This is a genomic window from Pseudomonadota bacterium (assembly GCA_038533575.1).
In the GTDB taxonomy this organism is placed as follows: Bacteria; Pseudomonadota; Alphaproteobacteria; order Rhodobacterales; family Rhodobacteraceae; genus Shimia_B.
In genome coordinates this window covers 607,232-660,317 of sequence record JBCAYL010000001.1, presented here as the reverse complement: position 1 = coordinate 660,317, position 53,086 = coordinate 607,232, and the positions used below count along the sequence as shown (strand labels likewise).

Sequence of the window (53,086 nt, the reverse complement as noted above, 5' to 3'; positions counted from 1 at the left end):
CGAGTCCGGAGAAGTCTCCTTCCCTCAGGTTCGCGATGATGGCTGCGATTTGCGTGATGTAGTCCTCGAGCAGGTCGGATAGATGCACCCAACGCGCATTGAGGTGTTCCGCGCCGTCGGGCGGGTCTCGTGACGCCATAAGGCAAACCTTTCATGGTGCTTTTCACGCCAGGACACAAAAAAAGCGGCGTCGGGATCACCCCGAGGCCGCTTGCCCACGTCTCCTAGTATGTCCGAAGGTATACTTCAGGGCGTTCGATGAGTCAAGTCTGCAATCTATGCGTGCATAGGGTCAGCGCGCGGTCTGCTTAACAAAACGTAAACGATCGCAAGCACTTATTCCGAGTTCGCCCGCTCTGCCTCGATGGCGCGCCAGCGCGCGACGTTCTCATTGTGCTCCGCCAGCGTCTCTGCAAAGGCATGCCCCCCGGTGCCGTCGGCCACGAAGAAGATGAAGGGCGTCTCGTCGGGATTGAGCGCCGCCTCGATGCTCGCGAGACCCGGGTTGGCAATGGGCGTGGGCGGCAGCCCGTCGATGACATAGGTGTTCCACGGCGTCTCGCGCCGGAGCTCGCTCTGCCGGATGCCGCGGCCCAGCACGCCCTGCCCGCGGGTGATCCCGTAGATCACCGTCGGGTCGGTCTGAAGCCGCATCCCGCGCTCGAGCCGGTTCACGAAGACGGAGGCCACCTGCCCCCGCTCTTCGGCGAGCGCGGTCTCCTTCTCGATGATGGAAGCCATGATCAGCGCCTCGTCCGGGGTCTCGTAGGGCAGGCCCTCCTCCCGGTTCTGCCATGCGCCCGCGAGGCGCTCGGTCTGCGCCTCGACCATCGCGTCCACCAGCGCCTGCCGCTCCGTGCCGGGGACGACCTCGTAGCTGTCAGGCGCCATCGCGCCTTCCGCGGGGATCTCGTCCGCCGGGCCGGAGAGTACGTCGATGTCGCGCAGGGAGGTCACGATCTGCCAGCTGGTCACGCCTTCGGCGATGGCGATGCGGTAGCGCGTGTCAGCAGTATCCTTTGCCGAAACATAGACCTCCGGCAAAGGCTCCTCGGCGGGCACGAATTCCGCCCGCTCCACGAAGCGCTGGCTTTCGGGATCGAGCTCGCGCACCTGCACGTTGAGCTCGGTCACGCCCACGCGGTAGACGACCTCGGTCCCGCAGGTGCTCTGCCCGCTCGCGGTGACGAGATCGAGGATCTCGGCCATGGAAGAGCCCTCGGGGATGAGGAACGAGCCCGCTTTCAACTCGCGCGCCTTCTCAGTGTAATCGCCGGCCATGCGAAATATGGCGCGGCTCGAGATCGCTTCCTCGGCTTCGAGCTGTGTCGCCACGCGCGTTAGCGTCGAGCCCGGCGCGACCTGGAGACAGATGGCGCGCGTCAGCGGCCCCTCCGCCTCATAGCGCCCGATGCCCCAGAGGATCAGGCCGCCCAGCAGGAAAAGCCCCACCACGAAGATCGACAACGCGTTGGAGGCGATGTGTCGCCACATGGCTCAGACCTTTCCGAAGATGACGCTCGCATTGGTGCCGCCAAAGCCGAAGGAATTCGACAGCGCATACGTGATCTCGCGGCTGCGCTTGGCGAGCGGCGCAAGGTCGATGGCGGTCTCGACGGCGGGTGTCTCGAGATTGAGCGTGGGCGGGGCGACCTGATCCCGGATCGCGAGGATCGAAAAGATCGCCTCGATGGCTCCGGCGGCCCCAAGGAGATGCCCCGTCGAGGACTTGGTGGAGGACATCGTCACCGTCCCCGCATCCTCGCCCATCATCCGCTCCACAGCGCCGAGCTCGATGGTGTCAGCCATCGTCGAGGTGCCATGCGCGTTGATGTAGTCGAGGTGCTTCGGCTCGATCCCGGCCCGCTTGATGGCCGCGGCCATGGAGCGGCCGCCGCCCTCGCCCGTCTCGCTCGGCGCAGTGATGTGGTAGGCATCGCCCGAGAGCCCGTAGCCGCAGACCTCGGCGTAAATCGTGGCGCCGCGGGCCTTGGCGTGCTCGTATTCCTCAAGCACGACGACCCCCGCACCCTCGCCCATGACAAAGCCGTCGCGGTCCGCGTCGTAGGGGCGGCTTGCCGCGGTGGGATCGTTACCGCGCTTGGTGGAGAGCGCCTTGCAGGCATTGAAGCCCGCGATACCGATCTCGCTGATCGGGCTTTCGGCACCGCCCGCAATCATCACATCCGCGTCGTCGAGCGCGATGAGGCGCGCGGCATCGCCGATGGCATGGGCGCCCGTGGAGCACGCCGTGACGACGGCGTGGTTTGGCCCGCGGAAGCCGAAGCGGATCGAGACCTGCCCGGAAACAAGATTGATGAGCGCCGAGGGGATGAAGAAGGGGGACACGCGGCGCGGGCCGCGTTCCTTCAGGAGCACAGCGGTATCGGCGATGGCCGACAGCCCGCCGATCCCGGACCCGATCATGACGCCGGTGCGCTCCTGCTTTTCGGCGGTGTCGGCCACCCAACCAGAGCTTTCTACCGCCTGGACGGCGGCCGCCATCCCGTAGACGATGAACTCGTCCACCTTCCGCTGCTCCTTCGGCTCCATGTAATCGTCGGGCACGAAGGCGTCCTCACCCTCGCGCGGGATCTCGCAGGCATAGGTCGTCGCCAAATGCGCGGCGTCGAAGCGCGTGATGGTGCCCGCGCCGCTTTCGCCCGCCAGAAGCCGACGCCAAGTCGCCTCCACTCCGTCTGCCAGGGGTGACACCATGCCAAGGCCTGTCACGACAACGCGCCGCATGCTCGCTCTCCTTTTGGTCTTTGGCCCTCCTTACAAGCGCGCCCCGCCTGCCTCAAGGGCAGCGAGAGCGCGCGAGGAGCCGCCAAGCGCCCATCCGCACAAACAAAAACGGCGCCCGAACCGGACGCCGCTTCCACTCTGAAGAGCCGGGGATCAGGTGGCTTCTTTGATGAACTTCACCGCGTCGCCGAAGGTCTGGATCGTCTCCGCCGCATCATCGGGGATCTCGATGCCGAACTCTTCTTCGAAGGCCATTACGAGTTCCACGGTGTCGAGGCTGTCCGCGCCGAGGTCGTCGATGAAGGAAGCGCTGTCCTGTACCTTCGCTTCGTCCACACCGAGGTGCTCCACCACAATTTTCTTCACGCGATCGGAAACGTCGCTCATCGTCTGATCCTCATTCGGTTCTGGGCCCCGCGGGGCGGTCTTATCATTATTGCACCTAGGGGCGCATCCGGGTCCCAGCGCATGCGCATCTGGCTCCCCCGGCGGAAACTGCGCCGCCTATAGCACAGGCCTTGGCGATGGCAAATCCTTTGTCAGGGGCCGTTTGTTAGCGGTCACAGGCGCTTTCTTCATACAACCTAAGCGCGTCAAGACGTCGGAGCGGCTCGAGGATTTCCCTTTGTTTTCTGCGGTCAAAGCATTGCCATGCCACCGTTGACGTGCAGCGTCGTGCCCGTGACATAGCCCGCCTCGGAAGACGCGAGGAAAAGCACGGCTGCGGCGATCTCGTCGCCCGATCCCATGCGCCCCATGGGGATCTGACCGAGGATCGCACCCTTCTGCTCGTCATTGAGTTTGTCGGTCATGGCGGTCTCCACCATGCCCGGCGCCACGCAGTTCACGGTGATCCCGCGGGAGGCCACTTCATAGGCGAGGCTCTTCGAGAGGCCGACCATCCCGGCCTTCGAGGCGGCATAGTTGACCTGCCCGGGATTGCCCGTGACGCCCACGATGGAGGTGACGTTGATGATGCGCCCCCAGCGGGATTTCATCATCGGGCGCACCACGCCCTTGCAGAGCCGCATGGTGGAGGTGAGGTTGATGTCAAGGACCGTCGCCCACTCCTCCTCGGACATCCGCATGAAGAGATTGTCCTTCGTCACGCCAGCGTTGTTCACAAGGATGTCGAGGCTTCCCATGGCCTCGATCGCCTGCTTCGGGAGCGCGGCCACCGCCTCGGCATCTGAGAGGTTGCAGGGCAAGACATGCGCGCGATCGCCCAGTTCCGCGGCCAACGCGGTCAGCGGATCGACCCGCGTGCCCGACAGCCCCACCGTGGCACCGGCGCCGTGCAGCGCCCTGGCGATGGCCCCGCCAATCCCGCCCGAGGCACCGGTTACGAGGGCCGATTTTCCGGTTAGGTCAAACATGTCAGGCTCCTTTCAGCGCGGCGACGTCGTCCGGCGTGCCGATGGCTTTGGTGTCGATGCACCGCTCGATGCGGCGGATCATGCCGGAGAGCGCCTTGCCTGCGCCCACTTCCCAAATCTCGGTGACGCCGTTTGCGGCCATGAAGCCCACGCTCTCGCGCCAGCGCACGGAGCCGGTGACCTGCGCCACGAGCAGCGTGCGGATCGTGGCGGCATCCGTCACAGCCTCGGCGCGCACATTGGCCACGAGCGGCACGGCGGGGTCGGCCATCTCTACTTCGGCGAGCGCTGCTTCCATGGCGCGAGCGGCGGGCTCCATGAGTGCGCAATGGAACGGCGCGCTTACCGGCAGCATCACGGCGCGCTTCGCTCCCTTTTCCTTGGCGAGCTCGACGGCGCGTTCCACGGCGCCCTTGTGGCCCGAGACGACGACCTGCGCGGGATCGTTATCATTGGCGGCCTGGCAGACTTCGCCATCGGCGGCGTCCGCCGCCACGGCCGTGGCCGTCTCGAAATCGAGCCCGAGAAGCGCGGCCATGGCTCCCACACCCACCGGCACGGCCTCCTGCATCGCTGTTCCGCGGATGCGCAGGAGGCGCGCGGTGTCGGCGATGGAGAGCGTGCCGGCGGCAGCGAGCGCAGAGTATTCGCCCAGCGAATGACCCGCCACGAAGGCAGCCTGGCCCACGTTGTGCCCCTCGGCCTCCAGTGCGCGGACGGCGGCGAGCGACGTCGCCATGAGCGCGGGCTGGGCATTGGCCGTCAGCGTGAGCGCCTCGGCCTCGCCCTCCCAGATGAGCGTCGAGAGCTTTTCACCCAGCGCCTCGTCCACCTCGTCAAAGACGGCCCGTGCCGCCGGGTAGGCCTCCGCCAGCGCCCGGCCCATGCCGATGGCCTGTGCCCCCTGCCCCGGAAATACCCATGCCCGCATTTGTCGCTCCCTTGTTGATTTCCGCGGCCCATACAGCCCAGCCGCCCGAAGGAAAAGGGTGCAGCGCGCCGGGAGCACACGCAATGTGCCGTGAGCGAGGATGACGGAGGCGGCCCCGCGCCCTACTCTCCTTTTCAGCTCAAACGGGAGTTCCCGCGCCATGACTACAGCCAGCACCGACCCCTCAGCGCCCGGCCTAACCAACACCGACACGCGCTATGGCCTCGTCACCAAGACCGTCCATTGGCTCACCGCGCTCCTCATCGTCGGTGTCATCGCCACAGGCAGCATCGCCTATGACCTCTCGATCTCCGATCCGGTCGCCCTCGACTGGAAGATCCGGCTCTATGCCGTGCACAAGGCCATCGGCCTCACGATCTTCTTCGTGGCGCTCTTCCGGATCGCATGGGCCATGTCGCAGCCAAAGCCCGGGATGATCGGGGGAGAGAAGAAGGCGCAGAGCTTCATGGCGCAGCTCGCCCATTGGACGCTCTACGCCTCCCTCGTGCTCGTGCCGCTCACGGGCTGGATGACGCATGCCGCCACGGAGGGCTTTGCACCGATCCCCTGGCCGTTCGGGCAAAACCTCTTCTTCATCCCCGAGGATCCGGAGCTCGCAAACACGCTGGCGGGCGCACACCTGCTTTTCCAGCGGCTGATGGTGATCGCGATCCTGCTTCATATCGCGGGCGCGCTGAAGCACCACTTCATCGACAAGGATGCCACCCTGCGCCGCATGTGGTTTGGCCGCCCCCACCTGCCCCGCGTCTCGCCCACGCCGCACACGGCGCTTCCTGCCGTGACGGCCGCGGCGATCTTCGCAGCCGTCGGGACGGCCGCCGCACTCGTGCCTGTGAAAGGCGGCGTGGACGCCGTGGCGCTCGAGGAGGTGGCCTCTGACTGGCGCGTCCTCGACGGCGAGATCGAAATCGAGGTGACCCAGCTTGGCACGCCCGTGACCGGCACCTTCGCAGACTGGACGGCGGCCATCGCCTTCGACCCGGAGGCCGAGGGCGATGTGAAGGGCAACGCGGAGGTCACCGTCTCCATCGGCTCGCTCACGCTGGGCTCCGTGACGAGCCAGGCCATGGGCGCGGATTTCTTCAACGTCGAAGCGTTCCCCACCGCCACCGTGTCGGGCGATATCGTCGCGGTGGGCGACGGCTACGAATTGCAGGGCACGATCCGCATCAAGGAGACGGAAGCGCCGCTGTCGCTGCCCTTCGATCTCTTGCTTGAGGGCGATACGGCAGAGGCGAGCGGGTCCGTAACTCTCGATCGCATGACCTTCGCCATCGGCACGGGCACCGATGAAGGCAGCCTCGGCCTCGGCGTCGATGTCCGCATCGGGCTCACGGCCACCAACGCCGCGGACGACGACGCCGGCACGTCCTGACGCCCGAGACCAAGCCAAGCCTCAGCGCAAACAAATGGGGCGCCTCCCATGGAGACGCCCCCGCCAAACTCGTTCCGTGAGTGAAATTACGAGGCTGGCGAAGCTTCGATGGAGACCTCGACGGCCACCTCGTCGGACACGAACGGCGTGAACCAGTCGATCCCGAAATCAGAGCGCAGGATCGTGGTGGAACCTGTGAAGCCCGCGATCTCGCCGCCGGTGGGGCCAGCGCCGCGCGCATTGAAGACTGTGTCGATCGTGACCTCGGAGGTCGTGCCCGCAATCGTCAGATCACCGGTGACCTCGGCGGTGTTCTCGCCGGTGACGTTCACGGAGGTGGAGGTGAACTCCACCATCTTGCCGTCATAGCCGCCGAAGAAGTTGTCGGAGGCGAGGTGTCCTTTCAACGTCGGGTCCACCACGAGATCCTCGAGCGGAACCGAAATCGACACGGTGGTGTTCTCGGGATTGTCGAAGTCGATCATCATCTCGCCGTTCACTTCGAAGAACATGCCGTAGGTCGAAGAGAAGTCGCCGTGGCCCCAGCTCATCTGGATGGCGGAGTGGGCAGGGTCGAGCGTGTAGGCTTGCAGGTGGCCATCAGCGAACGCAGTGCCGGCGGTGAGCGCGGCAAAGGCGGTGGCAAGGACAGTGGATTTCATGGGTCGGGCTCCAGGACTGAGTTACAGCCCTTGGATATGGCCCGTAGTGTTCAGCCCGGCAATTTCGCGGGCTTCAACAGGATGTGTTCAAGAATGCACCTACGCGGCTTTTTGCTCGCGCAGGCGCACAATTCCGCCGGGTCAGGCGCTGAGCGCGTCGGCCACGCCCTTTTCGAGGGGCACCACCGCGAGGGGCTGGCCCTCCTTGTTGCGGATGAAGAGTGCGCCGTCGACGACGTCGAAGGCGCCGAGCTCCGAGAAGTCGTAGCGCTTGCGGAGCTTCGCCTGGCCGCGGTGCTGGCCCATGACGCGCACCTCGCGCGCCTCGAAATCGACCTCCACCTCGCTGCGCTCCTCGCGCCCGTCGCGCCAGAGCACGAAGCCAACGATGACGAGGCCACAGGTCAGAGCACCCTTCAGGGCCATCATGTCGAGCCCGAGATCGGAGCCCGGCACCAGCCAGAGCGAGAGCGCGGCCGCGCAGGCTGCCACGCCAAAGACCCCCTGGATGATCCGCGTGAGCGCGCCAAACCCATCGGCTTGCTTCCCGGAAAGATGGGCGCCCCAGGCGGCGAAATCCTCCACCTTGGATGCGGTTCCTGTGTTCTCCATCGATGTGTACGTCATCGTCGGTCCCCTGGCCTAAAATTGCGTTAGGATCACCTTAACGAGGACAACGTGGCGGCATCGGGGCGAAGACGTGCCCCGCTTGCGTGCCTGCCAAGGCCATGTCATGACACGCCATCCGCGAGACCACCCCACCCGGCGATCCTCTCGTGCGTTGCCCGCGGAGCTATTGGCAACGCTTTGAAGTCGCTTCGAAAAACTGGAGAACCCATGCCGCTTTACGAGCATGTATTCATTGCGCGCCAGGATCTGTCCTCCGCGCAGGCCGAATCACTCATCGAACATTTTGGCTCCGTGCTGTCCGACAATGGCGGCACGCTCGTGGAAAACGAGTACTGGGGCGTCAAGACGATGGCCTACAAGATCAACAAGAACCGCAAAGGCCACTACGCCTTCCTGAAGACGGACGCGCCCGCGCCCGCCGTGCAGGAAATGGAGCGCCTGATGCGCCTCCATGATGACGTGATGCGCGTCCTCACGATCAAGGTCGACGGCCACGACGAAGGCCCGTCCATCCAGATGCAAAAGCGCGACGAACGCGACCGTGGTGACCGGCCCCGCCGGGACCGTGGCGACCGCGACTGATAGGAGACGAGACCCATGGCAGCCAAACCATTCTTCCGCCGTCGCAAGGTGTGCCCGTTCTCCGGAGAGAACGCACCCAAGATCGACTACAAGGACACCCGCCTCCTGCAGCGCTACATCTCCGAGCGCGGCAAGATCGTGCCCAGCCGCATCACCGCCGTTTCGGCCAAGAAGCAGCGCGAACTCGCGCGCGCCATCAAGCGCGCCCGCTTCCTCGCGCTCCTGCCCTACGCCGTGAAGTAAGGGAGACGAGACATGGATATCATTCTTCTGGAACGCGTGGCCAAGCTCGGCCAGATGGGCGAAGTCGTCTCCGTCAAGGAGGGCTATGCCCGCAACTTCCTGATCCCGCAGGGCAAGGCGCTGCGCGCCAACGAGATCAACCTCGCCCGCTTCGAGGCCGAGAAGGCGCAGCTCGAGGCCCGCAACCTCGAGACGAAGAAGGAGGCCGAAAGCCTAGCCACCAAGCTTGATGGCGAGACCTTCGTTGTCATCCGCTCGGCCTCCGACGCGGGCTCGCTCTACGGCTCCGTCACGCCCCGTGACGCGGCAGACGCCGCCACCGAGGCCGGCTTTACCGTCGACAAGAAGCAGATCGCGCTGACCGGCCCGATCAAGGAGCTCGGGCTCCATGATCTGACCGTGCAGCTCCACCCGGAAGTGGACGCCACGATCACGCTCAACGTCGCACGCTCGCAGGAAGAGGCGGAGCTTCAGGCCTCCGGCAAGTCCATTCAGGACCTCGCCGCCGAGGAAGAGGCAGAAGCCGAATTCGAGATCGCCGAGCTCTTCGAGGATATCGGCGCAGCGACGTCCGACGATGAGGAACTCGCCACGCAAGTGGAGGAGGCTCCGGCCGAGGACGAAAGCGCGGACGACAAGGACTAGGCCCCGGATCCAGCCGGGACGCTATGAAGCGCCGCGCGGGAGACCGCGCGGCGCTTTTCGTTTGTGGTCCCAGCCTCCGGGCTCAGCGAAGGCCGCGAGAGCGGATGCCTCCGGCGGAGGTACGGGGCACAAAGAAGCGGAGTGTCGTACCCCGCTGCGTGCGGCTGCGCTGCTGGAGAGGCGTGGACTGTGGCAGCGCTTCTCCGCCGAAGACAAACTCGCGCATTGCACGGAGGCGCGCCTTTGCGAGAGTGGCGATGCCGAGGCAACCGAGGAGCGATGACCCTTGATCCGCAGTCTTCTTCTGGCGCTGGCCACCGTGCTCGTCACGGCCTGCAGTGCCCCCGCGACGGAGCCCGCAACGCCGCCCGCGCCACCGGCCGCTGCCGCGCCCGCAATCCCGCTGCACCCGAACGAGACGCCGGAGCTGCGTGCGAAGATCAATTTCTGGGCTGATCACTACGCGCTGCCGCGCAGCCTCGTGCATCGTCTCGCCATCCGGGAGAGCACGCATCGTCCGTGGGCGCGCCACGGTCCATATTGGGGCCTTTTGCAGATCCTTCCCGCCACTGCGCGCTCGATGGGCTTCGAAGGCGCGCCGAGCGACCTGCTCGACGCCGATACCAACCTCGAATTTGCCCTCAAATACCTGCGCGGCGCATGGCTTCTGTCCGACGGTGACGAGGCCACCGCGATCAAGTGGTATGCCCGGGGCTATTGGCACGAGGCCAAGCGGCGCGGAATGCTCGAGGAAACAGGGCTTGTCAGCAACTAAGGCCCGTCCACCATGCCCGCGACCTTCCGAAGCGTGTTGAGATTGCGCATCGTGCCGTGCGCCGCGCCGGGAATGCGAAGCTTCGAGCGGCCCATGCCCGAGGGAAAATGGATGAGGAGCGCGCGCGGGCCGGGCACGACCTCTTCATCGGTCTGCCCCGCCAGAAATTGATCTGCTGCGGAGAGTTCTCCGAGCTCCTCGTTGAAGAGCATGACGCCCACGCGGTTCGGAGCGGCTTCGGGAAAGGGCATGGCTGCGAGCAGGTCTTCGAGCTCCGGACCGGTGCGCAGGACGACACCCGCGGGCCGGCCCATATGCACCCTGAGCGCGCGCTCGAGCGCCGCGCGCACGGGGCCCTCCCCGTCGAAGACGGCATTGCCCGATTGGATGTAGGTTCGAACGTTCGTGAACCCGAGTCCCGCACAGAGCGCGCGCAGTTCGGCCATGGGAAGCTTGCCCTGTCCCGCCACGTTCACAGCCCGGAGAAACGCCGCATATCGCATGGGCGGACGCTGCCATGGAACGCTGCCCGCTCCAAGACGGGGCGTCCTAGAGGGGCTTGATCATCAGGAGGCAGGGCGTCTCCGCCCCCCAGAGCGTATCGAGGCGCTCATAGGGCACAAAGCCCAAGGCGCGGTAGAAGGCACGCGTCCGGGCATAGTGCGGATCGGGATTGGTCTCGCCCAGGGTCTTCACACCGAGAAAGGTGCAGCCCTCCGCCCGGCCCCGCGCCTCCGCTGCGCGCAGGAGCGCCCGGCCCACGCCGCGCCTGTGATGGGACGCGCGAACGCCCAGGACATGGATCTCGCACTGCGTCCCGTAGTGGAGCTTCAACGTGAGCATACCGAGCGTCTCACCAGCCTCGCGCGCGGCAAGCATGGTGGCCTCAGGGCTGTCCGCGAAGGCTGCGTAGCGGTCCACTGCCCCGGGATTGCCGAACCACTCCGGCAGGCCGAGAAGCACGTCACGGCAAAGCGCTCCGCACCCCTCGTGTACCTCTTCGACGATCATGCCGGGGACCCTGCCACGAAAAAGGGCCGGCCCCAAGGCCAGCCCTCTCGGCAATGCGCCAGAAGGGACGGCGGGCGGGGCGCCTTCGCCGCCAGGCGAGCAGCGTCCGTCCCGCCGGACACCCTATTCTTCTTCGAGAGCCTCGACGGCCTTCTGCAGGTCGTCCTTCGACACCTCTTTCTCGGTCACCGTGGCCAGCTCGAAGATGTAGTCCACGACCTTGTCCTCGAAGACCGGCGCGCGCAGCTGCTGCTGCATCTGCTGGTTCTGCTGCACGAACTCGAAGAACTGGCGCTCCTGGCCCGGGTATTGCCGCGCGGCATTCATGATGGCCTGCGTCATCTCCGCGTCCGAGACCTCGACCTCCGCCTTCCGTCCGAGCTCCGCGAGAAGCAGCCCGAGCTTCACGCGCCGCTGCGCGAGGCTCTTGTGCTCATCGGTGGGCTCGACCTTGGCATGATCGTGGCCCTCGACCTCCGGGTTCTCCTCGTGCCAGAGCTGGTGGGCGATCTGGCCCGCCTCGGCATCCACGAGGGACGGCGGAAGCTCCATCTCCACGACCTTGTCGAGCTCATCGAGAAGCGCACGCTTCTGCACCGCGCGCGCGGCGCCGGAATACTCCGCCTCGAGGCGCTCGGAGACCTGGCCCTTCAGGGCGGCGAGATCCTCTGCGCCGAACTGCTTGGCGAGGTCGTCGTTGATCTCGGCCTTCTTCGGAGCCTTCACCGCCTTGATCGTGCAGGAGAAGACAGCCTCTTTGCCGGCGAGATGCGCGGCCTGGTAATCCTCGGGGAAAGAGACGGTCACGTCCTTCTCCTCGCCCGCCTTCACGCCCACGAGCTGCTCTTCAAAGCCGGGGATGAAGGAGTTCGAGCCAAGGACGAGCGGGTAATCCTCCGCCGCGCCGCCTTCGAAGGCCTCGCCATCGACCTTGCCGAGGAAGTCCATGGTGACCTGGTCACCGTCCTTGGCCTTGGAGCCCTTCTTGCGGTCCTCGAAGTTCTGCGCGTTCTCGGCGAGGCTCTCGAGCGCCTCGGTCACCGCGGCGTCATCGGCCTTGGCGACCATCTTCTCGAGCTTCAGGCCCTTCAGATCGACATCCGGCATCTCCGGGAGTGCCTCGTAGGACATGGCCACCTCGACATCGTCGCCGGGCTTCCAGTCTTCCTTCGTCATCTTGACGTCCGGCTGCATCGCCGGGCGGTCGCCGCTATCCTCGAAATGCTTCGACATCGCGCCGTCGATCGTTTCCTGCAGCGCCTCGCCAAGCACCCGGTCGCCGAACTGCTTTTTCAGCAGCGCCAGCGGGACCTTGCCCTTGCGGAAGCCCTTCATCTCGATGTCGGGCTGCGCTTCCTTGAGCTTGGCCGTGACCTGATCGTCGAGCTCGCTTGCCGGGAGGGTGATCGTGTAGCCCCGCTTGAGGCCTTCGTTCAGTGTTTCTGTGACCTGCATGTCGTCCTCGCCATTGCATTGGCGCCGCGGAGGCGTCCGCGGCGGTCGTGAGAGATGGGGCGTGATATCAGCGCAACGCGCGGGGGCAAGCGGAAAGCCCGAGCGTGCTACCGCATCGTGCGGAGGACCGCCCGCGCGGCCTCGACCATGGGTGCATGGGTGTCGGCGAGGATCTGCACGCGATCAAAACGGGCGGGATCGCGGGCGATTGCTGCGCGGAGCGCGTCGCCGAAGGCCATGCGCAGCTCTGTGCCGATGTTGAATTTCGAGATCGCCGTCGTCCGTGCGAGTTCCTGGCGTTGCGCGGCTGGCACGCCGGAGCCGCCATGGATGACGAGGGGGATGTCCGTCACCGCCTCGATTGCGGCGATGCGGCCCGTGTCGAGGCCCCCGCTCTGCTCGGTCTGGAGATGTACGTTACCCACCGAGATCGCCATGGCATCGACGCCCGTCTCGCGGGCAAAGATCGCGGCTTCCTCGGGGTCGGTCCCGGCGGAGGCCTCGCCGCCCGTGTAGCCCACGAAGCCGATCTCGCCCTCGCAGGAGAGGCCCGCGCCGTGGGCCAGCTCCACTACCCGCCGTGTGGCGGCGATGTTTTCCGCGAGCGGGAGCCGGGAGCCGTCGAACATCAGCGAGGTGAAGCCCGCGCACAGCGCCGCTTCGCACTCCTCGAAGGTGTAGCCGTGATCGAGATGGGCGACGACCGGCACGGAGGCCGCCTCCGCCAGATCGCGGAACATCGCGCCCAGGACCGGCAGCGGCGTATGCGCCCTGCAGGAGGGCCCCGCCTGCAGGATGACCGGCACACCCTCCGCCTCGGCGGCGGCGACGTAGGCACGCATATCCTCCCAGCCCAGCGTCACCATTCCCGCCACGGCATAGCCCCCGGCGCGGGCCGGGGCGAGGACGTCCGAAAGGGTCACCAGCGGCATTTGAAAGTCCTCCAAGCCCCGGACAAGATCCGGGGCCTCGCGGTTTGGGGGCGGAGGTCCCTGGGCAGGCCCGGGACGTGTTATTTGAACTTCGCGATCATGTCCTTGATGCCCGGAATGGTCTCGATCTGGTCGGCATGGCTTGGCTGGAAATATTGCACCAGTGGGCGCTGGGAGAGCCCGCCCAGGATCGTGAAATAGTACATCTCGTAGCCCGGCAGCACCGCGCAGGGGTGATAGCCCTTGTCGATGCAGATCGTGGAGCCATCGACGATGTGGTAGGCGTCGCCCGCCTCGCCATCCTCCCGCTGGAGCATCTGGAGGCCCGATCCGTGCTTCGGGCGGAAGCGGAAATTGTAGGTCTCGTCGTGCCTTGTTTCCGTCATATCCCCCCCGGGGCCGTCCCGCCGATCCGTGTCGTGCTTGTGGGAGGGAAAGCCCGACCAGCCGCCCTGCCCCACGGTGTAGAGCTCGCTCACCAGCAGCCGCCCCACCCGGTCCGCCTGTTTCTGGCCCAGGATATGCTTGATCTTGCGGTGGGTCTTTGTCTCGTCAGACCCGTATTGCACGAGGTCGAGCTCATCGGCGCGCACGGCGAAGGGCTCCAGAACCTCGTCGAACTTAGCGCCCGCGACGAAGACCTCGCAGGCATCCCGCGCCGTGATCCGCGCCGGCTCACCCGTGGGCACGTAGACGCCCTCCGGCTCCCCGTCCCAGACATCCGCACCACGGCCGCCCAAGGCATCGGCACGGAACGCATCCACCTCCACATCCACCGTCCCGGTCGCCGGGACGATGCAGGTCTCGTAGCCCGGCACCTCGTACTCGAAGGCCTCGCCCGCCTTGAGCTTGACGATGTTGAAATAGTTGAGCGGCACGGTCGCGTCGTCTGCGCCCACGATAGGGACGTTCAGGTTGTCGAAAGGGGGGATGTGCATGGCGGGCCTCTAGGCGTCAGTGGGTCCGGGATGATCGGCGAGGAAGGCCTCGAGCGTGGCGGTGTCGGCCATGGCGGGCGCACAGCCGGGTTTCGAGACCGTGACCGAGGCGCAGGCCGAGCCGCGTAGGATCGCGGCCTTCAGGTCGTGCCCGGCGGCGAGCGAGGTCACCAGCCCGGCCATGAAGCTGTCCCCTGCGCCGGTGGGTTTCAGGGCCTCCACGGGATAGATGCCGGTACGCAGCTCGCGCCCGCCGTGGAACGTGAGCGCGCCCTTCTCGCCCATCTTGTAGATCACGAGCGGGACCGTTGCACTGAGCTCCCGCGCCTTGGCGAGGCCCTGCGCGTAGTCGCCCGCGATGAAACCGAATTCCTCGTCATTGCCCACGATGGCGTCGGAGGCCTCTGCGGCCCGGCTCAGGACATCGGCGGCCACCGCTGCCGAGGGCCAGGAATAGGGACGATAATCGACGTCGAAGAGGATGGGCAGGCCCGCCGCCTTCGCCAGCTCGAAGGCGCGGAAGGCAGCGGAGCGGGAGGGCTCAGCGGCGAAGACGGTGCCCGCCGTGATGAGCGCACCGAAGCGGGCGTAATCCACCGCCTCGACATCCTCGATATCCATCTGAAAATCGGCCGCGCCGTTGCGGTAGAGCACGTTCCGGTGCCCCTCCACGACGCTTTCGTAGATGGCCAGCGAATTGCGATATTCCCCGCCCACCGGGCGCACGTATTCAGTGCCCACGCCATACTGCGCGAGTTGCGCCACGCAAAAGCTGCCGATACTGTCGTCCGAGACCCGCGTGACGAGGGAGGCCTGCCCGCCCAGCTTGCAGATCCCAGCGGCAATATTGGCGGACGACCCGCCCAGCGCCACGCCCATGCGGCTCGAGGCCTCGAGCGTGACGCCGGGATCGGTAAAGATGTCCATGCCCGCGCGGCCCACGACGACGAAGTGGTTCTTCGCGATCCCCTCGAAGAGATCCATCAGACGCCCTTCCGCTGCTCAGCGCGCGTGGCTTCCTGGCTTTCCCGCGCTTTGCGGACACGGGCGCTTTCGGAGACTTCCGGCGTCCCCACCTCCCACCAGGCGTGGCCTTGCGTGGTCCAGCCCTCGTAGGCGTCCACCTGCATGGCGATCACGGTGGTGCGGTGGGCCTCCTGCGCGCGCTTGAAGGCCTCCGCCAGCTCCGCCGGGTTCGCCACCGTTTCCGCAATCGCGCCCATGGCGGCGGCGTGGGCGGCGAAGTCCACGCCCACTTGATGCGTGGCGGTGGGCGTGTCGGCGATGAGGTTGTTGAAGCTCTCGTTGCCGGTGTTGTTCTGAAGCTTGTTGATGACGGCAAAGCCGCCATTGTCGAGGACGAGCACGATCATCTTCTTTTGCGTGAGGACCGAGCTATAGATGTCTGAATTCATGAGGAGATAGGAGCCGTCCCCGCAGAACGAGATGACGTCGCGCCCTGGCTTACGCTCGGCCTGCGCGATGGCCGCGCCCCAGGCACCGGCGATCTCGTAGCCCATGCAGGAAAAGCCGAACTCGACATCGACGGAGCCGACGCTGAGCGTCTTCCAGTTGGCCGTGACCTCTGCGGGCAGGCCCCCCGCGGCCGCAACGACGCGGTCCTCGGCGTGGCAGAGCGCGTTCACGACCCCGATGGCCTGTGCGTAGGAGTTCGGGCCATTCCCCGCGCGGGTGTTGCCCGCGACATAGGCGTCCCACGCCTCCCGCTCCGTGCGCGCGCGGGCCGTCCAGTCGGCGGGGGCCGTGTATCCGCCCAAAGCTGCGCCCAGCGCCTCGAGCCCGAGCTTCGCGTCGCCCACCACGGGCAGCGAGCGGTGCTTGCCCGCGTCGTGGCGTGCGGCGTTGAGGCCGATGACCTGTGCTTCCTTGGCGAAGGCCGTCCAGGAGCCCGTGGTGAAATCCTGCAGCCGCGAGCCCACGGAGACGATCACGTCCGCTTCCTTTGCAATGGCATTGGCACTGTCTGAGCCCGTGACCCCAATGGGCCCGGCGTTGAGCGCGTGGTCATCGAGGAGGTTCGCGCGGCCCGCGATGGTCTCCACCACCGGGATCTGGTGCGCCTCTGCGAAGGCGGTGAGTTCGGCCACGGCACCCGAATACTGCACCCCACCGCCCGCGATGATCATGGGCCGCTTGGCCGACATCAGCGCCGCCGCGGCATCGGCCACCTCGCGGGCGTCGGGCGACTGGCGCCGGACGCGGTGCACCGTCTTGGCGAACATCTCCACGGGGTAGTCATAGGCCCAACCCTGCACATCCTGTGGCAGCGCGATGAAGGCCGGCCCGCAATCGGCGGGGTCGAGCATGGTGGCGAGAGCGGCAGGCAGGCTCTGGATGACTTGCGCGGGATGCGTGATGCGATCCCAATAGCGGCTCACGGCTCGAAAGGCGTCATTGAGCCCGAGCGTCGGATCCCCGAAGTGTTCGAGCTGTTGGAGCACAGGATCCGGCAGGCGCGTCAGGAAGGTGTCGCCGCAGAGCATGAGCACGGGAAGGCGATTTGCGTGGGCAAGCGCGGCGGATGTGAGCAGATTCGCCGTACCCGGCCCCGCAGAGGCGGTGCAGAACATGAAGCGCTGCCGGAGCCAGGCCTTCGCATAGCCTGCCGCGGCAAAGCCCATCCCTTGCTCGTTTTGCCCGCGGTAGAGCGGCAGCTTGTCCTGCACCGGGTAGAGCGCCTCGCCAAGGCAGGTGACATTGCCGTGTCCGAAGATGCCGAAACCCCCGCCGCAGACGCGGTGCTCGGTGCCATCGATCTCGATCCACTGGTTTTCCAGATAGCGCACGATGGCCTGCGCCACCGTCAGCCGGATGATGCGATCGCCCATCCATTCCTCCCGTCATCGTCAGCGGACAGTTGCAGCTTGCACGCGTCTGCTCAAGAGTGATCCGGCAGAGCTTGGGAGGGCACATGAGCGAGATCGGGATCGGCGTCGTGGGTGGCGGCTACATGGGCAAGGCGCATTCGGTGGCCATGGCGGCGGTGGGGGCGGTCTTTGACACGGCGCTCCGGCCCCGGCTCGAGGTTATCGCGGCCACCAGCGAGGCGAGCGCGGAGCGTTACCGCGCGGCCTTCGGCTTCAATCGTGGCACGGCTGACTGGCGCAGCCTCGTGGAGGATCCGCGCGTGGGCGCGGTCATCATCGCCACGCCACAGAGCCACCATCGCGAGATCGCCGGGGCCGCCTTCGCTCTGGGCAAGCCAGTGCTCTGCGAGAAGCCCATGGGCGCTTCCATGGCCGATGCCGAGGCCATGGTCGCCGCCGCCGAAGGCCACATAAACATGGTGGGCTACAATTATATCCGCACGCCTGCCTCCCGCTTTGCCCGCGATCTCATCGCCGAGGGCGCCATCGGACAGCTCACGTGGTTTCGCGGGGAGCATACGGAGGATTTCCTCGCCGACCCCGAGGAGCCCGCCAACTGGCGGACCGAGGGCATGGCCATGGGCTGCATCGGTGATCTGGCGCCCCATGCCTTCAACGCGGCGCTCGCGCTCATGGGCCCCATGGCGCAGGTCAGCGCCTCCCTCGAGACGGTGCACCGCACGCGCCCCGGCGGCGAGGTGACGAATGACGACCACGTGCAGCTCATGTGCCGCTTCCGCTCGGGCGTCATGGGCCACATCTACGCCAGCCGCATCGCGACGGGGCGCAAGATGGGCTACGCCTACGAGATCCATGGAACGGATGGCGCGATCCGCTTCGACCAGGAGGATCAAAACGCGCTCTGGCTCTATCGCCGCGAGGGGCCGGAGGCGGAGCGCGGCTTCAAGAAGATCCTCACCGGGCCCGCCCACCCCGACTACCTCCCTTTCTGCCAGGGCCCGGGCCATGGCACGGGCTACCAGGACCAGATCATCATCGAGGCAAAGGATTTCCTCACCGCCATCCACGAGGGCGAAAACCGCTGGCCGACCTTCCGGGACGGGCTCGACGTGCTGCGGGTGACGGATGCGGCGCTACGCTCGTCGGAGAGCGGCACGTGGGAAGATGTCAGACACTGAGAGCGATCGGCACGCAATGTGCACCTTCCCCGAAGGAGAGACCACATGACACGACTGAACTGGGGCATGATCGGCGGCGGCGAAGGCAGCCAGATCGGCCCGGCGCACAGGCTCGGCGCGCAGGCGGATGGCAATTTCGTGCTCGCCGCAGGCGCACTCGACCACGACGCCGACAAAGGCCGCGCTTACGCCCAGCGCCTCGGCGTGGCCCCCGACCGCGCCTATGGCGACTGGCGCGAGATGCTTGAGGGCGAGCGCGGGCGCGATGACCGCGTGGACCTCGTCACCGTGGCCACGCCCAACGCCACCCATTTCGAGATCACCAAGGCCTTCCTCGAGGCGGGCTTCAACGTGCTCTGCGAAAAACCCATGACCATGACCGTGGAAGAAGGCGAGGAGATCGTGCGCGTGGCGGAAGCCTCCGGCAAGATCTGCGCGGTCAATTACTGCTACTCCGCCTATCCCATGGTGCGCGAGATGCGGCAGATGGTGGCCGCGGGCGCGCTGGGCCGCGTTCGTCTCGTCGTCGCCGCCTTCAGCCACGGTCACCACGGCGACGCGACCGATGCCGATAATCCCCGCGTCCGCTGGCGCTACGACCCCGCGCAGGCGGGCGTCTCGGGCCAGTTCGCCGATTGCGGCATCCACGCGCTCCACATGGCAAGCTTCGTCACCGGCGACGAGGTCCGCACGCTCTCCGCCGATTTCGCGAGCACCATCCCCTCCCGCGTCCTCGAAGACGACGCCATGGTCAACTTCCGCATGGAGGGTGGCACGGTGGGCCGGCTCTGGACGTCGTCGGTGGCCATCGGGCGCCAGCACGGCTTCGACATCCAGGTCTTCGGAGAAAAGGCCGGGCTCCGCTGGGCCTCCGAACAGCCCAACCAGGTGTTCCACACCCCCGTGGGCGGACGCACGGAGATCATGGAAAAGGGCGAGGCGGGGCTCAGCGCGGAGGCGCAGCGCCTCTCCCGCGTGGCCATCGCCCATCCCGAGGGGTTTCCGCTCGCCGTGGCCAATATCTACGTGGATCTCGCCGCCGCCCTGCGTGGAGAGGCCCACGGCGCCTACCCCCGTGCCGTGGACGGGCTCCGCTCCATGGCTGCCGTGCACCAGGCGGTGGCCTCGGCCAAGGCCGACGGTGCCTGGGTCGACGCACGGCCGCCCTCGCTCAGGCATTGAGAATCGTCCTCAGGGGGAATTGGTGCGGATGAGAGGCAACTTACTGCGTTGATTTTGCGGCGCAAAACAGAGGCGATCGTGTTTTTTTCGGAAATGCTTCTCTGATCTCAATTATCTCTTGTCGATTTGCGCGGGGCTTTTTACGCCTTCCCCAGGGCGGGCCTCTCCAATCCCGGTGGAGCACTCCCTTAGCGCCAAAGCGCCGTCGTGGATTCGAACCACGTTCCTTCCCCAGATCTCGGCCAGCGAGCAGGAATCGAACCTGCCTGACTGAAGGAGCATGTTAAGTACTGAATTACTTGCGTCATTGCCGTCTGGCAAGCACGCCGCGCGGCACCAACCGTAAAGGCTTCATGATATACTCCCGGTTCCATACCAGGAACGCGCCACCAAATGTCGTCTGCCGCGTACTTCTGGACCTCCGCGCCGCCAAGTTGATTACAATCGTAATGATCTTCGATGTGCCCTTGACGCACCCTCGTCACCTTCCACGGCATCATTGTTGCTCCTTACTTGCGATTGTATGTCGTAGCTTGTCGCGCCGTTCGAGCGCCGCGCGCAGACCAACCTGCCGAGGCGCCATGCCAGATTGGCGTGCGCGAATGAAGCGTTCTGTTTTGGCCAGTTCCCGCCGTAGGGTGGCAAGCGTCCGATGCTCTGACACGTGCTGCATCACCCCTCGTTTTTTGTGAACGCCTGACAGCCTTTCCCGTCGCGGCGTCTGACCTCTCGATTGGGGGCGGGGCCGAGAAGCGGTCGCGGCGCAGTGCATACCCCTTCGGGCTCGTCCCCGATAATATTAAAATCGATCCATGCAGCGAAGTGCCCACAGTCTCCGCATCGGTGCTTACAGGCGCTCATGATTTCGGCTCCTCTCTATGCGCGCGAAACTGATTAATGGCCTCAGTGATTAGCGCCGCCAGCGCCTCATGCGTCTCTCGCGGCAGAGGTTGATGCATGGCGCGGATGGACACCATCCCCACGCATCGCCCGCCATTTTCGAGAAGCCTCACCGATGATCCCACGACGTATGAATAGGGCACGGTTTTAGCAGTTAGCTTGTTGATGTCTCAGCCTCCTTTTCATGCGCGATCTCGCGCGCCAGGTCCAACCGCGCCATGACCAGATCCCAGCCATCGCGCACGACGCCACGGTAGGTGCGGACGGCGTCAAGGGGCGCGTCGATCAGAGCAACCTTGACAACGGAAAGCCCGGTCACGAAGCAGCGCCAGAATTGTGGCAATCGTGCAAGGCGTTCGGCCTCTAGCTTCTCCATCACCGGCGCCCCTTTATTCGCCATCAATTTCGAACGACGACCCTTCGTCGAACAGAAACATGTATTCATGACAATCGACAGCTTCGCGAACACGGCTAAACGTCCAATCCAGAGCGTCCGCCACGTCGGCCACAGGCCAAGGGCCGACTTCGCCGTCATGCCCCTGAAGGCGAGGATACAACCATCGCTCAAGCGCTTTAGCGTCGTCTATGCGTCGATCCCATTCCGCGCTTCCTACCGTGATGCCATGAGACCAATGCGGCTCGTCGTCCATCAGCCACCCTCCTCATTCTGCGCGAGCAGGGCCGCTTGGAGACTCTGGACCTGCTCGCGCAGTTCCTGGTTCTCCCGCCACGCGGCGTTTCGCTCGTTCATCCCATTTCGCAGATGGGAAACGAGACGAGCGAGGCATTCCTCGGTATCAATTCCCGGCACATGTCCGAACGCATTTCGGGCGCTCTTTCGGATGGCCTCGCCGTCATACGGATCAAGCATCACCTGTTCTCCTCATTCTGCCGAGCTGGCGGCTCACCTTCGTCGTCAAGCGCTGCTGAAAGCACTGCCGCCGCATGATCTCGCCACTTACGCTTGTCGCTGTTTGACAGCTTGCTCCATGGCCGCGTGACCCGGCCTGCCTGTTGGCGCGCACGAAGTGCAGCCGCGCCGCGCTCAATCTGGTTCTCTCGAGTGATTTCACCGATTGTCGGCATTACTTGGCCTCCTTTCTATGCGCCGGGGCGCGGACCGTAGCGGCGCAGAAGACGCCCCCGGACGCGCTCTCGCGCCAAGCGTTGTGACTTGTCCTCGCCCATCGCTTCGCACGCTTGGTCGATGACGTAGCCGCCGTCGATGGTCCAATCGTCGTAAAGCGCGCGGATGCGATCATCATCGGCTGGCGAAGGATTCCACGCAGAGGGGCGACCAGGCGGTCGCTTCGGCTGCTCTTTTTCCGGCTCGACCACCTCGACGGCAATATCGCGTGCGTCCAGTTCAGCACGCATATTTCTGAGCCCCTTGCCTGCGCCAAGATCCGATATTGCCAGCACAACCAACGTGTCGCCGGCCCTCAGATCGCGCAGCAAGTATCGCCGCTCGATCCGATCCGTGCCGGGTCCGTCGAGATAAAACCGATCCGCGTTCAAGCGTCTCAGCGCCTTCTCGGGCCGGTTGAAGCCGTAGGCAATGCGCATGTCGCGAGATATGGGCGCACAATTTCATACGCCGCAACCTATACCCATATTTCATACGCAACAAGATACATTCCATACGTTTCGTGCTTGCACGCACGAAAATATGTCTTTATATCAATTCTTGCGTATGAAACCACGCGACAGAGATAGGACCGAAGCAGATGGCGACGCTACAGCTTGCCGAGTGGGAAATTCGAGAGATTAAAAACGCCATACGCATCGCTGCGGAAGACGGTGCGTATGATGATGATATGTACGGCTTGGGCGCTGAGATGGACAAACTGCAAGTCAAGCTTTCGCGGGCGCTAGAGCGCGCAAAGAAGTAAGCATAGAAAGGACCCAGAAGCATGGATATGATCGAAGCAACCGCGCGCGTGGCACACGAGGCGAACCGCGCTTGGTGCGCAGCCAATGGCGATATGAGCCAGCCGGAATGGGAAGCCGCCCCAGAATGGCAAAAGAACAGCGCCATGGATGGCGTGCGCTTCCATATGGAAAATCCAAACGCCGGAGACAGCGCATCACACGACAACTGGATGCGCCACAAAGAGGGCGGCGGCTGGGTCTATGGCGAGGTAAAAGACGACGAGGCCAAAACGCATCCGTGCATGGTGCCGTTCGACCAGTTGCCGCGCGATCAGCAGATCAAAGATGCCCTGTTTCGGGCTATCGTTCACGCAACCATTTAAGGACGCCCTGATGGCAACGACTGATCCACTGATGGATGATATCCAGCACTTTCGGCAGAAGCGCTCGCGCGAAGAGGAACTGTGCGCCGAAATTCTTGAGGAGCTTGGCCGCGCGCGGGACAAGTTTCCGGGCAAAAACGTCACCTTCGCCGCGCTGGTTGAGGAGGTCGGCGAGCTGGCCAAGGCGACCTTTGAGGAGCCGCGCGCCAACGTCCGTAAAGAAGCCACACAGGTCGCCGTTATGGCCATGCGCATGGTTCTCGACGGCGACCACACATTCGACGACTGGCGGGCGTCTAAGGGCCTAGACGGCCTTACATCATAAAGGACGCTCCGATGCGTTACCTATACCGACGCGGCCAAAGGGTGCGGATGCATATCCAGTATCATTCGCCCGATGGTTCAGCTTGGAATACAAGCCTCTGCGGTCAGGTCATCGACCCCGTCACGATGATCAACGCGCCGTTCACGATGGGGAAAGGTGTCTGCCGTCATTGCCTCGCGGTGCAACGCGGCGAGCGAAAAGGCTTCATGCCGTCTTCCCAGAAATCTGGCGCATAGAAAGGACCTACCATGGAAGAAGCTTTCCCTTTGCAATGGCCAGCGGGTCGTAGGCGGACGCCCGCTAGCGCTCGCGCTTCTGGGCCGTTTAAAAGCACGCCCGAAGTGGTGCACAAGCACATGAAGGGGGGAGATCTCTCGCATGGGAGGGCGAAACGTCGTCGTCTCTACCAATAAGCCTGTGCGGAAAGATGGCGGAGTCTACGCAAACGCGAGAGAGCCGGAAGACCCGGGCGTCGCTGTCTACTTTGAGCGTGACGGCGACCGGGTGTGCTTCGCCTGCGACCAATATGATCGCGTATGGAAGAACATGCGCGCCATCGCTAAGACGATAGAGGCGATGCGCGGCATCGAGAGATGGGGATCAAAGGAGATGCTGGATCGTGCCTTCACGGGTTTTGCTGCACTCCCACCTCCGAGTACTCCGATTGAAATGACAGGACCCGGCGCTCTGCCGAAACCGTGGCATGCTGTGCTCGGCGTGGCTGAAACAGCCGAGTGGTCTGAGATCCGGAGCGCCTACCGCGCAGCGATACGAGACGCCTCTGACGCAGAGAAATTGGCGCTCAATTTGGCTTACGAACAGGCCAAGAAACTTTGCGCATAGAAACGACCAGCTATGACTGACGAGGAAATACTCGCTGCCGCGAGGCGCATCCGCGCGCGTCGCAAAGACGAAGCACGGCTGGCGTCGTTCGGAGAATGCCGAGGCCTAATGATCCGGTGGGACGTTCCCGGCGCGCCGTTCGGTGAGAGCTATGTGAGCGTCGAAGTCACGGCGGATGAAGTGCGCGACGTAGTAGAGAAGAAGTTGCGGCAGCGGATCGCTGCGAACGCGCGATAGAAGGGAAGCGATATCGGGAGGGCCGTACCTGCAGTGAGAAGGTGGTCTGGGCAGGGCTTGAGATCAGCTGTGGTAAAGAAAGGCGCGCCGGTAGTAGCATGCGTCCGGTAGTTTATTTTTGCGAGATCCAAAAATGAAAATGCACACGGATTCTTTCATTCGCACTTTTTCAGATACTCCTTTGAATAAACTGATTACGCGTAGTGACGAAGAAAACGCAGCTTGGTATATGTTCTGGCTGACTGGCGAAAAAAGCATCAAGGCTTGCGTGCGGCAAGGTTGGCCGAGATGGTTGGCCGAATTGACCCTTCTTATTTTTGACGGTGCTGGAGCGCAGCACCTAAACAGCCGGAGCAAGGCATTGGCATTGGCTTTAGACGACGCAAATAGGCGCGACGTCGATTTGAGCGTTAATGGCCCAGTGTGGAGCGCCTTTCGAGTCAACTCAGTTTTACCATTGGCTATAGATGCCATCGGAAACGGTGCCGAGCCGTGGGAAGTCAGGAGTCGTTCTGTTATCCAGCACTCGCTCGATAATGATGGGAAAAGTGCCGGTTTCGCACGCACCACACTTGCGTCTTTGGCTGCATTGCGCGCACGCGACGGCTCTGCTGCCTTGGCTGCTTGGACTGCCGCCCCGCATTGGGTATCGTACGCTGCTGGGGCTGGTGCTGCCGTTCTGGCGACAAGGGGTCATGAGGCTAGAAATAACCAGCGTATCTTCGACGCGTCTATTGCGGCGCTGCATTATTGAACACAAGACGTAACTTTTAAGGGCTTCCGCGCTGCTGGATTGCCACCTTCTCAAATGCCTGCCCCACGACCATGAGCGCGTCGCGAATGTCGCGCCACCAAGCTAGCGTAAGCACTGCTGCCGCCACTGACACGAAGGCGCAGACCGACATCACAATCAAGTCAAGCGCCAAGAACGCTCCGAGCTCGAGCAGCAGACCGGTTAAGTGCGTCGCGCCGCACAGCAAGATGAAAAGTGCATAGATCAGCACGAGTCGACCAAGCTTCTTGAGCCAGAAAAAGAAGCGCCAGGCCCTGAATAACGCGAAGCACAGAAATACGTAGGGCATCGCGATGACCACATCCAGCAGGAACAGGTAAGCTGCGATGTCGGCTGGGATGGACGAGCACAATGGCGCGTAGATGCCAGAGAATAGCGCCCTGACATTGTAGGCGAACAAGCTAAAGCTACCGTTCATTTAGCTTCTCCAATGCTGTGCGCGCAGTGGCGCGCAACCGGTCCATGTCGGGTGAAGGGTCCTGCAGGATCATCATGCAAATCTGCCGCAAGAGCCTCTGGGCTTCCTCAGCCTCTGCTTTTGCATGCGCAGCCATTTCGCTTGATTGCATGAGGCTGGCAGCTAAAGCCGCGACCGGATCGGCGGTGCTTGACACCGCAGGAGCTGAGGGCTTTGCACTTGCCTTGGGGGCGCGCAAAAAGATCCACATGGCCAAAATCAAGCCAGCCAAGACTGCCACGGATACCTGCGCCTGCCATGGCCACTGGATGATGACGTCGCCTACCCAGTCGGGCGCTTCTACTTGGTTAGGCCGCGCCATATCAAGAGCCCTGTGAGAAGGTATCCGGGTCCGTAGTAGAGGCCTGCGCGCACAAGTCCGCCGATTTCTTCGCGGAATAGCAGACTAAGGGTGAACAGCATCAAGCCAAAGAACGCTGTGGCCGCCCAAGCATCGCGTTCAGCGGCTTTGGTTGCGGCTGCAGCTGCGCACATCACGCAGAAGCTCACGCGCAGGAAGTCCAGCACCGCCGGCGGTATGCTGGCGGTGGCGATAAATTCTAGCATTTGGTCACTACTCCGACCTAGGGGTTACACGCAGCGTCGAACTGTCCAAGAACCGTGGCACCGGTGGCAACAGACTTAGGCCCGCCATCTTCGAGAAGCGCTTCAGCGTGAAGTGCTCGGCTCAGCTCAGTCCAATCGCACAGAGCACTTTCCGAGACGGGTAAGGCGACAGAGCAGCCGCCGAGAAGCAGGATCATCAGGGGTAAACAGCGGAACATCATCGATCGCCCTTTTTGTCTGGATTTGGGATTGCCGTGCGCGCTCGTCAGCGGCCCTCTGGGCGTCTTTTCTGCCCTGTAGGTACGGCCCCCCCAAAACCGCCAAGACCGCCACCACCGACACTAAGACGCGCCAGTTTCGCAGGATAAAGCTAAGGGCCATATCGCCCCCGATCCGCGCCAGCGCGCCATGCGGAACTGATCGCTGACTTGGCCGTCCGGTGCGTCTCAGCGCGGCCGAGCATGCGGCCGAGCCAGAACGCCACCACAGCTATAACCAGTGCCGCAATCATCGACCGAGGTGCTTTCCGGTCGCCGCGTCATTCACGCGGATTTCACGGATCGCGGCCATGATCTGCGGGCCGCGGAAGTAGATACCTGCAGCGATCGCCATGACGAGTACGATGGGCCAGTTGGCAAGAAGCGTCTCCTGCGCAGCTGCAAGCATGCCGTCAGTGTCTGCGAGCACCTCAAGGGCCTCTTGGCCAAGCTCGAGACCTGACAGCCCGAACATGCCCGCAGAGGCGACCTTGGCTTGCGCCTCGCCTGCGTCAGCCTGCTTGATCGTCAGCGAGCCTTCCGCGCGCAGTGTATCCTCGGAGTGCGCTCGCATCGGCGCAGCGTGAGCGCTCTCAAGGGCCGCCCAAGTAGCCGGACCGACGATGCCATCAGAAATCAGCCCATTGTCGGCCTGAAACGCCATCACGGCAGCGTGCGTCAGGCGACCGAAAAGGCCATCCGCGCGCCCGCTCGCATAGCCGAGATGCGCAAGGTCTTTCTGCAGCGCGATGACGTCATGGCGCGGTGCCATGTTTCCGCGCTTGAGCGTCGGTCGACCGGCAGCTGGCGCGGCCTCGCCAAGTACCTCCCTGACCATATCCCGCAGGTAATCGCCGACAGCGAGCGCCCCGACAATATCCGGCCTGAAAGGCAGGCGTGTGAGGTCCCACTTACCGCGTTGCTTCACGCCAAGCGTCGGCTCGACCTCGGCATGCGTCAACACGGTCTTTCGCGTTACCGGGATCGAATATTGGCGGCACAAATCAGCCACCATGATGCAGTGAGTGCGAAACTGTTTCTCTGTGATCGGCGAAGGGCCTGCATCGAATGGATGCTCTTTCGCGCCACGCATGCCGCACATCGCAGTGCCGATGCTGTCCGTGTTCAGGTTGCGGGTGTGGGCAGCGTAGTCTCCATCGCTCACCACAATGTTGTCCTCGATCGCGTGTGTGCCAGCGACGATTGTGCCGTCGTATTCAGTCAGGCGATGGTAGTGCTTTCGATCAACGTCAGACGCTCGGCCGCCGCCCGCTGTCCAGTGGATGATGATGCGCTTCATGACATGCTCCTGAGCTGTCAGGTTTCGATGGCGTAGCGAAGTTGGAATTGGCCGCAGAGTTGCAGCACTGGTTCTTGTCCCGCGAGCTCTGACCAGATGTTGTAGTAACCGACCGCGCCTTCAGTGACGGACGCGAGATCCGACGCGGCCATGGAGAAGGTCCACACGCCGCCGAGCTCGTCGGTCAAGACGACTTGCGGGCTCGCGGAGAAGGCCACGATGCTCGAGCCACCCTCGGTCTCAGCGATCCGTAGCGTCACTGCCTGGCTTGCCGGGCTGTCGATGACAGAGCCGTCGCGGTTCTTGAGTGCAGCCGTAAAAGCGACACCCTCACCCTTGTGAAAGTCCCGCAGATGAACTGTGGCGGCCATGCGCGCCTCCTTGTGTGGTCACGGTTGTCCGACGAGATCGGCATGGGCAGGCGCGGCGACGAGCGCGACGGCGACCGCCGGCGAAGCTAGAAGGTGCACGTCATCGGCTGGCAGCGCTGTGATGGTCAGGCGTGGGCTTGGTTGCGCGGTCAGCGCTGGGATCGCCGCGGGTCTTCCAGCGAGCGCTTCCGTGGGCTCGATGAGCGGCGGCTCGCTCTGCACCTCGGCCGTCACAGTGACCGAACTTTGCGCGGCGATGCTGACAGAGGCCACTCGGATGAGAATTGGCGTAGCCTGCAGGGTCGACGTGCCGACCATAGTCGCACTTGCCGACTTGACGATGCCCGGCTCACCGACGCTTAGCACCGCGACCGACGACGCTTGCGCGGTGGCGTGCGCGACCAAGGCACCATTGGCGCTTAAACTACTCGCTCCAGATACGCTCGCACTTGCCCGCAGTATGGCCGCAGACGAAGCCGAAAGGCTTGACGTTGCCGATATTGATACGTTGCGAGCGCCGCCGCCTGTGCTGACGGCCTCCATTCTGGAAACGGCCGCGATGCTTGCGGAAGCTTGGACAAAGCGCGCTGCTTGGGACTGCAGGCTCGACACTGCCGTCACGTTCGCCGACGCGCGCCGCGTGACTGTCGCGACAGCCGACAGATTGCTGACAGCATCTACGCGCGCGGAAGCTGTGGCCGCGCCACTTACTGTGGCCACGACGCTCATGTTCGAGGCCGCAGACATCAAAGCCGAAGCCGCCTTGGTCGCGCTTGCAGTGGCGCTCATAGAGCTCTGAGCTTCAATGCTCGCTGATGCGGTGTTGACGCTCGTCACCGTTCCTACGGCGGTGAGTGTCGATGTGCCTGCGACGGCGACCGCAGCGCGTCGTGTGGCGAACGCCGCGGCGTCAATTGACGAAGTGGCCGCGAACGAGGTGGACGCCCGTCGTGTAACGCTGGGCACGACTGCGACAGCGCCCTGGGCCGCCGTTGCCGACTGCGCCGTTAGTACCGCTGACGCATCCGCAGCCAAAGCGCTTTGCGCTGCGATGGAAACCGCGGCTGCGCGGACAAGAGAGCCTACAACTGTGGCTGTAGAAGACGCCGCGATCGACGCGCTTGCACGACGAATGACCTTCGCGACAGCAGACATGCTCGACTGGGCGCCGACATTGACACTTGCCGCCGCCCGCTTCGCCGCAGTGACCGCTGCAGAGCTCGTTGCAGTGATGCTGGCGGAAGCCTGAATGTCGCCTTGATCCGCGGCGTCACGCGGCAAGTCGATAATCTGTAGCGCCACTCTGAGGTTGTTGCCGGCGCGGTGGCAGTAGTGCTGCGCCGTCGTCAGGTCGGCGAAGTGCGCCGATCGCACGCCACGAAGGTGAGCTCTGCCGCCGCCGGACGTGTGCACCGAGACATCAATCAGCGCTTGCTCGAGGTCTGTCAGCCCAGCGCTTGTGATGTTTGTGTCGACGTTACCTTCCCGGCTGTCTGCGCTGACGAAGCGCGTGACGGTCATATCCGGGTTTTCAAGGGCAAAGGCTGTGTATCGCTGGCCCGCGCTGCCATCATGGCTTGCGTTGTGAGCGAAGTTGACCTCGTTAAGGCCGGTTCCTGGCTCCGCCGTCCACGTGACATCCGCAATCGCAGTATTTCCGCCGCCGTTCTTGCTGAACTGCGAGATGATCCATGCCTTTGACCAGTCTGCGACCGAACCTGACATCGTCATGGTGAAAGAGTCGGACGTGCTGACTTGGCTGCCGTAATGCACCGTCCAATTTGAGCCGGTAAATTCCACGGTCACCACATGCACGGTGGCCGTGCCCTGAGCGCCGCGCGCGTGCACCGTGATCTCGCCCGTCGTGCGGTCAATTTGGGTGGTCGCGGTCTGGTGGTCGTAGTTCGAGTTGCCCGTGAGGTTGCTGTGAATGCCGGTGATAAAGCTGACCAGCTTGTCTGCGGATCCTATGCCGGACGGCGTGAACGAAGTCGTGTCTGCGGAATTGAGCGTTATCTCGCGCCGATCGCGCACGATGAACTCGTTAGCGCCGCCTGCCGCGCCTATGTATTCCCAGACGGACGCGGAAAAGGCTTGGTCTCCTGTCGCCGTCGCTTCGCGCCCGATGGTGAGCTCGTCAACGTCTGTCATCTTCACCAGAAGAGAAGAATTGTTGACGTTCTGATTGCCTGCGCTGCTGGGATCCCCTGCGCCAACGTAGCGGCTATTGTTCAGCAGCCCGACAGCCGAAGACAGGCTCGACACAGGCGTCAGCGCACGCGTGCCACCCGATGCGCCGACAAAGTCGTCTGGCACGTGCTGCACGCGGAAGGCCGCAGTATCACCGCCGCCACCGCCTCCACCCGTGTCATCTACTGCGTAGGTGTTGGTCTCCCCCGCACCCCAGTCGACGGCGTATTGCCCCGCGTCCGTCCATGTGACCGCATTGTCGGAGTATTGGATCGTGATCTGATCGGGGCTGAAGGCAGAGCTCAGCACCGAAACCGTCTCGATTTCTTCTACGGTGGTGGCAGAACCGAAGTCCTGCCCGACCCACTCCTCATCACCTGCGTTGATATTGCTGACTGTCCAAGAGGACGACGCGGTGTTGTCGAACGCGTTGTCGCCACTGCCAGTGCTCTGGATAGCGTTCGCGCTGTCGGTTTGATCCGCGCCGCCGACCGTAGCGCGCATCTCAACTTCCTGAATGCCAACTTGGTTTTCGCCCGCCGCGACGCGGCATAGGATTCGCCAGTAGCGCGCAGTCGGCACAGCAGCGCTCCTTAGTCGAGCGTCAGGTTAATTTGGCCGGTGGCAAGTGTCAGCGTGTCACCATCGTCGATGGTCTTCGGCGTGATCGCGTCGTATGCCAGCATGTTGCCACCTGTGGACGCGTCGAAGATCGCAAAGGCCACGACAGAACCGAAGTTGCCGCCCGAAGCCGTGAAAGACACGTCCGCCGTGCTGGCAATGGCGCCACCGGACGAAGCGCCGAAGCTGATGGCCTGGCGCGCATAGCCACTTCCCGAAACCTCGGTCCCGCCACTGCCCTCCCCGGGTGCGACCGTAAAGATCGCAGCGTAGGTGGTTGCCGGGCTGGTCAGCGCGGAGTTGTTGAAGACGTGATCGAGAAGCGCGTCCTCGAGATAGTTGGTGAAGCTGGCCATGGGTCGTTCCTTTCAGGTCAGGGAGCAGATCACGGGGCGCGGAAGCCGGTGAACATGGTTTCGACGGTCGCGGTCGCCGGGATCGTCGTCGTGAAGTTGCCAGGGATGTGCACGCCGATCGCATATTGGACGTTCGACAGGTCCCAGCCGCTTTCGAGAACGCTGGTATTGTACAGCGACAGGAAGTTGCGGTTATTCGGCGACCCGCCGCCGGTGATGACGCCGCCGAGGCCGCTGGGACTGCCAAGGCTGCCACCAGAGATGTACATCGGCTCATTGGCGGTCCCTTGGACGTGCGCCATTTCACGGCAATTGAGGATCGTTGGCGCGCACAGGTCCGTCTCGTCGCGGAAGACCAGAAAGCTCACGTTCTCGATCAGCATGTCGAACTTCTCGCCAGAGCCGACAATGGTGTTGGGCTTGATCCAGATGCCTGAGTCGTTGCTCGTCGCGGGCTGGGTCGCCTCGATGTTGGCGAGACGGATCACCGGCTTCCCCGACATTATCGCCGTGTCGATGTTCATATTGCCATGGTCGATGAACGCGGAGACGCGGCATGTCCCCGACGATCGGATGCCATCAAATACGATCGAGGACGGCATGTAGACTTCCGTGCCAGCCTTGATTGTCACGTCCATGAGCCGAATGTCGCGGCTGCTGCCTTCATCGATGACCGTGCGGGTGATGTTCTCCGCGGTGATGCTGTAGCAGAGCGGCCCGGCCATGAGCGTGCTGCCGGTTCCGCCGTCCGTGGTGAAGTCGAACAGCGTCGTAACGAACGACTTGTTCTGAATGACGCAGTCCTTCATGTGCAGGTCGCCGTAGATGAACCCGCTGAAGTCCGGTCGACGCGAGAATGGATCGCAGTCGATGAACGTGACGCCCTCGGCGGAGATTTGGCCACCGCCCCATCCCATCCGGATGCCATATGTGCGGATGCTGCCGCCTTTGACGAAGAAGTTGAAACCCGCTCCGTGGAAGTCGACACGGTTGATCTGGCAGTCGTTGAAATAGACGCCGGAGACCTCGTTGCCCGACATGCAGCCCCAAGCCACCTCGCGCAACGCGATCATGCGGTTGATGAAGATCTCGGCACATTCGAACAGGCGCAGAGAATAGGAGCCCGACGTATTGTCAAGGTCGTCGCCTTGCGCTGGAACGAACACGTCCGAGAGATGCACCTGGCCTGCCGTGCTGACGTGGATGATCCTGTTGAGGTTCTCGACCGTCCCGTCCTCGATGCCGTAGATATCGCGGACATGCACCAGGTTCCGGCGCACCATGATGATGCTGGTGTTGTTGAACGTCGAGTAGTCGATCACGCAGTTCTTGAACTCGAGCCACCCGCTGGCCGGGTTGGGCCGGTAGCGGTAAGTATAGCCCGTGGCGGCGCTCACATCGCGCGCGACACCATGGGTCGCGTATCCATCATCCGTGAGCCAGAAGGGCTGCTTGTACTCCTCCAGCGTCGTGTTGTTGCGCTTGGGCACGTCCACGCCATCGAAGAACGCGACGATAAAGCCCGGCGTCGTGACCGAGTCGCGCATGACCGCCCGTGAGCCGCGCGCGCCGTCTGTGATCGACCCCACGTAGGTCGTCTCTGTCACCGGCGTGGCCGCGTCCATGATCTCGAAGCACCAGGTGTCGTTGGCGATGTCGCCGTCATGCGTGGCGGGATCGGTGATGCCGTTGGCAACCTTGATCGTGGTGCCCGCCATGTCAGTGCTTGTGGAGACGAGGATCTTTGCATCGAGGTCAATGAGCATGTCGCCCATGCCGATGTAAGACACCGGGCGCCCGGTCGCGTTGGCGAAGACGTGCGCCGCCCGCACCGCCGCCGTCATGTTCGTCGTGCCGGGAGTGGTGTTGTCGCCGAATGTCAGCGGGTTGACCGTGCCGGGCGCAGGCGACCAGTTGACCGTGCCGCCGTTGCTCGTGATGGCCGTGCCGGCGGCGTCGCGAACGACCCGCTGCTCGATGCCGTTCGAGAAGAACGACGCGGCGAGCACGGTGGCGGGGAATTCGGTCGCGATGAAGGTGGCGCGATCGGTCTGGGCGAACTCGAGGAACCCGCTGGCGCGCACCTCCGCGATCGTCAGGCCAGTGTTCGACACCTCCCATCGCTGGTTCGGTGACGCCCCGGTGAGGCGCAGGTCATACAGGCGCCCGGCCACGAGATCGCCCGCTGCCAGCGCGCTGTCGCCGTTGTCTCGGATCGGGAACGTGTCGCCGCCGTCGATCGTCAGCGTAGGATCCGTCGCCGTGTTGGTCTCCGGCGGCCGATACTTGATCTTGAGCCCGGACTGGATCGTCACGGCCTCTCCGCCGATGACATTGGTGTCTGCGGTCGTGGCCTGCGCCGTGCCGCCGTAGTTGGTGAGGTTGATCACGCCGCCAACGGTCAGCGCGTTCGCGATATCTTGCACCGTGGCGACGTTCAGGGCGTCGCTCAACGTCAGGCCGGTCGAGACCGCCTCCCAGCGAAGGTTGGGCTCGCTGCCGGTCAGGCGCAGCACATAAAACCGATTGCTCGACAGCGCGCCGACGGGTAGCTCGGTGTCGCCATTCTCGCGGATCGGGTACGCGGTGCCGCCGTTCACCGCGAGAGTCGGGTCGACCGCCGTGTTGGTGGCCTGGGCGCGCAGGGATACCTTGAAGCCCGCACCGACAGTGACATCGCCGACGGTGGTGTCAGCTGTTATCGCGTTCGCTGTGCCGCCGTAGTTGGTGAGCTCGGCAACACCAGCCTCGGACGCCGCGGCGACGATATCATCAAAGAGCGCGGAAAAGCCTGCGTCGACATTGGTCTGCAGATCTTCGATGCGCGCGACTTTGGGGTCCGTCCCTGTGAGGGGCAGGGTCAGTGTGGGGGCTGGCATTCGTGGACTCCTACGGGATGATCAACGGGAACGGCCCTTGCGGGGCACCTTCGCTGAGGGTCTGCGTCACCGGCACGACCCAGAAATTGAACTCGCCTTGGCCGAGCATGCCGTCGAGTTCTTCGAAGAAGAGCAGGTCATCGATTGACCCGTCGAAGTCGGCGCTACCAAATACGCCGACCTGCGTGATGTTCGTCGGCGCAGCCTGAAAGTCACCGACATGAACGGCGTTGGTGCTGAACACGATGTCGCCTTGCGTGGTGTCACCCTCGACGATGAACTGCACCGTGCCTGCGGTTCCGGATACCCGGTTGATGCGATAACGGAAGCGCACGCCGCCGGGATCGGTCAGATTCTGGTCTAGCCGCGATCCGTCGCCCGGCGTCTTTGTCGCCACACCATTCGCGATGGTCCAATCCGCGTTCGGGTTCCACACGCTGGCGTCGTCGAAGTCCCCGTTGAGCAAGAGGTTCTCGGCAACTGTATCTCCCGCAGCCACGTCCGACGTTTGCCCTGCCGGCAGGTCCTGAATGCCCGCCACGAGCACCGCATTCCCAAAGTCCGCGTCGCCGGCGTCGGTGCGGTAGATGCGGACGCCGCGGAAGACGTTGGTCGCTGGTGCGGTGACGTTGAACTCGGCGCGGCCCGGTCCCGGTTGGGCGGTGTTGACCGTGATGTCGAAACCGAGCGACACGCCGAGGATCTCAACCCATTCACTTGCACCGTCGGGCGCCAGAGCGCGCACCCTGATGTCGTGCAGCTCGTTCGGGCTGAGCGCCTCGAGGAAGCCGAAGACGTCACCATCGCCATCGACCGTGTCCGTGCTGACGAAGCCTGCCTGTGCCCACTCGTCGCCCTGAAGCCGCGCCTGCGTCTCGTATCGGTCGACGCCCGTCGACGGTGACGGCTGGAACTCGTACCTGAAGCGCGGCGTGATCGTCTGGCCGTTGTCGATGTCGATGCCTTCACCGGTGGTCACGCTGATCGCACCAGGTACAGCTACGCCCGTCCGCGTGCCGTCGTATGGCGGGTGAAAGACGTCCTCCTCGTCGGTCGCGGGGTCCCAGTCGTAGATCGTGTCGCTGTACGAGCGCAGCTGCACCGGGCAGCGCATCGCAAAGCCCTGCTCACCGACGGGATCAAGGGCCGGGTGCATGCTTTCGATCTCGTACAACCCGTCGAGTTGATCGCCGTAGGGAGACGGCAGATCGAGCGTCACGACCGACCCTGACACAGCTTCCATGGTTTCCGGCGGCGCGACGAAGCTCGCCGTCGTCTGCTGCCTGGCACGCGCACCGAAAATCTTGCGTAGACGCTGGGCCTGAGTGTCGGACGACACCATAGACAGATCGAGGGTCTGCACGCTGGGCTGCCCGCCGTCCTGCGCCAGCGCGCCGGGGATGGCATACGGCGTCAGCTCTGCGGGCTCATACCCGCGCGCCCGCGGTGAATAGACGACCCGCACCTCGTTCACGATCTCTTGGTCCGGCCGATACCGCGAGAAGGCCAAACCCTCGAGCGCGTCGGTGATGGTCACGGCCGAAGTCCGCGGTGCCGCCGGGATTATGCCAAGACGCCCGCCGCTGCGTGTCAGCCGGGCGCCGCCAGCCGCAAGCACGGGCTGCATGATTTGCTCGAGCTCCTGCCCGTTGTAGGCCACCACACCAGAAATTGCGTAGCGCCGCTCGCTTCCGCCGGATTTGAGGCTCACCACCTCGTCGGCGATGTCTGCGGCGTCGCTGAATTGATCGAGCACAAGGTTGGCGTCGTCGTAGGGCCGGAACGGATTGCGCCGGAGCACGTCAAGTGCCGCGAGATACGGGTCCTCGGACCACTGCCAAGTGCTTTCGTCGTTGGCGTCCTGCGCGCCGTCACGCGGATCCCATACGCGGGTGAAATTGCCCTCGATCTCGAGGCGCGGGATGACGGAGGGCCAGCGCTCCTGTCGCCGCTCGTTGCCGCCGGCGCGGAGGCGCGCGTAGACGATCGTGCAGCCCTGCGCAGCGTCTGTTGCCCGCCACCGCTTCTCGTCGCCGCCTGGCGTGAACCCGGCTTCGTCAAGGAACGTCTGCGGCGGCTGGGTCTGATCGCCGCGCTGAATCCAGACCCTGACATGGTTGGCGAAGGGCGAATTCGTGCCCAGCGCGCCGTTGCCCTGAAAGTCGTAGGGGTCCGCACCGCCGAGCTCGACCTCGCGATTGTCGAGGTAGATGGTGAACGGCCCTTCGCTGGGGCGACTGCTGACGATCCACGCGCAGTACATGAACTCGCCGACCACAGGCCACGGAACAGGCGTGCCGAGCACGCGGTCGCGGCCGTACACGACCCGCTTCGGCGGTCGGGACGTCGGAAACGCCAGATCGCGCTTCAGCTGTTGCTGCTGCGGCTGCCCCTGCCCGCGCGACGCGAGAGCGTTCGCCGCCGTCGACAGAATAGCGCCGGCGGCAAAGCGGATGGCCAGCGAGCCCGCGACGCCGTAGGTCGCCGTCAGCGCCGCGCCGACGCTGGCACCATTCGCGACAAGGGCAACAAGTGTGCCTATGCCCATGGCAGCCCCCAGGCGCGCGCAGGACCTCGCACGATGTTCAACCCGCTGTAGCCCATGACGGCCCATTCCTCGCCCTGAATGTGGACGCCAAGCGCCCACGGCAGCGGGCTTGTCCCTTCCGGCACGCGAACCGCGCCGATCACGCCGGGGCCCGGCTCGCACGCGACCAGACCCGCTCGGCTGGCCAGGGCGTCGTGACATGCGTCCGCGCCGCCGTAGCGCCGCAGGAAGCGCAGGGCGCCGAGGTGGGTCGTGTAGTCGGCACCGACGACGGGGTTTACGCCCCAGAGCGCCTCGAACGCCGCGCCAGCTGTGCGGCAGCAATCCTTGCCCGCCACGTCGAAAGCGCCGAACATCTCTGCGGCTGCCGCGGCAAGCGCGCGCTCCGGCGTTGTCGTCTTGACCGGCGTCATTCGGGCCACCGATCCGGCGTCGTGTTCCATTTCTCGGCGTTCGCGATGCGCTGAAAGAACGTGTCGCCGGGGAAAAGCGCCTGCTGGTCCTCGTCTGAGTGCACGACCTGCGCCCCGGCGCGCGCGGGCTGCCCCGCCTTCACCTCGATCGACAGCGAGGCGATGCGTCGGCCTTCGCTGAGCTGAAAGGATGAGCCGACGACCGAGCCGGTGAAAACCTCTTCCGGGACACCCTTGAGCGTTGTGCCGCCGGGCGTCGTGGTCAGCCCGACCCACATTCTGACCTCGCTGCCTCGCGCCTGGTCCTCGTCGGCATACGTCAGCAGTCCGGTCGTCTCAGATGCCAGCGCGATGACCGCGCTCTCCGGCACCAGCGACGTCGCCTCGTCCGGTATCTCGATGCGTCCAAGCTCGCCGACGCCGGCAAAGTCCTCGCCTTCGAAGGCCACGGTGCCTGTGTTCGTGTGCGCGCGCACCGGCCCGGTTGGCCAGTCGATAAATACCAGCGCGATCGGGTATATCTCCTCACCCGCGAGCGCGGTCAGAAGCGTCGGGTCGATCAGGCGCTTCAGGTCCACGGGTTGAGCTCCGTGAATGCGCTGGTGAAGTCGCTCTCGAAGCGCTCCGTCATTGTGAAGTTGTAGGAGTAGTTCTCGCTTGCGGGCTGAACCGCACGAGGGAAGCTGTCGATCTCAAAGACGCGGCTCTGGTTGGACCCGATGATGATCGGACCCGATGGAAGCGCCGAGCTCACGTAAATTCGCGCCTCGCCTTGTGCGTTGCTGTACGAGGGGCGTAGAGCGTAAGCGGTGATTGTGCCCACACGCACAGGCTCAGAAGGCGCGGCGATCAGGCGGTTGGCAGGAAGGCCGGAGCAATCGACATAGGGCCAGGTATCGGCGCCCGCTGTCGCCTCGATCGTGTTGCCGAACGTCCAGAACACGACCGCGGGCGGCTCCTCCCATGTCGTCTCCGCGCCGCCGTCCGTCCATTCGACGCCAGGGGTGCCGCGAAGGCCATCAAGTCCATCTGTCACCGGATACCAGTGCTGCGGAAGCGGATTGAGACGCACCAAGGCCAGCTTGCCATCGAGGAGTCGCTTCAGCATCTCGACGTAGCCAGCGCCGAGCCTATCCGGTCCAATGCCGGTGACGACGGCGGTGATGAGCGTCCGCGTGGCCTCCGACTGGCTCAGGCGCGGGCTTCCGGACAGCCCCTCCGAGCGCTGCACCGGACGCGAAATCGTGTGCTCATAGGCCGTCGTATGTACCGGCGGCCATGCGTAGACGTCAGGCATCAGAGGTTCCCGAAACTGCGCGTGGAGCGGAGCGCGCGATCGACCTGACCGACAGACTCGCGCACGATGCTAGGCGTGCTTTCCGCGACCACACGGCCCGCCTGATCGCGCACCATGGCCTTGAGCGCACCATCGCCGTCGACGGACACCGACACATGCAGCCGCCCGCCTGCGCCGCTCATGGCGTGGTTCGGGGTGATGAATCCCGAAGACGTTGGCGTGAAGAGCTCAGGGCCGCGCTCGCCCACGATGTAATCGCGCCCGGCGGTGACCGGCCCGCCATTCGCGCGGAAGCCACCGAATAGGTTGCCGAAAAGCGCCCCGAGACCGCTGCCACCACCAAAGCCGCCCGACGGGCCAGGCACGTTGAAACTCGAAAGCAACGCTTCCCGGATCCCTGACGTGAAGATGTCAGATGCCAGCTGCCGCAGAATGTTGCGGACGCTGTCGCCGAAGTTGTCGAAGTCGACCAAAGCGTCGCCGAGCGTCCGCGAGATATCATCGATGCCGCGGTGCAGCTCCGCAAACTGGACATCAGCGAGCTCACGCTCAAGCTGCGCGATCTGCCGGTTGTAGTCGGCCTGCGTCAGCACTCCCGCTTTCAAAAGACGGTCAGCCTGGGCGACGCTGTCGTTGAAGCGATCTTGCTCGCTTTTCAGGCCCTCGAGGATGCGGTCGCGTTCTTGCAGAAGACGATTGCGCTCGCGATCTGCTTGCGCCGCGCCACCGCCCGACCGGCGCCGACGGGCTGAGGTGTTGACGCTGGGATTTGCAATTTCCTCCGGAACACCGCGGTCACGGAAGATCTGCCCAGAGACACCGGCCTCGTTTCGAGGGTCAAAGAAGTCTACGTTTCCGCCGACAGACTGATCTCTCTGCTGGCCCCTCGCAATCGCCAAGTTCTGCGCAAGCGCGCCCGCCTGCAGTGCTGCGATCGAAAGCTGACCTGCTCCAAAGTCCCAAGAGCTAAGTTCTGCCGCTTCGTTGTTCGCCTTGATCAGCTCTTCGACAATCGCGAGAGCCTCGTCTCGGCCGTCATCGAGCAGGGCGTTGACAAGATCGAGCTCAGCCTGTTGCTCGCGGAGAAGATCCACGTCATCTGATCGCGCCGCCAGAATGTCGAGGGTGGTCTGCAGGATTGCATCTTCTGCGCGACTCCGGGCGAACGCGTCATTCGGATCGCTAATGACATTGCTGGTCGCCGAAGCGATTTCGCGATCGAGATCATCTCTAAGCTCTGCAATGCTGTCTTGTAGGGCGCGGCGCTGATTTTGCAGTCTTGCATCCTCTAGGCGCGCCAACGCATCCAGTGCTCTTGCCTCGCGCGAAAGCGCCTGCAATGTCTGCCCGGATGCCTGCAGGCGACCCTGTGCGCCGAGCATAACCGCAGCGTCGTAGCGCTCTTGCGCCTGTCGTGCCGCATCCGTGGCCTCGACGACAGCGTCGAACGCGGACCGGGCTTCCCCCCTTATGTCTCCAAGCTCGTCTTGAACACCGCGCAGGTTTCCAATGACCGGCAGAATCGCCCCTGCCGCCACACCGGCAGCGATACCGATCGTGCCAAACGCCAGGCCGATATCTGGCAACTGAATTGCCAGGGCCTGCAGAAAATTGCCTGACGCCTGCGTCTGCTGTGCGACCTGCGAGAGCTGCAGGGATGTCTGGCGAAGCGGCGTGGCAAGACCATTGAAAGCACGGCTCGAGTTGTTGGCCTGCCGCCCCATGCCATCGACGCCGCCTGCAAGATTTCTCGCGCTCTTTTCCGCGCGTGCGGCCTGCTTTTCGAAACCACTCAGATCCTGCGTCGCCCTCGCGGCTGGACGAGTGTCGACCTCGACCCCAAGTTTGGCAATGTCCATCACAACCTCATGGGGCTCACATGCGATACGTATTCTTCGCGCTTTTGCTGGCCGCGCCTGTCAGTGCGTCCGACTCTGATCAGGCCTTTTCAGATGCACAGAAGGCGGCAGAAAGATGCCAGTCGGCCTGGCTGCAGCGGTCGCGACTTTCTGCGCTTGAAGACATCGACAGGGCGGCAACCGAACTTGCCCAGCAGATCGACCGTCATTCGCCTGAACTGGAAACGGCCATAAAGCGGCTTGATCTCGTTACGAGCTGGTTCACCGAATGCAGTAAGGCTGCCTATCCCGAGTCAGGATCCTAGTTCGCACCTGCACCTTTGCGGTTGAGACCCATAAGGTCAGACGGTCCAAAGCTCCGGCTCATGTCTACCTTAGGCGCATCGGGGTCACGTCTGGCGATCTCGAGGTACGCCGCATCCATGGCGCGCATGCATCGCATGAACACCGGGCCCTCGGTGCCGTAGCGATCCGCCATGGCCCGCAGAGACGCTGAGGGAATAGGTCCGATATATGGCGCCGACATGCCGGTGTGCTGAACCGAGCGATCAGTCGACAGCTCCTGAAAGTCGTCGAAGAACTGAAGCGCCCCGCCGTCGAGTTTGACTGTGCCGCCCTGCGCAACCGCGCGGACGGCCTCGGTCAGTTTTTTTCAAGCGCCTCGATCGTGCTCTCGGCTTGTTGCGTGACATGCGCCACCGACGCCCGGAGCGCCCCCCAGAAAATCGAGGACTTGATGAACTCCTCGGCTGCCTCCGGCGTGTACGGCACATCCTTCTTGCCGTCCTTGAACCCTTCCCAGCCCTTCAGAGCGCCGAGGAGCGTAAGATCGTCGACTGCGTCCAGCGCGTCGTCCGTGATGCCGCCGTCTTCGTCACGGTGCTCGGGGCCGAGGCCGCGAAGTGCGCGATTCACAGAACGCTGGGCTTCCTTCGATCCGCGGGACATCACGAGCAGCTTTACCGTCGACAGGCCGTGTACGTCGCCATTGACCCAAACCGCCTCGTCGAGCGCGATTGAGGCCTGCTGCAGCTTGGACACGTCCATTACGCCGCCGCCACTTCGACGATGTTGGAGTTGATCTCGACCGTCGCCTGACGCATCCGCGTCGTGTTTGCCGAGCCGCCCTGGTCCTGCCAGGACATGACGATGCCGACGAAGTAGTGCGTTGTGCCGCTCGTGCCGCCGTCGGGAATGTCGTCGTAGACCACCCGGAACGCGAAGTTGCTCGTGCTCTGTTCGGCAGCGATCATGGCCGACTGCCCGGCGTCGCCAGGAATCGAGGCAAAGGTGTTTTCCATCGAGCCTGCGTTGCGGGTGCCCTTCTGCTTGACGTCGCGCCCGCGGTTGATGAGCTGCGTCGTGATGAGCTCGGCGGTGTCGCCCTTGGTGCCTGCCGTCTCCCAGCCGTCCACCTCGACCCATGTGATGGCTGAGAAGTCACCTTCGACGAAGTCTGTCGCTTTGGTGGCGATCGCGTCACCGATGTAGAATTTGGCCCCGGCAACGGGGAAAAGATCACTCATGATAGCCTCCAGAGCTACTGATAGAACCGGCCCCGAATGATGACCGGAAGGTGGTAGACGCCGTCTGACGAGAAGGCGCCTTGAATGCTGGGCGCTTCGATGATCGTCACGCCAGACAGCCGAAGGACCGGCGAGAAGCGCGCAAGGATCTGCACCGCGATGTCGTTTGCCGCACCTGCAAAGCAGTGCTGGTCGACCTCGATACGAGCGATCATTTCCGCGGTGCCCTCGACACAGCCCTTGATGGTGCGCGTCGTCTGCGCCGCCGCCGGAAACTGCACCACGATCCGCGGGCGCAGCTTTACCACCGGCCCGTTCGGGTACGCGATGGCTGGCGCATCAGGCATGCCCTGAAGGCGCGCCAGAAGCGCGTTCTGTGCGTCAATCGCTGACATTGCGTGTCCTAGTCCTTAAATTTGGCAGCTGACGCATCCACGCGCGCCTGCCAGCCGCCTTGGCCGTTGAGCGCTTCACGGACCATGAAGCGGCCCTTGAAGTGCTGCGTGCCGTATTCAATCGCCGGGGCGTAGTCCCGCGTGAAGGCATGCTGAATTTGATCACCGATCTCAAAGCCCGCTAAGCCTGCGATGTAAGCCTCGGAGCCTTCCGCCACAAAAGAACCATTAAGGCTGGTCTGCATGGTGTTTGCGAGAGGCCCGTCATCTACCGGAACCTTGCCAATCTCGAAAGTGCCGCCGGTCTCTTTGACGCTCGGTTGGCGCTCACTCATGTCAGCAAAGACGCCCTGCGCTGCGTCGGCCACCACAAGCCCCATGTTGCGCTTCGCTTTCTGAGACCAGTTGCGGACCTGTGCTGTAAACGTCTGTGCCATCAGCGAGCCAGCCTCACGAAGTCAATTTCATGCCGCACACCGCAGCGGCAGTTGATGAGCTCTTCTGACGGCGCGCCCAAGCTCTCATCTCCCGGGTACATCATCTGTGCCCCTGATGGGCTCGTGAAAGCCTGCCCATATGGCACCTTCTGGCCATTCATCGCCAAGTGCGTGTCCCGCGTTCTTTTGCTTATCGTGGCTTGCCAAGTCAGCGTCACGGCGTCGGGTGGTATGCGCCCGCTTTCGATCATTTGCACGACTGACTCATTCCGCCCCGCTGAAAACGCGTTGTGCGCCTCGGTGCGAGCAATGCGCTGACCTCGGTCGCGGAGAAGCTTGTCGGCGTAGGACCGCGTGATGCGCTCTATCTGCTCAGCCCTCAAAGGCTCCCCGCGTCGCAGGGCCGAACGCACAGAACGCTTCCAAGGCGCATTGGACCGCCGCAGATACGCTGCCATCGCCTCGGGGTCAGACAGCTCCTCTCGAGCCCTCCTGACAGCACGTGCGTCGCGGCTGTGGAGGCCGATCAGGCCACCGACACGCTGGTTTCCGCGTCGCTCGCCGATGAGCCGCCGCGCAATACGCTTTGCGCCCGCACCTTCGCCTATACCCTCCTCGACCGTCTCTGCGATCAAAACGCGCTGATCGGCCTGTGTTTCCGTCACAAAGCGCGCGGCCCTCTCACGCGTCCAGTCTTCGGCGCGCGGGTTACGCTGGTCGAACCGGACGATGAGGTTAGTGCCCTCCGGCCCCGTCTTTTTTGGCAGTTGGTCGATCTGCCATAGCGCGCCCTGCAGGAACGCCTCGTTGATCTGTCTATCGAGCGGAGCCCAGAACTCGCGACCGAGCCGCACCGCCTGAAACACGCCGTCAATGTCGCCGCGCTCGATGGCGGCCTCGATCGCCCGAAGCTGCGCGGTGGACCGGATGTCCTGCACGGCTTCTTCAAACGCCCGCGCTAGGCCCGGCTCAATCTTGCGGAGCTCGCGCTGAAACGCAGAAAGTGTCTGTCGACGGGTCACGTCGGATCCGGCGTGCCAGGGGCGTAGGCCTCGTTATCCGCAACACCGCCGCGCGCATGAATTTTCCACATGAGCGGAACACCGCCCGGCGCGACTGCCTCGAATGCCTCGATCTCGTACCGCACGCCATTGACCTTGATCTTGTCGCTGTTGCGCGGCTCGGTGGTGCCCACAGCAAGCAGGAACTTGACATCACCTGCCTGAACATTGCCAGCCTGCTGCTCTGCGAACGAAAAGCGCGTCTGCATGCCTGTGAACGTGTAGGCGACCTGTGCGCCCTTGGTGGGTGGCGTCGTCGTCAGATCGGGATCCTGCTGACGAATGAGCAACACGGTAAAGTCACCAGTTCCAGCACGCTGCGCCACGCGCTCCAAACCAGCGCGCACCTTGCTTTGAATGGCCGCCCCGCTCATCAGCTGACCACCATCGTGATTCCGTAGCGCCCGCCGCCAATCAGAGGGGCCAGAAGTGACATCACGGCGGGCAGAACCGGACGCGTGTCCACCATCTTGCCGTCGCCGCCTGCGTATTGGAACTCGACCACGTCGAACTTCTCGCGCGTCACCAATTGGTCAGGTGAGAGAGCGCGATTGATGTCGCCGCCGGATAGATCGTGAAAAGCGACCTCGTAGGTTGCGTCGATGACGCGCTGAGGAATGTCGGCATCGCCGAACTCAGCGCCATAGACGTCTGACGCCCCCGTGCGCGGCCATTCTGCGGATTGCCCAGCAACGGCAGGTCTGCCCGGCCACAGAGGCGACTGCACGCCCCGTCCAGTATCGCGGTAGCCCAGACCATCGACGAACGTAGAGGCTCGCACCAGCGCTGCTGTCTGTGCGGTTGCGTCGATGCCAGTGAGGTCATAGCCGCCCACTGAGCAGTACGTCGCAAAAGCCTCCTGCGTTCCGTACATCAGAGACCGCCGCCGCCCAGGATGTTGACGCCGATGCCACCCTGAAGAAGCGTGATGATCGTCTGTTGGTTTGCGATGATCGTCGTGTTCTGCTGAATGGTGGTCGCGGCCTGCTGGCTTGTCACCTGCAGTGAATGCGTGCCGTCATCTTCGTCGATCACAGTCATGGGCACGTCGTCCTCCTGCCCATCGCTTTCATGGGGCACGCCTGAGACCTTACGCATCGTCGTAGTCCTCCACAATGAAGACAAGAGTGGCAGACACCTTTACAGAGCCCGCGCCGTTGCCCTGACCCTTGATCTGGTAGCCGAACGATTGCCCAGGAAGCACAATGCGCGGCACGCTGATCTCGATCGTGTTGCCAGCCTGAAAGTTGCGCTCGATCGCTGCACCTTCCGCGAAAGCGCCGCCGACAGCCCAGCCGAACACACCAGCAGCATTGCCAACACTGACACCGTCTAGCGGGTTCAGTGCGACGTTGGTGCCAGCACCGTCAGGCGTCGGGTTGATGACCAGTCCGCGAGTCAGATGACTCTGTGTGATCCGGCGGTTGTTCGAAAAGCCGCGTTTGACAACGTACAGGCGCTTTCCTGAGCCCGCCGGGTTCTGCAGCCAGTATTTGAGGTACTGCGAGCCCGGAACCGACTCCAGCGGCGTGCCGACTGAGAATGCCTGCCCGCGCTCGATTGCTTGTTCGAGCTTGCCCTCGACGCCCAATTGTCCAATACGGCCAAAGGCGTCGACAGCGACAACGGGCGTGGCTTCTTGCCGCCGCCCGTTGGCACCTTGGATGTCAGGTAGCTGGTCAGCCACCCTTTGCGTCTTTCTTGGCGGCCTCTGCCTTGGCTTTGGTGGCTGCTTGCGCCTCCGCCTCTGCCTTGGCTTTGGTGGCTGCTTGCGCCTCCGCCATCAGGGCACCCGACTTGCGGAACGCCTTCACACCAGACTGCGCGAGGTTTTCACCGCCGATCTTGATCGCACCGCCGGGAAGCACAGTTTTTCGCTTCCCTTCGATCTTAATCGTCAGCGGACTACCGGACGTGTTCGTGAACGTGATCAAGATCAGATCCCCGTCAGGTAGCGCACAGCACCGGGCCGGCGGATGTTGACCGGCGCGAACCGGTACATGCCCAGCGTCACGATGCTCAGTCCGACGGGCTGCGGTGCGATGAACCGAAGCGGCATCGGCATGTGCATCTTCACCACCGCGGGGTCGCGGCGATAGATGACAGCCTTGCCGCTCAGACGATGCGAACCGGTGATGTTCAGTTCGCGGCCCGTCTCAGCCGTGTAGATGTTCGAACGACGCAGGAGGTCGATGATCATCATGTCGCTCTCAGGAGCCAGCTGCGTGGACGACAGGCGGCCCATGATGTCGAGCGGCAGAACGATCGTGTCGGCCATATCGACGCCGAGGGAGCCCTTGTAGATCGCCGTCAGCTCGTCGTTCAGCTCCGCAAGGATTTCCTGCGGCGTCGACGTCGCGAACGTCTTCGATGCGGCCGTCGAAGTGACGCCCGTCATGTCGAAGAAGCCCTCGACGCCGAGCTGGTCTTCACCAGAAAGCGCCACCGCGTCGACGTGCTGCTCGTATGCTTGGCGAGCCGCATTTGCGCCTTCGGTCGAGAGCTTGACGTTTGCGTCTTGTGCCGCGCCGATTTCCTCAAGCGAGAAATCGTAGCCGATGCCGCCCATGTTCACCGTCTGCTCGAACTTCGAGCGCGACAGGTTGACGAGCGGAACGTCCGACCCCTTGCCGTTGATGAACTTGGCTCGACCGGTGTGGTCCTGCGCGAAGAACGTGACGGATGCCGCGAACTCGGGGGCCTGCGTGTCCACCGGAATAAGCGTCGAGTACTTGATCTCGGGGTACTCCCGTTCGAGTACCTCGCTTTCGATGTGCGAGCGCTGCGACGTCACGAAGCCGAGAGCGGCCTGGGCGTCAAGAAGGTAGGATGCCTGCATGATCGTTCTCCTTACGGCAGGTAGACGCGGACGAGATTGCCCGACGTTGCCGTCGTCTCGAATTTCGCGCCTGCGATGGTTGTGGCGAGACCAGCGCCGATGACGCCCGTTGCTGCCGTGAAGGTGACCGGATCGGTCGGGTCGACGTTGGTCGATGCCGTCACCCAGATGGTGCCCTTGCGCATCACGCCAGCCATTTCGCCGACCGCGTACTGGTCGGCATCGGTGTCATCAGCTTCGCGCGATTTGTCTGCGACCGTGATGCCCTCGAAGCCAGTGCCGTCAAGGCGGCAAGAGCCGTCTGCGGTGCCAGCGCCGACTGCGAGTCCGAAGGCAACAGCAGCGTTTTCCACCGAGCGGGATGCGACGTCGCACACCGTGTTGTCGGCCCGCATGCCCGCGTAGCCGATCGTCTGGTCGACGGCATAGCCGCCCTGATAGTCCTGAACCGGCATTAGACCGTCTCCTTCTTGGTGTGGCCGAGGGGCTTCTTCCAGGCGTCGGCGAGGTTCTTCTCGTATTGCACCTGTACGTCACCGACCTTGGCGGGCTGCGGCGTTTCAAGGCCGCCCGCAAGGCTGTCCTTGCTGACGACGAGGGCGGCGAGAGTGTCGAAGGCCGTCGCGATCTGCGCGGAGGTGAAGTCCTTCGCCTTGTCGCCCATCTTCTTGGCAACGGCGGCTTTCTTCATGTCTTCTTCGTCCATGTCGTCCATGTCCTCCTCGACGCCCATCTTCTTGGCTGCATCGATTGTGGCCTGGCGGGACTTGGCGGCGTCGGCGAGCATCTTGGGCGTGACCTTCGCGTCAGTTACCTGCTTGTTGAGATCGGCGATCTTTTCCGTTGCCGCAGTGTCCTTGGCCTCGAGCTCAGCGATGCGATCGCCCATCTCTTTGGCCTCTGCCATCGCCTCGTCGAGGGATGCCTTCATGGCCTTGTGAAGCGCCATGCCTTGGTCGTTGACCGCATATGCCTCGTCGGAGAACACCACGGTCTGCAGTTTCTGGTCCGCCATTGCGGGCTCCTTTTCTGCTGGGTTGTGGGGGTTGAGCCCCGAAAGAGGCAGAGGGCTTGCCCCCCACCGCGAATCTCCGATGCGTGCCGTGCCTGCGCGGCCTTGCGGTACGATGGCGATATGGTTGGCGCGGATCTGCGTCTGTCGCGCGTCGTAGGGCTCTCCGTCCGGCGTGGTGCCAGGGGTTGCGTCGATGATGGACGTGTATCCGACGGAGAGGTCGCGCACCTTCTGTACGCGGACCAGATCGACAGCTTTTGCGTCGGTGATCTTCAGTCCGATTTTGAGGTGCTCGCCATCGCGCAGCACTTCCTGACCCGTGTGGCCCTTGGAAAGGTCGGAGTGCGACGCCGCATCTACCATCTGCGCTGGGTGTCCGATCGTGATCGGCAGTCCTGAGAACGTGTTCAGGCTGTCCTTCGCGAACACCTCGTCAGCATCCCGGTAGACGCGCACAGGGCCGTCGCCGACAAGCCCAAGCTCTGACGGGTGGTAGATTTGGATACCAGTGCGAGCGACCCGTGCGTTGACTTCGAGATAACCTTCATCGGTCAGCTGCAGCGCGTCATTCAGCGTCACCGTGTCTTCAAGCCTGATCATTGGCTATCTCCAATCCTTCCAGACCCACACGTCGCAACGCGCCTTCGAACACAGGTTCCAACTGGTCCTCGCCGAACATCTGCGCGCCTTCGAGCGCGACCAAGGCGCGAACGGTTCGCTCTTGCACCTCTGCGACGTCCTTCTCGGACATCTCACGGACCGGTCGCCATTCTGGCTTGACCGTGTCGTCATCGAGCGCGCCAACCGATGCCTTGAGGCACATATCCAGAGGCCGAAGCGCCGGGCCGAGGTTGTTCTGCTGAAGCGCAGCGACGCTGTCGTAGTAGTTCGCCAGATCGCTTTCGCCTGCGCTGTTCAGGCCGCCTGGGGACGCACCGAAAAGCCGCGTGATGGGTATGTCGCCTGCGCCAGCCGCCATGTGCATGAACCGGTCCACCATGTCGCCCATGCCCGCGAAGCTGTAGGTCGAGCTGACCACATCTTCTTCAGTGTCGAGCGCCGCCCGCCTACGATTGCCAGCGGTACTTTCCAGTATTGAAAGCTGCGCTTTAAGGGCTGCCTCTTCACGCGGATCTTGGACGCGCTGGGTCAAATGCTTGATCTTGAGGTACTCGACCTTCGCCTCTGCTACGAGGCTTCGAATGTGCGCCATCACCGCGTCCATGTCGCGGATCGCGTCAATCTTCGACACGAGGATCGAGTTATCCCATCCGGACAGAAACGCGCCGAAGCTACGAGACGATGGCCGTGACCCCCCAAACAAGCAAAGCCGCGACGGGTGAATCTGCTGCATCGAGCCGCCTACCTGCGCCGTGTAATAGATCGGCTTGCCGAAGCGCTGGCTGGTCACGTCGTTTGAGACGGGACCGGGCGACAGGTCGAACCGGTCAACGACGTTGACGTAGCGAATTTCGGTGACGTCGTCGTAGTTAAGCGGCTGAGATGCATCGGGATCACCTGCGCCGACAATCAGCGCCGCGCCGCCGAACAGACGACCGCTTTTAGCCCCAGCGTCGACTTTTTCCTGAATGCCGAACTCGCGCTCAAGCTCGGCGATTTCCTCACCCTGATCGCCGCCCCATGTCCGCCATTTCTTGGTGGCGTCCTCAACCGGAATGTCGACAATCTGCCGTCCAATCCACGATGTCTCATAGATCACGGTGAGTTCATAATCGCTCGGGATCTGCAGGTGGTGCCGGTTCGATGCGCCCTTGTCCGTCGCGCCACCCAGTCCGGTCAGCGCGTTCTTCATGCCATCGCCGATCGGAATGACGCTTCCCTGCGACGTCAGGCGATAGTGCGGCTTGATCATTTCGACAGGCCCTTAATGGCCGACTCTTCAGGGTAGTCAGCCTCGCCCGGGCGTGCTTTGCGCTCGCTGGCACCCGCCTTGATGCGCTTTCGTTTGGCGCGGATGTTCTCGACCAGGTTGCCGTCTCCAAGATGCGGGCGGATGCTGGACTTCTTGCCCGGCTGTCCCGGTGGCCGCGATCGAACCCACTGCCCTGCCGCGATCTGGCGCTCTTCCTCTGCCGTGGCGCGGCGAGAAGCCACGACTTTACCGCCTGCCGTCTTGCGCCGTTTGGCGCCCACAGCGGTAACGACCGGGGTGCTGCGCCCGGCAAGCCATGTCAGCGTGTGCTTGGCCATCAGGTCAGCCAGGCCGCCGAGTTGTAAGTGGACCCGCCTGCGAGCTCGTTGAACGCACGGCTTGACGCATCCACCTGATCGGCAAACTCGCCGAAGGGGAATGCGCAAAGCTCGTCGACGTACGCTGCGTTCCAAGAGCCTCGAAGGATGTCCAAGTTGCCTGCCTCCGCTTGCGCTGCCAACGGCTCTGCGCGAACCGCTTTGTCTCCGCTCTCTGGCGACGAAGTGAATGAATATCCCGACAAGTCCTTGGCGATCGACGCCGCTTGATCCTTGCCCGCCTGACCGGGGTCCTGCGGGTAGCTGATCCGCACGTCCTTACTGTCTTCCTCGGCAGTCGCGACAATGTAGCGTCGGGGCGCTTCCGTGCGCTCGCGTCGCGCGTCGGCGATGATGAACCGCCCCTCTGGCGTCTTTCCGATCATCACGCCCGCCGTGTAGGCGCTGGTGTCCCGCGTCGAAGCCGCCATGTCCCATCCGCGAACAAACTTTGTACCGACCGGAACCGCGTCGACGTAGTTGAACCAGTGCGCCTTGAACATGCCACCTTCGCGCGGCACCGGGCGCTGCTGGAACTGACCCGCCGTTGCAAACGATCCCATGACCTTCTTGTCACGCTCGACAACTTCGCGCGGGAAGCGCTCAGAAAACAGCAGGTCGCCGTCCTTGGTGCGCGGGTCCTTGAACCCAATCGAAGTGCTGCACGCGCGCTCGGCTTCGTACTCCATAGGCAGGCACAAGTGCTCGTAGCCCAGATCGCGCGACAAGATGTACCCGCTGACATCATTCTCGTGCAGGCGCTGCATGATCACGATGATCACACCCGTGCGCTGATCCGTAAGACGCAGCGGCAGCGTCTCTGCAAACACCCGATTAGCTGTGTCGCGCTCGACTTGGCTGTATGCCTTTTCTGGCGAAAGCGGATCATCCCAGACGACGAAATCGCCGCGCTTGCCGGTCATCGACTTCACGGCGCACGACTGCCTGAAGCCTTGCGCGGCGTTCTCGAAGCCGGTCTTTTCGTTCTGGTCGCTCGTCAGCTGAATCGGCCAATGCGACTGATACCAGTCTAACGCGATCAGAAGCCGCGTCTTGCGGTTGTCACGGGTCGCCAACCCTTGCTCGTAGCTTGCACCGATGAACTTGGCCTGCGGTCGCCCAAATGGCCCCCAAAGCCATGCCGGGAAGAACACCGAGCTTGCCGTCGACTTCGATGTGCCAGGCGGGATGTTGATCAGAAGCCGTGTGATCTGCCCACGGGCACACGCCTCAAGATGCTCACCCAGAGCGTCCATGTGCCAGCCGTGAACGTACGGCTGCGGGTCGATATGTGGCCATGCGCGTTTGACAAAGGAGGACAGGGATCGAGAGCAGTATTCCCGCTCAATCGCTGCCAGATCCGCCTTCGTCAGTGAACGCATGCAGCAGTTCCTCCATGGCGGCAGTGGAGAGCTTGGTGGGATCTAGCGAGAGAGCCACGGGCTGGCCGTCTTTTCCGGTGACCTCGACACGGCTTGGCCGATCCAGTCCGGTGAGCTTGACCTTCTCCTTGATCGCCCCGACAGCGCCTGCAACCTGTCCTACCTTTTGCGCAAGCTGACGCGCTTCTTCGAGCTCCTCCATCGCCTTATGGCGAGTGTAGATTGCGAGCTCTTCCGCCTTTTCGCGGATTTCCTTGATGCGCAGGGCAATCACAGGGTGATCAAGAAGCTGCTGAGCTTCGACGTAATGCCACCGATCTCGGCTGTTTTCGTCGACGTTGTAGGCTTTTCGATAGGCCTCTGCGGCGTTTCCGCTTTCGAAATACGCGACAGCAAAGGCTTCCTGCTTTGCTGTCAGGGCCATGTCGTCACCATGTCGGGATTTTTGACCGCCTCGCCTGCGCGAAGCTCTGCCGATAAATACTTCTGTGCATGTTTTGGCGTCACGGTCAATACCTCAATCGATCGGCGACGCGATCAAGAGCATCTTTCAGGCGCGCAGGTGCACGACGGTCGCCGCGCCGCACAAGCACCGTCATCGGCTCGTTGTGCCAGCAGACCGCCTCCACGATGTCGCGAGCAGATCGCGGCACGCAGTCCATGGCAAGTTTCAGTGTGCTGACCGCGTCTACCTGCGAAGCAACGACCTTGTCGGGCTTTGGGCTGCTCTGCACACGCTCTTTCAGGGGGCCACCAGACGACAGGCTTTGCACCCGACCGTAGGCGTCCTGAATGAAGCGCCCGGCCTGGTGCTGGCGCATGGTGATCCACCCGCGCTTGAGCATCACATCAAGGCGACAGACGCGCTGGCGACGCTTCATGCGGTTCGGGTTCTTGCCGTTCTCGTCGACCACCTCGACGAGCTCCGTGCCCCGCATTGCAGCGGCGGTGGCAGTGCCGTGATCTCCACCCCAAGGCGCCTGCGTTACGGTGACGGATTTTTTGCGCGGACGCCCAGCATTGATGCGGCGCTTAATTTTTTTGGCGCGACTCATCTCATCCGATCCTGTTATCTGAGGTTTATTATTTTCACGCTGATCATGCATCTTCGGTCGACGGAGCGCGCTTTAATTGCACGATTTCTTCCAGAATTTCAGCGTTTGCCTGCTCTTGAAACGCCTTTGGTTTATAGAATCTGTATCGAGTAACCCGCATGTAATTTGGATCAATACAGATCCATTCTCCAAGTCCGAACGATCCCGACCATTTCCATGTCCAGCTAGGGCTGTTAGGATCTACTTTCGGTCGGTTGGCTTCCTCCCACGGCGTTTGAGGCCGACCGTAACCTTCGCTGACGATTGTCATCATTTCAAATCCCCTCCCAGCCATCTGATTACATATGTCGTGCGGAAATCCTTTACCGTCGTGATCAATCCAATTTGTGTATTCGTAATCTTCGCTCATGTCCCACTGTCCTGTATTGGCCCGACTGCCGCGTATGCCGCTTGCTCGGAGAACCCACTGCCGATCAGCAACGCGCGTATGACCGCCTCGGAGCGCGATGCATCTTCGCTGCGCAAGCGCGCCGCTTCGAGCTTTGCTGCTTGGACGCTGTGAATCTGATCCATCAGCGCGATTCCTCGACGCTTGGCGTCAGCGCTGTGAATCTCACTTCGTCTTTGCGCTTATCACGCGCTACGAAGATGCGCTGAATGCGGCCCGCTTCGATGAGGTGTCGGGTGTCTGCCTGAGCCTTGAACAGCGGAATTTTCAACAGCTCGGATATTTCCGCATTGGTCATCGGGCTGGATTGCGAAAGTGTCTGCACGATCCGCTCGCGCCTCTTTTCGGCAGCGACGCTTCGCGCGTGGCAGGCCGCTGGGACCTTGGCCTGGAGAGATTGCCTCGTGAGGTGTAGGGGCCTGTGTCCTTCTGCTCGGGCGAGCTCAAGCATTAGGTTTCTCATGGCTTTTCCTCTGCAAGTTTTCGCGCCTTCTCGTGCAGCGCTTTCAGTTCGTCACCGTCCGGACGGCGAGCTTGCATAGGCTCGCGTTCAGGTGGTTGCTGCGGGCTGAGACGAAACCCCACTTCGGCCAGAATCGCCGCTCGCCGCTCAGGAGTGACGATCTCGCGAGCGGCATCGACCTGAGCTTGTCCATCAGCGATGCGTTGACGATCGC

The 53,086-nt window shown here is 63.4% G+C and carries 67 protein-coding genes (2 of these 67 cut by a window edge); 13 read left to right on the top strand and 54 right to left on the bottom strand.

Translation table 11 applies throughout. The features are described from left to right. From AAFM92_03455 to fabD, 6 genes are all read right to left on the bottom strand, one after another. Positions 1-139, bottom strand: partial view of a hypothetical protein gene (locus tag AAFM92_03455; protein ID MEL7299419.1) — the 5' portion only. The gene continues 224 nt to the left of window position 1, outside the view; 139 of the gene's 363 nt are visible here — the first part of the coding sequence; its start codon is at positions 137-139; the stop codon falls past the left edge of the window. Between the two features lie 197 nt (positions 140-336). After that, a complete protein-coding gene (gene mltG / locus AAFM92_03450) occupies positions 337-1,494 on the bottom strand; it encodes an endolytic transglycosylase MltG (protein ID MEL7299418.1) in 1,158 nt (385 codons plus the stop codon). 3 nt (positions 1,495-1,497) lie between these two features. Continuing rightward, positions 1,498-2,748, bottom strand: a complete 1,251-nt coding sequence (gene fabF, locus AAFM92_03445; protein MEL7299417.1) for a beta-ketoacyl-ACP synthase II — start codon at positions 2,746-2,748, stop codon at positions 1,498-1,500. 153 nt (positions 2,749-2,901) lie between these two features. Then, positions 2,902-3,135, bottom strand: a complete 234-nt coding sequence (locus tag AAFM92_03440) for an acyl carrier protein (GenBank protein MEL7299416.1) — start codon at positions 3,133-3,135, stop codon at positions 2,902-2,904. Positions 3,136-3,386: 251 nt separating this feature from the next. Next, entirely contained in the window at positions 3,387-4,124 is a 738-nt protein-coding gene (gene fabG / locus AAFM92_03435; GenBank protein ID MEL7299415.1) for a 3-oxoacyl-[acyl-carrier-protein] reductase, read from the bottom strand. A gap of 1 nt (position 4,125) precedes the next feature. Further along, entirely contained in the window at positions 4,126-5,055 is a 930-nt protein-coding gene (gene fabD / locus AAFM92_03430; protein MEL7299414.1) for an ACP S-malonyltransferase, read from the bottom strand. A gap of 160 nt (positions 5,056-5,215) precedes the next feature. On the opposite strand from fabD, the gene AAFM92_03425 reads away from it, so the two are divergent. Next, the gene (locus AAFM92_03425; GenBank protein ID MEL7299413.1) at positions 5,216-6,451 is read left to right on the top strand and encodes a cytochrome b/b6 domain-containing protein; all 1,236 of its coding nucleotides are present in this window, start codon (positions 5,216-5,218) and stop codon (positions 6,449-6,451) included. Between the two features lie 86 nt (positions 6,452-6,537). Here the strand turns inward: AAFM92_03425 and AAFM92_03420 are convergent, their stop codons facing one another. Together AAFM92_03420 and AAFM92_03415 are read right to left on the bottom strand one after the other, a co-directional pair. Next, positions 6,538-7,113: a YceI family protein gene (locus tag AAFM92_03420; GenBank protein ID MEL7299412.1), complete on the bottom strand. Its 576-nt coding sequence runs from the start codon at positions 7,111-7,113 to the stop codon at positions 6,538-6,540. A 141-nt stretch (positions 7,114-7,254) separates the two neighbouring features. Next, a complete protein-coding gene (locus AAFM92_03415; protein ID MEL7299411.1) occupies positions 7,255-7,740 on the bottom strand; it encodes a hypothetical protein in 486 nt (161 codons plus the stop codon). Positions 7,741-7,950: 210 nt separating this feature from the next. Between AAFM92_03415 and rpsF the strand changes: the two genes are divergently transcribed. The 4 genes from rpsF (at position 7,951) to AAFM92_03395 (ending at position 9,988) form a co-directional block, all read left to right on the top strand. Further along, on the top strand, positions 7,951-8,325 hold the full coding sequence (gene rpsF, locus AAFM92_03410) for a 30S ribosomal protein S6 (GenBank protein MEL7299410.1): 375 nt from the start codon (positions 7,951-7,953) through the stop codon (positions 8,323-8,325). 15 nt (positions 8,326-8,340) lie between these two features. Then, positions 8,341-8,568, top strand: a complete 228-nt coding sequence (gene rpsR / locus AAFM92_03405; protein MEL7299409.1) for a 30S ribosomal protein S18 — start codon at positions 8,341-8,343, stop codon at positions 8,566-8,568. A 12-nt stretch (positions 8,569-8,580) separates the two neighbouring features. After that, the gene (rplI, locus tag AAFM92_03400) at positions 8,581-9,213 is read left to right on the top strand and encodes a 50S ribosomal protein L9 (GenBank protein ID MEL7299408.1); all 633 of its coding nucleotides are present in this window, start codon (positions 8,581-8,583) and stop codon (positions 9,211-9,213) included. A 286-nt stretch (positions 9,214-9,499) separates the two neighbouring features. Beyond that, positions 9,500-9,988: a lytic transglycosylase domain-containing protein gene (locus tag AAFM92_03395; GenBank protein ID MEL7299407.1), complete on the top strand. Its 489-nt coding sequence runs from the start codon at positions 9,500-9,502 to the stop codon at positions 9,986-9,988. Here AAFM92_03395 and AAFM92_03390 read toward each other — a convergent pair. The 7 genes from AAFM92_03390 to iolD form a co-directional block, all read right to left on the bottom strand. Beyond that, complete coding sequence (locus AAFM92_03390) at positions 9,985-10,491, bottom strand: DUF1697 domain-containing protein (protein MEL7299406.1); 507 nt, start codon at positions 10,489-10,491, stop codon at positions 9,985-9,987. The two genes, AAFM92_03395 and AAFM92_03390, sit on opposite strands and share 4 nt — an antisense overlap. Before the next feature lie 46 nt (positions 10,492-10,537). After that, complete coding sequence (locus tag AAFM92_03385; protein MEL7299405.1) at positions 10,538-10,999, bottom strand: GNAT family N-acetyltransferase; 462 nt, start codon at positions 10,997-10,999, stop codon at positions 10,538-10,540. Positions 11,000-11,122: 123 nt separating this feature from the next. Continuing rightward, positions 11,123-12,454 carry a trigger factor gene (tig, locus tag AAFM92_03380; GenBank protein MEL7299404.1) on the bottom strand — a complete coding sequence of 444 codons (1,332 nt, stop codon included), beginning with the start codon at positions 12,452-12,454 and terminating at the stop codon, positions 11,123-11,125. 107 nt (positions 12,455-12,561) lie between these two features. Next, the gene (locus tag AAFM92_03375; GenBank protein MEL7299403.1) at positions 12,562-13,386 is read right to left on the bottom strand and encodes a class II fructose-bisphosphate aldolase; all 825 of its coding nucleotides are present in this window, start codon (positions 13,384-13,386) and stop codon (positions 12,562-12,564) included. A gap of 80 nt (positions 13,387-13,466) precedes the next feature. After that, entirely contained in the window at positions 13,467-14,324 is an 858-nt protein-coding gene (locus AAFM92_03370; GenBank protein MEL7299402.1) for a 5-deoxy-glucuronate isomerase, read from the bottom strand. A 9-nt stretch (positions 14,325-14,333) separates the two neighbouring features. Next, positions 14,334-15,308, bottom strand: a complete 975-nt coding sequence (locus AAFM92_03365) for a PfkB family carbohydrate kinase (GenBank protein ID MEL7299401.1) — start codon at positions 15,306-15,308, stop codon at positions 14,334-14,336. Beyond that, a complete protein-coding gene (iolD, locus tag AAFM92_03360; protein ID MEL7299400.1) occupies positions 15,308-17,173 on the bottom strand; it encodes a 3D-(3,5/4)-trihydroxycyclohexane-1,2-dione acylhydrolase (decyclizing) in 1,866 nt (621 codons plus the stop codon). The genes AAFM92_03365 and iolD overlap by 1 nt, the downstream gene beginning before the upstream one ends. 83 nt (positions 17,174-17,256) lie before the next feature. Here iolD and AAFM92_03355 point away from each other — a divergent pair, with 83 nt between their 5' ends. Both AAFM92_03355 and AAFM92_03350 read left to right on the top strand, forming a co-directional pair. Beyond that, positions 17,257-18,351, top strand: coding sequence for a Gfo/Idh/MocA family oxidoreductase (locus AAFM92_03355; GenBank protein MEL7299399.1), 1,095 nt, complete (start codon positions 17,257-17,259; stop codon positions 18,349-18,351). A 45-nt stretch (positions 18,352-18,396) separates the two neighbouring features. Further along, complete coding sequence (locus AAFM92_03350) at positions 18,397-19,533, top strand: Gfo/Idh/MocA family oxidoreductase (protein ID MEL7299398.1); 1,137 nt, start codon at positions 18,397-18,399, stop codon at positions 19,531-19,533. Positions 19,534-20,587: 1,054 nt separating this feature from the next. Here the strand turns inward: AAFM92_03350 and AAFM92_03345 are convergent. The 4 genes from AAFM92_03345 to AAFM92_03330 all read right to left on the bottom strand — a co-directional run bounded on the left by AAFM92_03345 (position 20,588) and on the right by AAFM92_03330 (position 21,999). Then, on the bottom strand, positions 20,588-20,809 hold the full coding sequence (locus AAFM92_03345) for a hypothetical protein (GenBank protein MEL7299397.1): 222 nt from the start codon (positions 20,807-20,809) through the stop codon (positions 20,588-20,590). 13 nt (positions 20,810-20,822) lie between these two features. Then, positions 20,823-21,083: a hypothetical protein gene (locus AAFM92_03340; protein MEL7299396.1), complete on the bottom strand. Its 261-nt coding sequence runs from the start codon at positions 21,081-21,083 to the stop codon at positions 20,823-20,825. After that, positions 21,083-21,304, bottom strand: coding sequence for a hypothetical protein (locus tag AAFM92_03335; GenBank protein ID MEL7299395.1), 222 nt, complete (start codon positions 21,302-21,304; stop codon positions 21,083-21,085). Before AAFM92_03335 ends, AAFM92_03340 begins: the two co-directional genes overlap by 1 nt. 230 nt (positions 21,305-21,534) lie before the next feature. Continuing rightward, positions 21,535-21,999 (bottom strand): hypothetical protein, encoded by a 465-nt coding sequence (locus tag AAFM92_03330; GenBank protein MEL7299394.1) that lies wholly within the window; start codon positions 21,997-21,999, stop codon positions 21,535-21,537. 161 nt (positions 22,000-22,160) lie between these two features. On the opposite strand from AAFM92_03330, the gene AAFM92_03325 reads away from it, so the two are divergent. From AAFM92_03325 to AAFM92_03305, 5 genes are all read left to right on the top strand, one after another. Then, positions 22,161-22,325 (top strand): hypothetical protein, encoded by a 165-nt coding sequence (locus AAFM92_03325; protein MEL7299393.1) that lies wholly within the window; start codon positions 22,161-22,163, stop codon positions 22,323-22,325. Between the two features lie 21 nt (positions 22,326-22,346). Continuing rightward, complete coding sequence (locus tag AAFM92_03320) at positions 22,347-22,688, top strand: RyR domain-containing protein (GenBank protein ID MEL7299392.1); 342 nt, start codon at positions 22,347-22,349, stop codon at positions 22,686-22,688. Positions 22,689-22,698: 10 nt separating this feature from the next. After that, positions 22,699-23,013, top strand: a complete 315-nt coding sequence (locus AAFM92_03315; protein ID MEL7299391.1) for a hypothetical protein — start codon at positions 22,699-22,701, stop codon at positions 23,011-23,013. A gap of 855 nt (positions 23,014-23,868) precedes the next feature. Continuing rightward, positions 23,869-24,093 carry a hypothetical protein gene (locus AAFM92_03310; protein ID MEL7299390.1) on the top strand — a complete coding sequence of 75 codons (225 nt, stop codon included), beginning with the start codon at positions 23,869-23,871 and terminating at the stop codon, positions 24,091-24,093. A 133-nt stretch (positions 24,094-24,226) separates the two neighbouring features. Further along, positions 24,227-24,847 (top strand): hypothetical protein, encoded by a 621-nt coding sequence (locus tag AAFM92_03305; protein ID MEL7299389.1) that lies wholly within the window; start codon positions 24,227-24,229, stop codon positions 24,845-24,847. 16 nt (positions 24,848-24,863) lie between these two features. On the opposite strand, the gene AAFM92_03300 is transcribed toward AAFM92_03305, so the two are convergent. From AAFM92_03300 to AAFM92_03240, 13 genes are all read right to left on the bottom strand, one after another. Continuing rightward, positions 24,864-25,304 carry a hypothetical protein gene (locus tag AAFM92_03300; protein MEL7299388.1) on the bottom strand — a complete coding sequence of 147 codons (441 nt, stop codon included), beginning with the start codon at positions 25,302-25,304 and terminating at the stop codon, positions 24,864-24,866. Beyond that, positions 25,294-25,665: a hypothetical protein gene (locus AAFM92_03295; GenBank protein MEL7299387.1), complete on the bottom strand. Its 372-nt coding sequence runs from the start codon at positions 25,663-25,665 to the stop codon at positions 25,294-25,296. The genes AAFM92_03300 and AAFM92_03295 overlap by 11 nt, the downstream gene beginning before the upstream one ends. After that, positions 25,644-25,910, bottom strand: a complete 267-nt coding sequence (locus AAFM92_03290; GenBank protein ID MEL7299386.1) for a hypothetical protein — start codon at positions 25,908-25,910, stop codon at positions 25,644-25,646. The genes AAFM92_03295 and AAFM92_03290 overlap by 22 nt, the downstream gene beginning before the upstream one ends. Positions 25,911-26,417: 507 nt before the next feature. Next, positions 26,418-27,467, bottom strand: coding sequence for a peptidoglycan-binding domain-containing protein (locus AAFM92_03285; protein ID MEL7299385.1), 1,050 nt, complete (start codon positions 27,465-27,467; stop codon positions 26,418-26,420). A gap of 17 nt (positions 27,468-27,484) precedes the next feature. Continuing rightward, positions 27,485-27,838, bottom strand: a complete 354-nt coding sequence (locus tag AAFM92_03280) for a hypothetical protein (protein ID MEL7299384.1) — start codon at positions 27,836-27,838, stop codon at positions 27,485-27,487. A gap of 18 nt (positions 27,839-27,856) precedes the next feature. After that, positions 27,857-30,610, bottom strand: a complete 2,754-nt coding sequence (locus AAFM92_03275; protein MEL7299383.1) for a discoidin domain-containing protein — start codon at positions 30,608-30,610, stop codon at positions 27,857-27,859. Between the two features lie 11 nt (positions 30,611-30,621). Continuing rightward, the gene (locus AAFM92_03270) at positions 30,622-31,005 is read right to left on the bottom strand and encodes a hypothetical protein (GenBank protein ID MEL7299382.1); all 384 of its coding nucleotides are present in this window, start codon (positions 31,003-31,005) and stop codon (positions 30,622-30,624) included. Positions 31,006-31,034: 29 nt separating this feature from the next. Continuing rightward, positions 31,035-33,884, bottom strand: coding sequence for a hypothetical protein (locus tag AAFM92_03265; protein MEL7299381.1), 2,850 nt, complete (start codon positions 33,882-33,884; stop codon positions 31,035-31,037). Positions 33,885-33,894: 10 nt separating this feature from the next. Beyond that, the gene (locus AAFM92_03260; GenBank protein MEL7299380.1) at positions 33,895-36,432 is read right to left on the bottom strand and encodes a phage tail protein; all 2,538 of its coding nucleotides are present in this window, start codon (positions 36,430-36,432) and stop codon (positions 33,895-33,897) included. Further along, positions 36,423-36,845 carry a hypothetical protein gene (locus AAFM92_03255; protein MEL7299379.1) on the bottom strand — a complete coding sequence of 141 codons (423 nt, stop codon included), beginning with the start codon at positions 36,843-36,845 and terminating at the stop codon, positions 36,423-36,425. Before AAFM92_03255 ends, AAFM92_03260 begins: the two co-directional genes overlap by 10 nt. Then, the gene (locus tag AAFM92_03250) at positions 36,842-37,423 is read right to left on the bottom strand and encodes a hypothetical protein (GenBank protein ID MEL7299378.1); all 582 of its coding nucleotides are present in this window, start codon (positions 37,421-37,423) and stop codon (positions 36,842-36,844) included. Before AAFM92_03250 ends, AAFM92_03255 begins: the two co-directional genes overlap by 4 nt. Next, positions 37,414-38,142 carry a hypothetical protein gene (locus AAFM92_03245; GenBank protein ID MEL7299377.1) on the bottom strand — a complete coding sequence of 243 codons (729 nt, stop codon included), beginning with the start codon at positions 38,140-38,142 and terminating at the stop codon, positions 37,414-37,416. Before AAFM92_03245 ends, AAFM92_03250 begins: the two co-directional genes overlap by 10 nt. Continuing rightward, on the bottom strand, positions 38,142-40,001 hold the full coding sequence (locus AAFM92_03240) for a hypothetical protein (protein ID MEL7299376.1): 1,860 nt from the start codon (positions 39,999-40,001) through the stop codon (positions 38,142-38,144). Before AAFM92_03240 ends, AAFM92_03245 begins: the two co-directional genes overlap by 1 nt. A gap of 20 nt (positions 40,002-40,021) precedes the next feature. Between AAFM92_03240 and AAFM92_03235 the strand changes: the two genes are divergently transcribed. Next, the gene (locus AAFM92_03235; protein MEL7299375.1) at positions 40,022-40,306 is read left to right on the top strand and encodes a hypothetical protein; all 285 of its coding nucleotides are present in this window, start codon (positions 40,022-40,024) and stop codon (positions 40,304-40,306) included. 337 nt (positions 40,307-40,643) lie between these two features. On the opposite strand, the gene AAFM92_03230 is transcribed toward AAFM92_03235, so the two are convergent. From AAFM92_03230 to AAFM92_03125, 22 genes are all read right to left on the bottom strand, one after another. After that, entirely contained in the window at positions 40,644-41,048 is a 405-nt protein-coding gene (locus AAFM92_03230) for a hypothetical protein (GenBank protein MEL7299374.1), read from the bottom strand. After that, on the bottom strand, positions 41,048-41,527 hold the full coding sequence (locus tag AAFM92_03225; protein MEL7299373.1) for a hypothetical protein: 480 nt from the start codon (positions 41,525-41,527) through the stop codon (positions 41,048-41,050). Before AAFM92_03225 ends, AAFM92_03230 begins: the two co-directional genes overlap by 1 nt. Before the next feature lie 14 nt (positions 41,528-41,541). Further along, positions 41,542-41,922, bottom strand: a complete 381-nt coding sequence (locus tag AAFM92_03220) for a hypothetical protein (protein ID MEL7299372.1) — start codon at positions 41,920-41,922, stop codon at positions 41,542-41,544. A gap of 8 nt (positions 41,923-41,930) precedes the next feature. Continuing rightward, positions 41,931-42,359: a hypothetical protein gene (locus AAFM92_03215; protein MEL7299371.1), complete on the bottom strand. Its 429-nt coding sequence runs from the start codon at positions 42,357-42,359 to the stop codon at positions 41,931-41,933. Continuing rightward, on the bottom strand, positions 42,359-43,297 hold the full coding sequence (locus AAFM92_03210; protein MEL7299370.1) for a phage minor head protein: 939 nt from the start codon (positions 43,295-43,297) through the stop codon (positions 42,359-42,361). Before AAFM92_03210 ends, AAFM92_03215 begins: the two co-directional genes overlap by 1 nt. A gap of 80 nt (positions 43,298-43,377) precedes the next feature. Then, positions 43,378-43,794 carry a hypothetical protein gene (locus AAFM92_03205; protein ID MEL7299369.1) on the bottom strand — a complete coding sequence of 139 codons (417 nt, stop codon included), beginning with the start codon at positions 43,792-43,794 and terminating at the stop codon, positions 43,378-43,380. Next, positions 43,794-44,294 carry a DnaT-like ssDNA-binding protein gene (locus AAFM92_03200; protein MEL7299368.1) on the bottom strand — a complete coding sequence of 167 codons (501 nt, stop codon included), beginning with the start codon at positions 44,292-44,294 and terminating at the stop codon, positions 43,794-43,796. The genes AAFM92_03205 and AAFM92_03200 overlap by 1 nt, the downstream gene beginning before the upstream one ends. After that, the gene (locus AAFM92_03195) at positions 44,294-44,518 is read right to left on the bottom strand and encodes a hypothetical protein (protein MEL7299367.1); all 225 of its coding nucleotides are present in this window, start codon (positions 44,516-44,518) and stop codon (positions 44,294-44,296) included. Before AAFM92_03195 ends, AAFM92_03200 begins: the two co-directional genes overlap by 1 nt. Next, positions 44,511-45,107, bottom strand: a complete 597-nt coding sequence (locus tag AAFM92_03190) for a hypothetical protein (GenBank protein ID MEL7299366.1) — start codon at positions 45,105-45,107, stop codon at positions 44,511-44,513. The genes AAFM92_03195 and AAFM92_03190 overlap by 8 nt, the downstream gene beginning before the upstream one ends. After that, positions 45,100-45,354: a hypothetical protein gene (locus AAFM92_03185; GenBank protein ID MEL7299365.1), complete on the bottom strand. Its 255-nt coding sequence runs from the start codon at positions 45,352-45,354 to the stop codon at positions 45,100-45,102. The genes AAFM92_03190 and AAFM92_03185 overlap by 8 nt, the downstream gene beginning before the upstream one ends. 2 nt (positions 45,355-45,356) lie before the next feature. Beyond that, complete coding sequence (locus AAFM92_03180; GenBank protein ID MEL7299364.1) at positions 45,357-46,259, bottom strand: major capsid family protein; 903 nt, start codon at positions 46,257-46,259, stop codon at positions 45,357-45,359. An 11-nt stretch (positions 46,260-46,270) separates the two neighbouring features. Continuing rightward, positions 46,271-46,714 carry a hypothetical protein gene (locus tag AAFM92_03175; protein MEL7299363.1) on the bottom strand — a complete coding sequence of 148 codons (444 nt, stop codon included), beginning with the start codon at positions 46,712-46,714 and terminating at the stop codon, positions 46,271-46,273. Further along, a complete protein-coding gene (locus AAFM92_03170; GenBank protein ID MEL7299362.1) occupies positions 46,714-47,853 on the bottom strand; it encodes a DUF2213 domain-containing protein in 1,140 nt (379 codons plus the stop codon). Before AAFM92_03170 ends, AAFM92_03175 begins: the two co-directional genes overlap by 1 nt. 7 nt (positions 47,854-47,860) lie before the next feature. Then, positions 47,861-49,147, bottom strand: a complete 1,287-nt coding sequence (locus tag AAFM92_03165) for a DUF1073 domain-containing protein (GenBank protein ID MEL7299361.1) — start codon at positions 49,145-49,147, stop codon at positions 47,861-47,863. Further along, entirely contained in the window at positions 49,144-49,485 is a 342-nt protein-coding gene (locus AAFM92_03160) for a hypothetical protein (protein MEL7299360.1), read from the bottom strand. Before AAFM92_03160 ends, AAFM92_03165 begins: the two co-directional genes overlap by 4 nt. Next, entirely contained in the window at positions 49,485-50,906 is a 1,422-nt protein-coding gene (gene terL, locus AAFM92_03155) for a phage terminase large subunit (GenBank protein MEL7299359.1), read from the bottom strand. The genes AAFM92_03160 and terL overlap by 1 nt, the downstream gene beginning before the upstream one ends. Then, entirely contained in the window at positions 50,869-51,330 is a 462-nt protein-coding gene (locus tag AAFM92_03150) for a terminase small subunit (protein MEL7299358.1), read from the bottom strand. The genes terL and AAFM92_03150 overlap by 38 nt, the downstream gene beginning before the upstream one ends. A gap of 85 nt (positions 51,331-51,415) precedes the next feature. Continuing rightward, the gene (locus AAFM92_03145) at positions 51,416-51,961 is read right to left on the bottom strand and encodes a hypothetical protein (protein ID MEL7299357.1); all 546 of its coding nucleotides are present in this window, start codon (positions 51,959-51,961) and stop codon (positions 51,416-51,418) included. Positions 51,962-52,004: 43 nt separating this feature from the next. Then, positions 52,005-52,370, bottom strand: coding sequence for a hypothetical protein (locus AAFM92_03140; protein MEL7299356.1), 366 nt, complete (start codon positions 52,368-52,370; stop codon positions 52,005-52,007). Then, on the bottom strand, positions 52,367-52,534 hold the full coding sequence (locus AAFM92_03135) for a hypothetical protein (protein ID MEL7299355.1): 168 nt from the start codon (positions 52,532-52,534) through the stop codon (positions 52,367-52,369). The genes AAFM92_03140 and AAFM92_03135 overlap by 4 nt, the downstream gene beginning before the upstream one ends. Continuing rightward, positions 52,534-52,860, bottom strand: a complete 327-nt coding sequence (locus AAFM92_03130; protein MEL7299354.1) for a hypothetical protein — start codon at positions 52,858-52,860, stop codon at positions 52,534-52,536. Before AAFM92_03130 ends, AAFM92_03135 begins: the two co-directional genes overlap by 1 nt. Before the next feature lie 8 nt (positions 52,861-52,868). Beyond that, positions 52,869-53,086 carry the 3' end of a hypothetical protein gene (locus tag AAFM92_03125; GenBank protein ID MEL7299353.1) on the bottom strand. 232 nt of this gene lie beyond the right edge of the window, so 218 of the gene's 450 nt are visible here — the last part of the coding sequence; its start codon lies off the right edge, out of view; it ends in the stop codon at positions 52,869-52,871.

What these genes read in the sequence shown, in the direction of transcription:
- mltG (MEL7299418.1), bottom strand. Translation starts at nt 1,494, where the DNA reads ATGTGGCGACACATCGCCTCCAACGCGTTGTCGATCTTCGTGGTGGGG.
- fabF (MEL7299417.1), bottom strand. Translation starts at nt 2,748, where the DNA reads ATGCGGCGCGTTGTCGTGACAGGCCTTGGCATGGTGTCACCCCTGGCA.
- AAFM92_03440 (MEL7299416.1), bottom strand. Translation starts at nt 3,135, where the DNA reads ATGAGCGACGTTTCCGATCGCGTGAAGAAAATTGTGGTGGAGCACCTC.
- fabG (MEL7299415.1), bottom strand. Translation starts at nt 4,124, where the DNA reads ATGTTTGACCTAACCGGAAAATCGGCCCTCGTAACCGGTGCCTCGGGC.
- fabD (MEL7299414.1), bottom strand. Translation starts at nt 5,055, where the DNA reads ATGCGGGCATGGGTATTTCCGGGGCAGGGGGCACAGGCCATCGGCATG.
- AAFM92_03425 (MEL7299413.1), top strand. Translation starts at nt 5,216, where the DNA reads ATGACTACAGCCAGCACCGACCCCTCAGCGCCCGGCCTAACCAACACC.
- AAFM92_03420 (MEL7299412.1), bottom strand. Translation starts at nt 7,113, where the DNA reads ATGAAATCCACTGTCCTTGCCACCGCCTTTGCCGCGCTCACCGCCGGC.
- AAFM92_03415 (MEL7299411.1), bottom strand. Translation starts at nt 7,740, where the DNA reads ATGACGTACACATCGATGGAGAACACAGGAACCGCATCCAAGGTGGAG.
- rpsF (MEL7299410.1), top strand. Translation starts at nt 7,951, where the DNA reads ATGCCGCTTTACGAGCATGTATTCATTGCGCGCCAGGATCTGTCCTCC.
- rpsR (MEL7299409.1), top strand. Translation starts at nt 8,341, where the DNA reads ATGGCAGCCAAACCATTCTTCCGCCGTCGCAAGGTGTGCCCGTTCTCC.
- rplI (MEL7299408.1), top strand. Translation starts at nt 8,581, where the DNA reads ATGGATATCATTCTTCTGGAACGCGTGGCCAAGCTCGGCCAGATGGGC.
- AAFM92_03390 (MEL7299406.1), bottom strand. Translation starts at nt 10,491, where the DNA reads ATGCGATATGCGGCGTTTCTCCGGGCTGTGAACGTGGCGGGACAGGGC.
- AAFM92_03385 (MEL7299405.1), bottom strand. Translation starts at nt 10,999, where the DNA reads ATGATCGTCGAAGAGGTACACGAGGGGTGCGGAGCGCTTTGCCGTGAC.
- tig (MEL7299404.1), bottom strand. Translation starts at nt 12,454, where the DNA reads ATGCAGGTCACAGAAACACTGAACGAAGGCCTCAAGCGGGGCTACACG.
- AAFM92_03375 (MEL7299403.1), bottom strand. Translation starts at nt 13,386, where the DNA reads ATGCCGCTGGTGACCCTTTCGGACGTCCTCGCCCCGGCCCGCGCCGGG.
- AAFM92_03370 (MEL7299402.1), bottom strand. Translation starts at nt 14,324, where the DNA reads ATGCACATCCCCCCTTTCGACAACCTGAACGTCCCTATCGTGGGCGCA.
- AAFM92_03365 (MEL7299401.1), bottom strand. Translation starts at nt 15,308, where the DNA reads ATGGATCTCTTCGAGGGGATCGCGAAGAACCACTTCGTCGTCGTGGGC.
- iolD (MEL7299400.1), bottom strand. Translation starts at nt 17,173, where the DNA reads ATGGGCGATCGCATCATCCGGCTGACGGTGGCGCAGGCCATCGTGCGC.
- AAFM92_03355 (MEL7299399.1), top strand. Translation starts at nt 17,257, where the DNA reads ATGAGCGAGATCGGGATCGGCGTCGTGGGTGGCGGCTACATGGGCAAG.
- AAFM92_03350 (MEL7299398.1), top strand. Translation starts at nt 18,397, where the DNA reads ATGACACGACTGAACTGGGGCATGATCGGCGGCGGCGAAGGCAGCCAG.
- AAFM92_03345 (MEL7299397.1), bottom strand. Translation starts at nt 20,809, where the DNA reads ATGGAGAAGCTAGAGGCCGAACGCCTTGCACGATTGCCACAATTCTGG.
- AAFM92_03340 (MEL7299396.1), bottom strand. Translation starts at nt 21,083, where the DNA reads ATGGACGACGAGCCGCATTGGTCTCATGGCATCACGGTAGGAAGCGCG.
- AAFM92_03335 (MEL7299395.1), bottom strand. Translation starts at nt 21,304, where the DNA reads ATGCTTGATCCGTATGACGGCGAGGCCATCCGAAAGAGCGCCCGAAAT.
- AAFM92_03330 (MEL7299394.1), bottom strand. Translation starts at nt 21,999, where the DNA reads ATGCGCATTGCCTACGGCTTCAACCGGCCCGAGAAGGCGCTGAGACGC.
- AAFM92_03325 (MEL7299393.1), top strand. Translation starts at nt 22,161, where the DNA reads ATGGCGACGCTACAGCTTGCCGAGTGGGAAATTCGAGAGATTAAAAAC.
- AAFM92_03320 (MEL7299392.1), top strand. Translation starts at nt 22,347, where the DNA reads ATGGATATGATCGAAGCAACCGCGCGCGTGGCACACGAGGCGAACCGC.
- AAFM92_03315 (MEL7299391.1), top strand. Translation starts at nt 22,699, where the DNA reads ATGGCAACGACTGATCCACTGATGGATGATATCCAGCACTTTCGGCAG.
- AAFM92_03310 (MEL7299390.1), top strand. Translation starts at nt 23,869, where the DNA reads ATGACTGACGAGGAAATACTCGCTGCCGCGAGGCGCATCCGCGCGCGT.
- AAFM92_03305 (MEL7299389.1), top strand. Translation starts at nt 24,227, where the DNA reads ATGAAAATGCACACGGATTCTTTCATTCGCACTTTTTCAGATACTCCT.
- AAFM92_03300 (MEL7299388.1), bottom strand. Translation starts at nt 25,304, where the DNA reads ATGAACGGTAGCTTTAGCTTGTTCGCCTACAATGTCAGGGCGCTATTC.
- AAFM92_03295 (MEL7299387.1), bottom strand. Translation starts at nt 25,665, where the DNA reads ATGGCGCGGCCTAACCAAGTAGAAGCGCCCGACTGGGTAGGCGACGTC.
- AAFM92_03290 (MEL7299386.1), bottom strand. Translation starts at nt 25,910, where the DNA reads ATGCTAGAATTTATCGCCACCGCCAGCATACCGCCGGCGGTGCTGGAC.
- AAFM92_03285 (MEL7299385.1), bottom strand. Translation starts at nt 27,467, where the DNA reads ATGAAGCGCATCATCATCCACTGGACAGCGGGCGGCGGCCGAGCGTCT.
- AAFM92_03280 (MEL7299384.1), bottom strand. Translation starts at nt 27,838, where the DNA reads ATGGCCGCCACAGTTCATCTGCGGGACTTTCACAAGGGTGAGGGTGTC.
- AAFM92_03270 (MEL7299382.1), bottom strand. Translation starts at nt 31,005, where the DNA reads ATGGCCAGCTTCACCAACTATCTCGAGGACGCGCTTCTCGATCACGTC.
- AAFM92_03265 (MEL7299381.1), bottom strand. Translation starts at nt 33,884, where the DNA reads ATGCCAGCCCCCACACTGACCCTGCCCCTCACAGGGACGGACCCCAAA.
- AAFM92_03260 (MEL7299380.1), bottom strand. Translation starts at nt 36,432, where the DNA reads ATGGGCATAGGCACACTTGTTGCCCTTGTCGCGAATGGTGCCAGCGTC.
- AAFM92_03255 (MEL7299379.1), bottom strand. Translation starts at nt 36,845, where the DNA reads ATGACGCCGGTCAAGACGACAACGCCGGAGCGCGCGCTTGCCGCGGCA.
- AAFM92_03245 (MEL7299377.1), bottom strand. Translation starts at nt 38,142, where the DNA reads ATGCCTGACGTCTACGCATGGCCGCCGGTACATACGACGGCCTATGAG.
- AAFM92_03240 (MEL7299376.1), bottom strand. Translation starts at nt 40,001, where the DNA reads ATGGACATTGCCAAACTTGGGGTCGAGGTCGACACTCGTCCAGCCGCG.
- AAFM92_03235 (MEL7299375.1), top strand. Translation starts at nt 40,022, where the DNA reads ATGCGATACGTATTCTTCGCGCTTTTGCTGGCCGCGCCTGTCAGTGCG.
- AAFM92_03230 (MEL7299374.1), bottom strand. Translation starts at nt 41,048, where the DNA reads ATGGACGTGTCCAAGCTGCAGCAGGCCTCAATCGCGCTCGACGAGGCG.
- AAFM92_03225 (MEL7299373.1), bottom strand. Translation starts at nt 41,527, where the DNA reads ATGAGTGATCTTTTCCCCGTTGCCGGGGCCAAATTCTACATCGGTGAC.
- AAFM92_03220 (MEL7299372.1), bottom strand. Translation starts at nt 41,922, where the DNA reads ATGTCAGCGATTGACGCACAGAACGCGCTTCTGGCGCGCCTTCAGGGC.
- AAFM92_03215 (MEL7299371.1), bottom strand. Translation starts at nt 42,359, where the DNA reads ATGGCACAGACGTTTACAGCACAGGTCCGCAACTGGTCTCAGAAAGCG.
- AAFM92_03205 (MEL7299369.1), bottom strand. Translation starts at nt 43,794, where the DNA reads ATGAGCGGGGCGGCCATTCAAAGCAAGGTGCGCGCTGGTTTGGAGCGC.
- AAFM92_03200 (MEL7299368.1), bottom strand. Translation starts at nt 44,294, where the DNA reads ATGTACGGAACGCAGGAGGCTTTTGCGACGTACTGCTCAGTGGGCGGC.
- AAFM92_03195 (MEL7299367.1), bottom strand. Translation starts at nt 44,518, where the DNA reads ATGCGTAAGGTCTCAGGCGTGCCCCATGAAAGCGATGGGCAGGAGGAC.
- AAFM92_03180 (MEL7299364.1), bottom strand. Translation starts at nt 46,259, where the DNA reads ATGCAGGCATCCTACCTTCTTGACGCCCAGGCCGCTCTCGGCTTCGTG.
- AAFM92_03175 (MEL7299363.1), bottom strand. Translation starts at nt 46,714, where the DNA reads ATGCCGGTTCAGGACTATCAGGGCGGCTATGCCGTCGACCAGACGATC.
- AAFM92_03165 (MEL7299361.1), bottom strand. Translation starts at nt 49,147, where the DNA reads ATGATCAAGCCGCACTATCGCCTGACGTCGCAGGGAAGCGTCATTCCG.
- AAFM92_03160 (MEL7299360.1), bottom strand. Translation starts at nt 49,485, where the DNA reads ATGGCCAAGCACACGCTGACATGGCTTGCCGGGCGCAGCACCCCGGTC.
- terL (MEL7299359.1), bottom strand. Translation starts at nt 50,906, where the DNA reads ATGCGTTCACTGACGAAGGCGGATCTGGCAGCGATTGAGCGGGAATAC.
- AAFM92_03150 (MEL7299358.1), bottom strand. Translation starts at nt 51,330, where the DNA reads ATGGCCCTGACAGCAAAGCAGGAAGCCTTTGCTGTCGCGTATTTCGAA.
- AAFM92_03145 (MEL7299357.1), bottom strand. Translation starts at nt 51,961, where the DNA reads ATGAGTCGCGCCAAAAAAATTAAGCGCCGCATCAATGCTGGGCGTCCG.
- AAFM92_03140 (MEL7299356.1), bottom strand. Translation starts at nt 52,370, where the DNA reads ATGAGCGAAGATTACGAATACACAAATTGGATTGATCACGACGGTAAA.
- AAFM92_03135 (MEL7299355.1), bottom strand. Translation starts at nt 52,534, where the DNA reads ATGGATCAGATTCACAGCGTCCAAGCAGCAAAGCTCGAAGCGGCGCGC.
- AAFM92_03130 (MEL7299354.1), bottom strand. Translation starts at nt 52,860, where the DNA reads ATGCTTGAGCTCGCCCGAGCAGAAGGACACAGGCCCCTACACCTCACG.